51 protein-coding genes and 4 pseudogenes (1 of these 55 only partly in view) are annotated in these 57,671 nt (G+C 41.3%); 18 read left to right on the plus strand and 37 right to left on the minus strand.

The features are described 5' to 3' along the window. Positions 1-189 precede the first annotated feature (189 nt). Both MNQ98_RS15810 and MNQ98_RS15815 read right to left on the minus strand, forming a co-directional pair. A complete protein-coding gene (locus MNQ98_RS15810) occupies positions 190-456 on the minus strand; it encodes an InlB B-repeat-containing protein (protein ID WP_241929117.1) in 267 nt (88 codons plus the stop codon). Between the two features lie 632 nt (positions 457-1,088). After that, positions 1,089-1,604: a TetR/AcrR family transcriptional regulator gene (locus MNQ98_RS15815; RefSeq protein ID WP_241929118.1), complete on the minus strand. Its 516-nt coding sequence runs from the start codon at positions 1,602-1,604 to the stop codon at positions 1,089-1,091. A 114-nt stretch (positions 1,605-1,718) separates the two neighbouring features. Between MNQ98_RS15815 and MNQ98_RS15820 the strand changes: the two genes are divergently transcribed. Continuing rightward, on the plus strand, positions 1,719-2,672 hold the full coding sequence (locus MNQ98_RS15820) for an alpha/beta fold hydrolase (protein ID WP_241929119.1): 954 nt from the start codon (positions 1,719-1,721) through the stop codon (positions 2,670-2,672). 152 nt (positions 2,673-2,824) lie between these two features. Here MNQ98_RS15820 and MNQ98_RS15825 read toward each other — a convergent pair whose 3' ends face one another. Together MNQ98_RS15825 and MNQ98_RS15830 are read right to left on the minus strand one after the other, a co-directional pair. Further along, the gene (locus MNQ98_RS15825; RefSeq protein WP_241929120.1) at positions 2,825-3,892 is read right to left on the minus strand and encodes a HAMP domain-containing sensor histidine kinase; all 1,068 of its coding nucleotides are present in this window, start codon (positions 3,890-3,892) and stop codon (positions 2,825-2,827) included. Beyond that, positions 3,889-4,563 carry a response regulator transcription factor gene (locus tag MNQ98_RS15830; protein WP_241929121.1) on the minus strand — a complete coding sequence of 225 codons (675 nt, stop codon included), beginning with the start codon at positions 4,561-4,563 and terminating at the stop codon, positions 3,889-3,891. Before MNQ98_RS15830 ends, MNQ98_RS15825 begins: the two co-directional genes overlap by 4 nt. A 150-nt stretch (positions 4,564-4,713) precedes the next feature. Between MNQ98_RS15830 and MNQ98_RS15835 the strand changes: the two genes are divergently transcribed. Next, entirely contained in the window at positions 4,714-7,086 is a 2,373-nt protein-coding gene (locus tag MNQ98_RS15835; RefSeq protein WP_241929122.1) for an ABC transporter ATP-binding protein/permease, read from the plus strand. A gap of 107 nt (positions 7,087-7,193) precedes the next feature. Here the strand turns inward: MNQ98_RS15835 and MNQ98_RS15840 are convergent, their stop codons facing one another. Then, positions 7,194-7,712 carry a GrpB family protein gene (locus MNQ98_RS15840; RefSeq protein ID WP_241933937.1) on the minus strand — a complete coding sequence of 173 codons (519 nt, stop codon included), beginning with the start codon at positions 7,710-7,712 and terminating at the stop codon, positions 7,194-7,196. Positions 7,713-8,007: 295 nt separating this feature from the next. Here MNQ98_RS15840 and MNQ98_RS15845 point away from each other — a divergent pair, with 295 nt between their 5' ends. From MNQ98_RS15845 to MNQ98_RS15875, 7 genes are all read left to right on the plus strand, one after another. Next, positions 8,008-8,799: a helix-turn-helix domain-containing protein gene (locus tag MNQ98_RS15845; RefSeq protein ID WP_241929123.1), complete on the plus strand. Its 792-nt coding sequence runs from the start codon at positions 8,008-8,010 to the stop codon at positions 8,797-8,799. Then, a complete protein-coding gene (locus tag MNQ98_RS15850; protein WP_241929124.1) occupies positions 8,796-9,422 on the plus strand; it encodes a GNAT family N-acetyltransferase in 627 nt (208 codons plus the stop codon). The genes MNQ98_RS15845 and MNQ98_RS15850 overlap by 4 nt, the downstream gene beginning before the upstream one ends. A 27-nt stretch (positions 9,423-9,449) precedes the next feature. Beyond that, positions 9,450-10,466, plus strand: a complete 1,017-nt coding sequence (locus MNQ98_RS15855) for an alpha/beta hydrolase family protein (RefSeq protein WP_241929125.1) — start codon at positions 9,450-9,452, stop codon at positions 10,464-10,466. Between the two features lie 175 nt (positions 10,467-10,641). After that, positions 10,642-11,835 carry an MFS transporter gene (locus tag MNQ98_RS15860; RefSeq protein WP_241929126.1) on the plus strand — a complete coding sequence of 398 codons (1,194 nt, stop codon included), beginning with the start codon at positions 10,642-10,644 and terminating at the stop codon, positions 11,833-11,835. A gap of 97 nt (positions 11,836-11,932) precedes the next feature. Continuing rightward, complete coding sequence (locus MNQ98_RS15865; protein WP_241929127.1) at positions 11,933-12,424, plus strand: CDP-alcohol phosphatidyltransferase family protein; 492 nt, start codon at positions 11,933-11,935, stop codon at positions 12,422-12,424. Positions 12,425-12,438: 14 nt separating this feature from the next. Next, positions 12,439-13,059 carry a DedA family protein gene (locus MNQ98_RS15870; RefSeq protein WP_241929128.1) on the plus strand — a complete coding sequence of 207 codons (621 nt, stop codon included), beginning with the start codon at positions 12,439-12,441 and terminating at the stop codon, positions 13,057-13,059. Next, the gene (locus MNQ98_RS15875; protein ID WP_241929129.1) at positions 13,056-14,135 is read left to right on the plus strand and encodes a DUF418 domain-containing protein; all 1,080 of its coding nucleotides are present in this window, start codon (positions 13,056-13,058) and stop codon (positions 14,133-14,135) included. The genes MNQ98_RS15870 and MNQ98_RS15875 overlap by 4 nt, the downstream gene beginning before the upstream one ends. A 149-nt stretch (positions 14,136-14,284) precedes the next feature. Here the strand turns inward: MNQ98_RS15875 and MNQ98_RS15880 are convergent. Continuing rightward, positions 14,285-14,392, minus strand: a pseudogene (locus tag MNQ98_RS15880) (acetyltransferase); the annotation flags it as partial. A 34-nt stretch (positions 14,393-14,426) separates the two neighbouring features. After that, on the minus strand, positions 14,427-14,651 hold the full coding sequence (locus tag MNQ98_RS15885) for a DapH/DapD/GlmU-related protein (RefSeq protein WP_481856644.1): 225 nt from the start codon (positions 14,649-14,651) through the stop codon (positions 14,427-14,429). 71 nt (positions 14,652-14,722) lie between these two features. Between MNQ98_RS15885 and MNQ98_RS15890 the strand changes: the two are divergent. Beyond that, a pseudogene (locus tag MNQ98_RS15890) lies at positions 14,723-15,127 on the plus strand (deaminase); the annotation flags it as partial. A 61-nt stretch (positions 15,128-15,188) separates the two neighbouring features. Here the strand turns inward: MNQ98_RS15890 and MNQ98_RS15895 are convergent. Continuing rightward, entirely contained in the window at positions 15,189-20,057 is a 4,869-nt protein-coding gene (locus MNQ98_RS15895; RefSeq protein ID WP_241929130.1) for a S8 family serine peptidase, read from the minus strand. A gap of 446 nt (positions 20,058-20,503) precedes the next feature. On the opposite strand from MNQ98_RS15895, the pseudogene MNQ98_RS15900 reads away from it, so the two are divergent. Next, positions 20,504-20,849: pseudogene (locus MNQ98_RS15900) on the plus strand (transposase); the annotation flags it as partial. A 268-nt stretch (positions 20,850-21,117) separates the two neighbouring features. Here MNQ98_RS15900 and MNQ98_RS15905 read toward each other — a convergent pair. Beyond that, positions 21,118-21,567: a VOC family protein gene (locus MNQ98_RS15905; RefSeq protein ID WP_241929131.1), complete on the minus strand. Its 450-nt coding sequence runs from the start codon at positions 21,565-21,567 to the stop codon at positions 21,118-21,120. A gap of 123 nt (positions 21,568-21,690) precedes the next feature. Here MNQ98_RS15905 and MNQ98_RS15910 point away from each other — a divergent pair, with 123 nt between their 5' ends. After that, the gene (locus MNQ98_RS15910; RefSeq protein WP_241929132.1) at positions 21,691-22,629 is read left to right on the plus strand and encodes a helix-turn-helix transcriptional regulator; all 939 of its coding nucleotides are present in this window, start codon (positions 21,691-21,693) and stop codon (positions 22,627-22,629) included. Positions 22,630-22,720: 91 nt separating this feature from the next. Here MNQ98_RS15910 and MNQ98_RS15915 read toward each other — a convergent pair whose 3' ends face one another. Then, positions 22,721-23,101, minus strand: coding sequence for a winged helix-turn-helix transcriptional regulator (locus MNQ98_RS15915; RefSeq protein WP_241929133.1), 381 nt, complete (start codon positions 23,099-23,101; stop codon positions 22,721-22,723). Positions 23,102-23,248: 147 nt separating this feature from the next. Between MNQ98_RS15915 and MNQ98_RS15920 the strand changes: the two genes are divergently transcribed. Further along, entirely contained in the window at positions 23,249-24,124 is an 876-nt protein-coding gene (locus tag MNQ98_RS15920) for an SDR family oxidoreductase (protein WP_241929134.1), read from the plus strand. An 85-nt stretch (positions 24,125-24,209) separates the two neighbouring features. On the opposite strand, the gene map is transcribed toward MNQ98_RS15920, so the two are convergent. The 5 genes from map to MNQ98_RS15945 form a co-directional block, all read right to left on the minus strand. Continuing rightward, the gene (map, locus tag MNQ98_RS15925; RefSeq protein WP_241929135.1) at positions 24,210-24,956 is read right to left on the minus strand and encodes a type I methionyl aminopeptidase; all 747 of its coding nucleotides are present in this window, start codon (positions 24,954-24,956) and stop codon (positions 24,210-24,212) included. Continuing rightward, positions 24,953-25,498 (minus strand): hypothetical protein, encoded by a 546-nt coding sequence (locus MNQ98_RS15930; RefSeq protein WP_241929136.1) that lies wholly within the window; start codon positions 25,496-25,498, stop codon positions 24,953-24,955. Before MNQ98_RS15930 ends, map begins: the two co-directional genes overlap by 4 nt. Positions 25,499-25,892: 394 nt before the next feature. Further along, positions 25,893-26,687, minus strand: a complete 795-nt coding sequence (locus tag MNQ98_RS15935) for an SDR family NAD(P)-dependent oxidoreductase (RefSeq protein WP_241929137.1) — start codon at positions 26,685-26,687, stop codon at positions 25,893-25,895. 118 nt (positions 26,688-26,805) lie between these two features. Next, positions 26,806-27,651 (minus strand): aldo/keto reductase, encoded by an 846-nt coding sequence (locus MNQ98_RS15940; protein WP_241929138.1) that lies wholly within the window; start codon positions 27,649-27,651, stop codon positions 26,806-26,808. Between the two features lie 101 nt (positions 27,652-27,752). Continuing rightward, positions 27,753-28,958: an MFS transporter gene (locus MNQ98_RS15945; protein WP_241929139.1), complete on the minus strand. Its 1,206-nt coding sequence runs from the start codon at positions 28,956-28,958 to the stop codon at positions 27,753-27,755. Between the two features lie 189 nt (positions 28,959-29,147). Here MNQ98_RS15945 and MNQ98_RS15950 point away from each other — a divergent pair, with 189 nt between their 5' ends. Beyond that, positions 29,148-29,546 (plus strand): winged helix-turn-helix transcriptional regulator, encoded by a 399-nt coding sequence (locus MNQ98_RS15950; protein WP_241929140.1) that lies wholly within the window; start codon positions 29,148-29,150, stop codon positions 29,544-29,546. A gap of 390 nt (positions 29,547-29,936) precedes the next feature. On the opposite strand, the gene MNQ98_RS15955 is transcribed toward MNQ98_RS15950, so the two are convergent. The 9 genes from MNQ98_RS15955 to MNQ98_RS15995 form a co-directional block, all read right to left on the minus strand. Continuing rightward, positions 29,937-30,167: a hypothetical protein gene (locus MNQ98_RS15955; RefSeq protein ID WP_241929141.1), complete on the minus strand. Its 231-nt coding sequence runs from the start codon at positions 30,165-30,167 to the stop codon at positions 29,937-29,939. Next, on the minus strand, positions 30,121-30,531 hold the full coding sequence (locus MNQ98_RS15960) for a BlaI/MecI/CopY family transcriptional regulator (RefSeq protein ID WP_241929142.1): 411 nt from the start codon (positions 30,529-30,531) through the stop codon (positions 30,121-30,123). The genes MNQ98_RS15955 and MNQ98_RS15960 overlap by 47 nt, the downstream gene beginning before the upstream one ends. 615 nt (positions 30,532-31,146) lie before the next feature. Further along, on the minus strand, positions 31,147-32,292 hold the full coding sequence (gene nagA, locus MNQ98_RS15965; protein WP_241929143.1) for an N-acetylglucosamine-6-phosphate deacetylase: 1,146 nt from the start codon (positions 32,290-32,292) through the stop codon (positions 31,147-31,149). Between the two features lie 2 nt (positions 32,293-32,294). Beyond that, positions 32,295-33,077, minus strand: a complete 783-nt coding sequence (locus MNQ98_RS15970; RefSeq protein WP_241929144.1) for a DeoR/GlpR family DNA-binding transcription regulator — start codon at positions 33,075-33,077, stop codon at positions 32,295-32,297. Between the two features lie 327 nt (positions 33,078-33,404). Further along, positions 33,405-34,337: a hypothetical protein gene (locus MNQ98_RS15975; RefSeq protein ID WP_241929145.1), complete on the minus strand. Its 933-nt coding sequence runs from the start codon at positions 34,335-34,337 to the stop codon at positions 33,405-33,407. Between the two features lie 179 nt (positions 34,338-34,516). Then, on the minus strand, positions 34,517-35,386 hold the full coding sequence (locus MNQ98_RS15980; RefSeq protein ID WP_241929146.1) for a methyl-accepting chemotaxis protein: 870 nt from the start codon (positions 35,384-35,386) through the stop codon (positions 34,517-34,519). 17 nt (positions 35,387-35,403) lie between these two features. Continuing rightward, positions 35,404-36,858 carry a benzaldehyde dehydrogenase gene (yfmT, locus tag MNQ98_RS15985; protein WP_241929147.1) on the minus strand — a complete coding sequence of 485 codons (1,455 nt, stop codon included), beginning with the start codon at positions 36,856-36,858 and terminating at the stop codon, positions 35,404-35,406. A gap of 247 nt (positions 36,859-37,105) precedes the next feature. After that, on the minus strand, positions 37,106-37,426 hold the full coding sequence (locus MNQ98_RS15990) for a hypothetical protein (RefSeq protein ID WP_241929148.1): 321 nt from the start codon (positions 37,424-37,426) through the stop codon (positions 37,106-37,108). Positions 37,427-38,092: 666 nt separating this feature from the next. Next, entirely contained in the window at positions 38,093-39,064 is a 972-nt protein-coding gene (locus MNQ98_RS15995; protein ID WP_241929149.1) for a glycosyltransferase family 2 protein, read from the minus strand. A 783-nt stretch (positions 39,065-39,847) separates the two neighbouring features. Here MNQ98_RS15995 and MNQ98_RS16000 point away from each other — a divergent pair. Beyond that, positions 39,848-40,522, plus strand: a complete 675-nt coding sequence (locus MNQ98_RS16000; RefSeq protein WP_241929150.1) for a CerR family C-terminal domain-containing protein — start codon at positions 39,848-39,850, stop codon at positions 40,520-40,522. A 56-nt stretch (positions 40,523-40,578) separates the two neighbouring features. Here the strand turns inward: MNQ98_RS16000 and MNQ98_RS16005 are convergent, their stop codons facing one another. Beyond that, entirely contained in the window at positions 40,579-41,838 is a 1,260-nt protein-coding gene (locus MNQ98_RS16005; protein ID WP_241929151.1) for a M24 family metallopeptidase, read from the minus strand. 689 nt (positions 41,839-42,527) lie between these two features. Further along, positions 42,528-42,722, minus strand: coding sequence for a carboxymuconolactone decarboxylase family protein (locus tag MNQ98_RS29745; RefSeq protein ID WP_347272264.1), 195 nt, complete (start codon positions 42,720-42,722; stop codon positions 42,528-42,530). 52 nt (positions 42,723-42,774) lie between these two features. On the opposite strand from MNQ98_RS29745, the pseudogene MNQ98_RS16010 reads away from it, so the two are divergent. After that, positions 42,775-42,945: pseudogene (locus tag MNQ98_RS16010) on the plus strand (transposase); the annotation flags it as partial. 290 nt (positions 42,946-43,235) lie between these two features. Here MNQ98_RS16010 and MNQ98_RS16015 read toward each other — a convergent pair. Continuing rightward, complete coding sequence (locus MNQ98_RS16015) at positions 43,236-43,817, minus strand: TetR/AcrR family transcriptional regulator (protein WP_241929152.1); 582 nt, start codon at positions 43,815-43,817, stop codon at positions 43,236-43,238. 91 nt (positions 43,818-43,908) lie between these two features. After that, on the minus strand, positions 43,909-44,919 hold the full coding sequence (locus tag MNQ98_RS16020) for a fumarylacetoacetate hydrolase family protein (RefSeq protein WP_241929153.1): 1,011 nt from the start codon (positions 44,917-44,919) through the stop codon (positions 43,909-43,911). A gap of 165 nt (positions 44,920-45,084) precedes the next feature. Here MNQ98_RS16020 and MNQ98_RS16025 point away from each other — a divergent pair, with 165 nt between their 5' ends. Beyond that, complete coding sequence (locus tag MNQ98_RS16025; RefSeq protein WP_241929154.1) at positions 45,085-46,107, plus strand: MBL fold metallo-hydrolase; 1,023 nt, start codon at positions 45,085-45,087, stop codon at positions 46,105-46,107. Positions 46,108-46,700: 593 nt separating this feature from the next. Here the strand turns inward: MNQ98_RS16025 and MNQ98_RS16030 are convergent. The 7 genes from MNQ98_RS16030 to MNQ98_RS16065 all read right to left on the minus strand — a co-directional run bounded on the left by MNQ98_RS16030 (position 46,701) and on the right by MNQ98_RS16065 (position 55,501). Continuing rightward, positions 46,701-47,222, minus strand: a complete 522-nt coding sequence (locus MNQ98_RS16030) for a GNAT family N-acetyltransferase (RefSeq protein WP_241929155.1) — start codon at positions 47,220-47,222, stop codon at positions 46,701-46,703. 554 nt (positions 47,223-47,776) lie between these two features. After that, positions 47,777-48,301: a GNAT family N-acetyltransferase gene (locus MNQ98_RS16035; protein WP_241929156.1), complete on the minus strand. Its 525-nt coding sequence runs from the start codon at positions 48,299-48,301 to the stop codon at positions 47,777-47,779. A 365-nt stretch (positions 48,302-48,666) separates the two neighbouring features. After that, positions 48,667-48,900, minus strand: a complete 234-nt coding sequence (locus MNQ98_RS16045) for a hypothetical protein (RefSeq protein ID WP_241929157.1) — start codon at positions 48,898-48,900, stop codon at positions 48,667-48,669. Between the two features lie 435 nt (positions 48,901-49,335). Beyond that, positions 49,336-50,835 carry a malate:quinone oxidoreductase gene (locus MNQ98_RS16050; protein WP_241929158.1) on the minus strand — a complete coding sequence of 500 codons (1,500 nt, stop codon included), beginning with the start codon at positions 50,833-50,835 and terminating at the stop codon, positions 49,336-49,338. 180 nt (positions 50,836-51,015) lie between these two features. Next, entirely contained in the window at positions 51,016-52,137 is a 1,122-nt protein-coding gene (gene tnpB / locus MNQ98_RS16055; RefSeq protein ID WP_241929159.1) for an IS200/IS605 family element RNA-guided endonuclease TnpB, read from the minus strand. Positions 52,138-52,846: 709 nt separating this feature from the next. Continuing rightward, complete coding sequence (locus tag MNQ98_RS16060; protein WP_241929160.1) at positions 52,847-53,485, minus strand: spore coat protein; 639 nt, start codon at positions 53,483-53,485, stop codon at positions 52,847-52,849. 531 nt (positions 53,486-54,016) lie between these two features. Beyond that, the gene (locus MNQ98_RS16065; protein ID WP_241929161.1) at positions 54,017-55,501 is read right to left on the minus strand and encodes a DHA2 family efflux MFS transporter permease subunit; all 1,485 of its coding nucleotides are present in this window, start codon (positions 55,499-55,501) and stop codon (positions 54,017-54,019) included. Between the two features lie 184 nt (positions 55,502-55,685). On the opposite strand from MNQ98_RS16065, the gene MNQ98_RS16070 reads away from it, so the two are divergent. Continuing rightward, complete coding sequence (locus tag MNQ98_RS16070; RefSeq protein ID WP_241929162.1) at positions 55,686-56,249, plus strand: TetR/AcrR family transcriptional regulator; 564 nt, start codon at positions 55,686-55,688, stop codon at positions 56,247-56,249. A gap of 245 nt (positions 56,250-56,494) precedes the next feature. Here the strand turns inward: MNQ98_RS16070 and MNQ98_RS16075 are convergent, their stop codons facing one another. Next, positions 56,495-57,094, minus strand: coding sequence for a DNA alkylation repair protein (locus MNQ98_RS16075; RefSeq protein WP_241929163.1), 600 nt, complete (start codon positions 57,092-57,094; stop codon positions 56,495-56,497). A 379-nt stretch (positions 57,095-57,473) separates the two neighbouring features. Continuing rightward, positions 57,474-57,671, minus strand: the final stretch of a protein-coding gene (locus MNQ98_RS16080; RefSeq protein WP_241929164.1) for a serine hydrolase domain-containing protein. 765 nt of this gene lie beyond the right edge of the window; 198 of the gene's 963 nt are visible here — the last part of the coding sequence; its start codon lies beyond the right edge, outside the window — the gene reads right to left on this strand; it ends in the stop codon at positions 57,474-57,476.

Genomic DNA, 57,671 nt, shown 5'->3' on the forward strand with positions numbered 1-57,671 from the left:
ACAAGAAGCGCATGGAATCGGACAAGGGGTGGCTCACTCTAGTTGCCAACGCAAAAACACCTCCAAGGTTATCTCCATATCTTACGACATGGTTCGATTCTCTTGAAGGTGTTTTGATTTGTCTCATGTTATGGGGTCAGTCCCCACCGACGGCAACCCTCTTTCGAGAGCTTCTTTACCCGCTGCCACCTACTCGGCAGAAGACTCATCCGTAGACGAAATCCATTTTGCATAAAGAACCGTATTATCGGAGACGGTGCAGGTTTCAAAGTTCCAAACTGTCGTATAGCTTTCGTCTATATACCAGCCGCCGAATTTATATCCGTTCCTCGTCGGGTCCGTTGATGGTTTGGATGCAAGACCGCCAACAGGTACAGCCTGATGCTGAATATAGCTTCCTCCCTGACCCGTTTTAAACTCAACAGCCTTTAGGCCTTCATTCCCAATTTGATGCACACCGATGTCAAACACATCATGAGGTCGAATGGCGTTTCCAAAGAAGTCGCGTGTTAAAGGGAAAATTTTGCTTAGGTCCCGCCGTCCTTCAAGCGTTTGATCTGCTCGAAATCCAGCGCCTACAGCAATATTTGGGTCTGCTGACTTGAGCTTGAAGCCTGCCAGCTTAGAAACGTCAAATTCTGAGCGGGCAATCGCTTTGCCGATCCCAGTATTTCTCGAGTTGAACAGAACTGTATTCTTATCTCCGTTCTCAACAATGGTTCCATTGGTCGGAGAACTGAGTTACATCTTTAACAGAGCAATGACACAGTTATTTTGAATTCTAAAGAAAAAAGACGAAAGCAGTTTCCCGCTCCCGTCTTTAGTTTTCAGTCAGTGGAATCAAGTTCCGATGCGGAAGATGATTTATCATTATCACGCCGAAAAACATTATCAATATAATCTACTTGAAAAGCAAACAAACCGAGAGCGTTTTTAATTTATCTCGGTTTGTTTATATTTCTAAGTCATTCGCTTGTTTTAAGTATAAACATGAAAAAAGAATCGTTGTTGTCTGCTATAGTTTCTTGTGTCAAAAACGATATAGGTAGCATAACAGAGGTTTTTCATCATTCAATGCTCTAATTTTCTTATACTCTATTTTGTAAAAACTGTATACATATACTTGCTAATTCAGTGGGAGATTCTTTTGCTCCATTCTCTATCCATGTGTATAGCATTGACCAAAATATGCCAGTAGTAAACGCATTTGCATAAATTGCAGTGATATGATTAAATTCTTTGTCAGTTAAATAATCTTTATTAAGCTTAGGAACATACCTTTGATATTGCTTAAAAATATATAACATTAGTTCGTTGTTATACATAAGTTTAAGAAATGTTAAATGATTACCCCAAAATAAAAAATGATTATGAATTAGCACTTCATATTTAGAAGAAAAATAATTTTCTTGAAAGGAGGAATACTCTAAGAATAACAAATTTATAGATTCTTTAAGCACTTCTTCTTTATTTTTAAAATATCTATAAAAGGTTTTTCTTCCTACGTTAGCTTCCTGCGTGATTTGGGTAACAGTGATTAGTGAAAAGTCGTATTTTTCCATCACAGAAAATAGACCATTAATTATATCTTCTTTTTTCCCCATTTTCTCTCCTGACACACTTTCTACCAATGTGTTTCCATTGATTGCAAATCAATTATTACATATATAGACTATACTTATATGACACATCTGTGTCAATGAAAGTAGGGAGATAAAATGTATAATTACAGCAAATGGTATCCCATAAATGGTGTTAACCAATATGTTCAAGTAGTAAGTACTAATTTGGATAATCCTATTTTAATATATTTACATGGCGGACCTGGTGATGCGGCACTACCTCTTGTTGAGCATTTTAATTCAAATTTATCCGAAAACTATACTTTAATCATTTGGGAGCAAAGGGGTGCTGGAAAATCATACTATAGGTTTAGAGAAGATGAACATATTACTATTAATGATTTTGTTCTTGACTTGAAGGTCTTAATTGAAAAACTCCTTGTTGAATTCAAAAAAGAGAAAATATGCTTAATGGGACATTCATGGGGAAGCATTATTGGAATGAAATTCATTACTTCGTATCCAGAATTGATACATTTTTATATTGGAGTTGGACAAGTTATTTGTTCGCAAAAAATGTTTAAAAAAAGTAAAGAATACATTGTAAGTCATATTGATAATCATCGTCTTAAAAACAGAATTTCTTCTCTAAACACAAAGTTTAATCAAGATAATTGGTATTCTGATTTAATGTTTTTTATGAGTCAACTAATCAAGCAAGGTGTTTCTCTTTATGGAAAAAGTACGTATTTATCATTATATCGCTATTTTATTTTTTCCAAAAACTATTCATTAATGGATTGTATAAAACGACTAAAAGGTTCTGAGCAGTCCATAGTTAAGCTATGGCACGAAGTATCAGAAATTGATTTTTCTGCTTATAAAAATTTTAAGGTTCCAATAGCTTTTATCGAAGGTGAGTATGATTATCATGCTTCCTCCGAAATAGTTTTTGATTTTTATCGAAGTATTACATCTCCTAAAGTCTATTTCAGTATAAAAAACACCGCCCATTTTCCCCAGTGGACAAGGTCTGACACCTTTAATTTGATTGTAAATTCTTTGAATAGTTCTATTTTTTCAAACAGTAATGAAATAAAGGAATTCTAGTACTATATGTTCAGTATTTAGAAGAAGGTGACATGATTGGCGAGGGTCCCTTCCGATATAAAGAGTTTCGGGTCTATCGGCGAAAGTGATGTTTACCAATATACATTTACAAATACTTCAGCATTCTTGTGATTCACTTTATTCCATCTCTTTTATAAAGGCAATACAACGGTAAATATGCTGCCTTTACCCGATTGACTTTGAACGCCAACGTCACCACCACAAAGTTCCACTATGCGTTTTACAAGTGGAAGTCCAAGTCCGTATCCTGTTTTGGAATGAGAAGTATCGCCCTGATAAAATTTATCGAAAATATGAGCTTTAGTCTGATCGTCCATTCCAGATCCGTCATCCTGAATAACAAACCGAATCTCGTCATTTTCATATGCAAGGGTAATATGTATAAAGCCACCTTGATAGGAAAATTTAATGGCGTTATCTAAAAGGTTAAGCCATATCTGCTGTGTCAAATCTTCATTTCCGCTATAAATCACCTTATCTAAGTCCACATTTACGGTAATTTCTTTTGCAGACCATTTGGGCTCCATTAAAACGATAGACTTTCTAATTTGTTCATCCAGCCTGAACGGGGCTTTATCCGCAACAATTTCAAGGTTCTCGTATTTTGACAGAGTAAGAACATTGGTGGAAAGTGCAGCTAAACGCTCTGATTCCGTTATGATAATGTCAAGATACTCCCGTCGTTCTTCGTCCGAAAGATTATTTTCTTTGAGCAGTTTTGCAAAGCCACGTAAAGATACGATAGGTGTTTTAAATTCATGGGAAAAGTTGTTGACAAAATCGCTTCTCAGTGTTTCAATGCTCGAAAGTTCTTGTGTCATTTTATTAAAGCTCTGAGACAATTCTTCCAATTCTCCAATGCCTTTTAGATCTACCTTAACGCTAAAGTCTCCTCCGGCCACCTTATGTGTGGCATCAATTACCTTGCGGATGGGATTCAGCGCTTTTTTGCTGAGAAAGGCCGTAAGTGCAGTTCCAAGCAAAATGCAGAGACCAAAGGTTATAAATAACGGGAATAGAGGATTTCCATTGGTTCCTCTCGAATTCTGTGCAAAATGACCAGAAAGAGAAATAACGCCAATATGCTGTAATAGGACGACACTTCCTCCAATCAGCACAAATGTTGACACCATAACACCGAACACAAACATCACCAATGTTATAGCAAGACTCAATCGCTTCTTAAAAAATTCTCTCATGTTTTTTTCACCGCCTTATAGCCAAGACCCCGAACTGTAACAATATCAAACTCTGACCAATCTCGAAATCTGTCCCTCAAGCGGTTTATATGAACATTAAGTGTGTGGTCATCGGTTTCGGATTCCATTCCCCAAATCTCATCCATAAGTTGAAGACGGGTAAAAATCATATTCGGATAAGAAAGCAGCTTAAATAATAGGTAAAACTCTTTTTGCGGCAGTGTAATAACTTTATCCTCACGGGATACGGTGAGCGCATCATAATCGAGTACGACCTTGTCGACTGTTAGCTTGTGTTCACTGGCAATCTTTGCTCTGCGAAGAAGTGCCTTAATACGAAGTACCATCTCCTGCTCATCTACAGGTTTTGTCATATAATCATCCGTACCAACAAGAAAACCCTTCCTTTTGTCCTTTGGCTCCTGCTTAGCTGTAACCATCAAGATGGGCAGATTCTCCCATGAAAGCCGGAGTTGCCGTGTTAATTCATAGCCGTCCATATTCGGCATCATTAAATCAAGTACTACTAAATCAAAGTGCTGCTGTTCCATTAAATTAAGTGCGATGATGCCGTCCTCCGCCCAGTATGTTTCAAAACCGTTCTGTTTTAAAACGGCACACATTAACTTTCTGGTGTTAGTATCATCTTCTACGACTAATATTTTCAGCATATTCAATGCCTCCATTTGCCTTATTATTGCTAATTAATTTTACCTTCAAAAAGTAAACTGAAAATCAAGTGTATCGTTCCATCCAATTGATATTGAGTTTACTTTACACTGCTACCCTATTGGTGCACACAAAAAAATGGAGGAATGTTTATGCTGAAACTCAAACTGGAGAAAATTAAAAAAACATATAACAGCGGCGAAGTAGTTACCGCCTTAAAAAGTATATCACTTGGATTTCGAGAAAATGAACTTGTTTCCATACTCGGTCCGTCGGGCTGTGGTAAAACTACACTTCTTAATATTATTGGCGGTTTAGACCAGTATGATAGTGGCGATTTAATAATAAACGGTTTGTCCACAAAAGAATATAAGAACAGTGACTGGGATGCTTACCGTAACCGTTCTATAGGCTTTGTATTTCAAAGCTATAATTTAATCGGACATCAAACGGTATTGCAGAACGTTGAAATCGCCATGACTTTATCTGGCGTATCAACTTCCGAAAGAAAACAACGGGCGAAGCAGGCACTAATAGAAGTCGGGCTTGCAGACCATTTGAACAAGAAACCAAATCAATTGTCTGGCGGTCAAATGCAGCGTGTTGCCATAGCAAGGGCGCTCGTGAACGACCCCGATATTATCCTTGCGGATGAGCCGACCGGAGCACTTGACAGTCATACTAGTATTCAAGTCATGGATATTTTAAGGGAAGTGGCCAAAACACGTCTTGTTATCATGGTGACCCATAACGGTGAACTGGCAGAGGAATATTCAGACAGAATTATCCGTTTTTTAGACGGTGAAGTTCAGTCGGACAGTAATCCAATTGTGGAAGCTGAAACAGGAAAAGCATCCGTACAAACACCCGAAAAACAGAAGTTTAAGAAAACCTCCATGTCACTGATAACAGCAACGGTGCTTTCCTTTAAAAATCTACTGACAAAACGAGGCAGAACGCTTATTACAGCATTTGCAGGAAGCATTGGCATTATCGGTGTTGCGCTTGTTTTGGCTCTTTCTAACGGACTGTCTACCTATATGAGCAGTATGCAGTCCGATACACTGAGTAGCTTTCCCATCACCATCGGCACAGGCGAGCAAACCATAGATTTGACCGAACGTGGTCCTGGTGGTCTTGAAGGAAATAATGATGCTGCAGGATATACAGAATATCCGAATGATAACGTTATGTACTCCTATGACAGTGAGAAAAACAGTACAAAGCATAGCAATATCATTACCGAAGACTATCTTAATTATATCGGAAAACTTGAAACTGAATTACCTAATGCAGTCAACAACATTTCCTATATGCACGGAGTAAACATCAATTTGTTGGCAAAAGGAAAAGACACAGCCGTAAAGTTTGAAACAACTTCAGCTCCAAGCGGTATGGGAATGATGATGGGTAGCAATAGCACCTACTTGCAGGAGCTTCCTGAAAATAATGACTTTATTTTATCTCAATATGATTTAATTGGTGAAGGAAGCAGGATGCCTACAGGAAAAAACGAAGTCGTTTTAGTTATTGATAAATATAATCGCATTGACAAAGCATTTTTTGAAAAAGTTGGTATTACTGAGGATACCGAAAATTATAAGCTGACCGATTTTATTGGCAAAACAATTTTAAAAGTAATACCGAATGATGATTACTATACTAGGAATGGAGATTTATTCACTGCGGCTGCGCCTACAGATTATGAAAAACTGTATGACAGTGATACTGGAACAAAACTCACGATTACCGGCATTCTGCGTTCCAAACAGGATGTGTCAAGCAGCTATCTGTCACCGGGTATTGCATATACCACGGCTCTCACCGAAGATGTAGTTGAAGATGCACAAAAGAGCGAAATTGCAACCGCCCAAAAAGATTCGGATAAGGATGTTATGCTTGGCATTCCTTTAGACAATAAGGCGAAGGACAATGCATTGATAATGCTTGGAGCTGATTCCACTCCAACGGGTATCAATATTTATCCGAAAGATTACGAAAACAAAGACAAGATAAAGGAATACCTTGATGAATACAATGATGGTAAATCAGACGATGATAAACTGATTTATTCTGATATGGCGGAAATGATTTCTTCCATAACAGGAACACTACTTAATACCGTAACTTATGTTTTGACCGGATTTGCTGCTATTTCTCTCTTGGTTTCCACAATTATGATCGGTATCATAACGTATGTTTCGGTAATTGAGCGCACCAAAGAAATCGGCATCCTTCGCAGTGTGGGTGCACGTAAAAAAGACATTTCAAGGGTATTTAATGCGGAAACGCTGATTATTGGATTCACGGCAGGAATGATTGGGGTAGGTCTTTCATATCTGCTTCAGATACCGATCAATACCATTATATCTAATCTGACAGGAATTTCTGGAGTTGCAAATCTTAACCCACTTCATGCAGCAGTGCTGGTTGCCGGAAGTATGATACTCACCTTAATTGCTGGATTTATTCCATCAAGAATGGCTGCAAAGAAAGATCCAGTTGTTGCACTCCGAAGCGAATAGCATTCTTTAAAGGCCGCCTACCTGGCACGAATAAAGGAGGACACATATTATGACAATATGTGCCCTCCTTTTATTCAATTAAAGCTCCCAAATAATGATGTTTGCTTTCAGCGAGTAGTCCAATGCCATTTGAGGGCTTCTTTTTCTATTTTTTTGACAAAATCATCTTTACCGTCACCATAGCCATCAATGTCAGTTGGATATTGGGCTGCAAGCTTACTTTTTATTTCTCCGTATTCCTTACATATTTCTGGACTTTGGCGAAGATAATCTCTGAATGATAGGTGCCTTTCGATTTCTTGGATATTATCATACTGGAAAGCATGAATTTGATGAGTGCGATTGTCTCCACCCTTACGGAAGTATCTCCTCCCTTTGATTCCAAATTCACCCATAACCTCATATCCAAGATCTTCAAATTGTACAGAGTAAGTATCTAATTCATTGATGTCGTTAACTACAAGCAGAATGTCAATGATCGGTTTTGCTTTTAAATTTGGAACAGAAGTACTCCCAACATGAAAACTGTTCACTAATTCATCTTGAAGAATCTCCTTTATTGCATGTTCTTCTTTTAGATATTCATTGTTCCAATTTGGATCATATTCTACTACTATGATATTCATTTCTTTGCCTCCCACTATAAAGTAATGTTTTTTTGTTTTCTCGCTCATTCTTTTAACAAAGTCTTTTCCACCAACGGTTCCTGTAGTTAAATCCCCCTCCTCCATTTTACCAAGTCTTCAACAGTTGTGACTTTAATATTCCTGCTTCAGCCAATTCCATATAATCAACTAATCCACCAGTATATCGTGAATTTAGATGATCCAGTATTAACAAATAATTTTAATACAAACACTTGACCTTAGGTCTGACCTAAAGTGTATCGTTGAGGTATTCCAAGCTTTAGGAGTGAATTTTATGAAGAGTGAAATTACGATTAGTGAATTAGCCAATCTTATGAACGTGTCTGTTCATCAAATTCGTTATTTTGAAGAAAAAGGAGTTCTTGGGCCCGCTTACACAGATAACAATCAGTATAGAATGTACGGCATTGATCAAGTCTACCAGCTAGCACAAATTCTATTGCTTCGCAAGCTCGGAGTTTCTGTTCAGTCCATAAAAGATTGTTTGACCTCCTATTCTGCGTATCAATATCGACAGCTTCTTCACCATTCCTTGCGGGAAGTGGATACAGAGTTACTGCGGCTCAAAGAGCTTCAGCAGTTCATCAAAAAAGTGTTGCATGAACAGCAGAACTTTAATTCGCAGTCCAACCACTATCAAATAAAGCGGCGAGACACCACATACTTTGCACGTTGGATTGAAATGGATTCACACTCTAAGCTTAATGCCAAACTGTTGGCTGAACAAGCGAAGCGCGTTCCGAACTTGTTCGAATCGGACATTCATTATATAGATGATGGTTCGAGCACAATTACCTTAGGCCTAGAAACTCAAGGGCCTGGTGATTTTTCTCTACCTGGAGGCAATTACCTTTCGATGCAGAGCCTAATTCATGAAGATGATGAGCTCGAACAAATGATTGAACAGTTGTACGACTATGCTTCTGCGCAATCATATACCGTTGCGGGGCCCCTTATCCTTATTGAAAGATCCTATTTATCGTTATTTAGCAAGAACGAGTTGCATTACGAGTTGCAATTGTTGATCGAATCAGCGACAAAATCCGAAAAGGAGGAACCATCATGACTACAGCACCGATAACAATTGAACCTATGCAGGCCAAGTATAATCTACAGGTCGGCCGCCTGCTCGTTCACGGGTTTCGCGGAAAATTTCAAAAGTTGACGAACATGAATGATGACAATCTCGCTTTTTTTTTCGAAAAGCTGTTTGAACATTTTCCCACCGAACCGGCAAGTCAAAGAATGGTCGCCCTGCAAGATGGAGAGGTTATCGGAACGATATCTATCAAATGGAAGCCCGTATCTGACGTGAAGCATAAGCAAGAGTTTCCTTCGTGGAAGAGCTTCAATAGGTTGGGAAAATGGAACCTGTTAAAAATGCTGATCGGGTTATCTTTATTAGATCATAAACCACAGGCTGGAGAATGTTATATTGCAGACATTGTTGTCCATCCGGACCATCGAAGCAAGGGGATTGGAAAGCTATTATTTCAGTGGGCGCAGCATTTTGTGCAAACTGAGCCACACCTAGATGTTCTGACCTTGCACGTCGTAGGTAGTAACCCACGTGCCAAGCATCTATACGAGCTCCTGTCATTCCAGACTCATTTACAAAAGAATAGCTTCGTGCGGCGTCTTTTATTCAATGAATCGAAATGGGATTATATGGTTCTGAGATTGAAATAACTACGAATTTTCACAAGGAGAATTTGGATGAAAAAGAAAATAACGATTTCCATTATGATCATCGTCCTGCTATTTGGCGGTGCAGGACTTTATATTTTGAAGCAACACAGCTTTGACATGGCCCAGCAAGCTGTTGAAATCCAGACGCCGCAAGGCAAATTGACCGGTACATTTATACTTCCTAAAAATCACACCGGAAAAGTGGGGTTAGTGTTGTTCATCCATGGCGACGGCCCGGCTGATTCGACGCTCGATGGGGGTTACAGACACATCTGGGAACGGTTAGCTTCCGCTGGCTACGCTTCCTTGTCGCTGAACAAGCAGGGCATTAACGGCTCGGAAGGAAATTGGCTGGATCAAAGTATCGATGATCGCGTGGAAGAAGCGCGTCAGGCTATCGCGTGGGCAAAAGCACAGCCGATGATTGACGCGACAAAAATAGGAACGTGGGGAGCAAGTCAAGCAGGATGGGTTATTCCAAAACTGGCCGGTAAAGAACCGCTTGCGTTTAATATACTCGTAGGACCTGCCATTAACTGGTTGAGTCAAGGGGAGTACAACACGCGTATGCAAATGCAACATGATGGTTTTACAGAAGCAAACATTGAAAAAGCAGTGGCAAAGGGCAGGGAAGTAAGGAAACTTTTAAGGAAAAATGCGTCTTATGACGAATATTTGAAGCTAGTTGGCGAAAAAGACGCGATGTCAAAAGAGCGGTGGGATTTTGTCGGCAAAAACTTTTTGTCAGATGCAACCGATGATCTTCGCCTTTTCCGTTCCCCTGTGTTGCTGCTCTTAGGTGACAAAGATATCAATGTGGATTCGAAAGAGACGGAGCAAGTATATCGCCGCATCGTACCGCCAGAATTATTGACGGTAACCGTCTTCCCTGACACGGAACATAGGATGATGAGCACGAAAACGGCGGATTCAGAGTTTCGAGCTTTGATGATAAGTATATTCGCGCCCCGGCAAATTACGGTGCCAGAATATTTAGATGAAATGGAAAAGTTCCTAAAAAAATCAAACAACCAAAGTAACTGAACACCAACCAAACGGCTAATTCGAATCTGCGGGCTAAACACACATAATCGCTGAAGAAATGTATGATACCAAGTCGGTTATTCTTCATGTGGAAAAACCGACTTTTCTTCTGTCAGCTGTTCACTGGCAAGGCCATTCGTTCATCATTGATATTAAAAATGGGTGGGGAAAGCATATGCGTATATTTACTAGAGAAAAAATATCATTAATTGTCATCTTAATTAACTTATTTATTGCCTTTGTAGGGGTAGGCCTTGCTGCCCCAATCATGCCATCCCTTGCAAAAGAAATGCATTTAAGCGGTCAAGTGATGGGGTACATGATTTCTGCCTTTGCATTTGCCATGCTTCTCGTCTCTCCTATTGCCGGGATCTGGGTAGATACGATCGGCAGAAAGAAAATGATTGTACTCGGTCTATTCCTTTTTTCTTTCTCCGAGCTAATATTTGCCACTGGTAATCAGGTATGGGTACTGTTTCTTTCTAGAATTTTAGGAGGGATTGGCGATGCCCTCATTATGCCGGCAGTAACTGCTTTTATAGCGGATAGCACTTCATTAGAAGAGAGAGCTAAAGTCATGGGATATCAAGCTGCTGCGATTAGTTTAGGGTTCATCATTGGTCCCGGACTTGGCGGGTTTATAGCCGAATTGGGCATACGCGCCCCATTCTTTTTCGCAGCAGGCTTTGCCCTGGTCACTGCTATCATTTCACTCCTTGTTTTGCAAGAGCCTTTAACTAAGGAGCAACTCGCGAAAAACAGAAAATCGAAAATGAAAGTAAGTTTTTTCTTGGAGATTAAGAAATCATTTCATCCTTTATATTTGGTGCCACTTATCATTGTCTTCGTATTATCTTTTGGACTATCTGCCTATGAAATGATGTTCAGCCTTTTTGTAGATTCGAAATTCGGTTTTACTGCCAAAGATATAGCTACCATTATTACAGTTGGCTCCATCTCGGGTGTGGTAGCTCAATTGTTATTCTTTGATAAGCTGGTAAATAAGTTCGGCGAGAAGAAGCTAATTCATTACATGATTATCGTAGCCGCAATTTTCATTGTTGCTTCTGTGTTTGTTAGTCGTTATTGGAGCATTATGGCCGTTTCCAGCATCGTATTTTTCGCCTGTGATTTACTTCGTCCTGCCGTAACAACTTTACTTTCCAAATTGGCAGGGGAAGAGCAAGGGTTTGTTGCTGGGATGAATTCCATGTATACAAGTCTTGGAATTATTATTGGACCGGCATTAGGCGGTATTTTATTTGATGTGAATATTAATTTGCCATATGTTTTCGCAGCAGTAGTCCTGTTTTCCGCTTTTGTAATATCGGTAGTATGGAAAAGTAAAGCAAGGGAATCCATTTCATAGTACCTTGATCCGCTGCAGGAACACAGAAAGCGTGGCCTCTCTGGCCAGGCTATATATTTTTTATCCCTGACAGGACCTGATAATAATTTGTAGAGGGTTGGTTGAAGAAATGCGGATCTCTGTCACGTTATCTTTAGGTATCTTATTCACAGGCATCTGTTCGATCCTAGCAATTTTTCAGGAACATCGTGAATGGTCCTTATTAAGTTTTGGTTTAGGTATCATATTACATGCGTTAAAACCGAAACCTACCCAGGGAGAAGCTTTCTCGCAAAGTATCCATTCTCTAAGTCAATTAATTACATTTGGAACAGTTCCTGGGATTATGTTGTGTAAAACTGCCACAACTCCCAATTCATTTTTGGTTTGGATTTGTATCGGTATATTTGTCAGCGCCTGCGCAATTGAACTAGCACATGAAAATACGAGGTTCCCAAGTAAAGTGAACAAAAGAATGTCTGTTGCTGCAGGCGGAAGTATTTTTATTCTGTATGCACTATTTATAGCAAAATATTCAATCATACTAACAGCTTTATTCGTATTGCTTTTGAGCTTGTTTATTGTTTTTCCTATTCGAGAAAGGAATTAAAGGATGTGATATCGATGAATATTGAAGCGCTATTTGAGCAATATGGATATGCACTCCTGTTCATAGGATTACTGCTGGAGTTCATTGCTCTTCCCTTTCCAGGGGAAATAACAATGCTGTATGTGGGGTATCTGTCTTATCTGGGTGTGTTAAACGGATGGACGGCACTTTTTTTAGCATTTACCGGAACGACATTAGGAATGACTGTAACATATGTTATCGGTCTGAAAGTGGGTATGCCTTTTATTCGGCGTTTTGGCAAATGGGTGTTCATTACACCAAGCAAATTCTATAAAACGAAAAAATGGTTTAACAGGCGCGGTAATTTTCTTGTATTCATCGGCTATTTTATTCCCGGTGTTCGTCATTTAACCGGTTATTTAACAGGTATTTTGGGTTCTTCGTTTCGAACCTTTGCAATCTATGCTTATAGCGGCGCCTTGTTTTGGTGTATTAGCTTCATCGGGTTGGGAAACATGTTTGGCTCACAATGGGACAATTTGTTGCACACCATTGAGAGTTATTCTTGGAGCATCGTAATCATCTTGGTACTGCTTGGAGCTGTTGCTTGGCTAGTAAAACGAATGGTTCAATCGTCACGTCGCAAAACACTAAAAGGGGATGATGTAAAATGAGTCAATCGAAAGCACGGATAACTGCCCTTGATTTTGCCAGAGCATTGGCGATCTTCGGTATGATTATCGTAAACTATAAGCTTGCAATGCAGGCAGAAAATAGCGGACCGGGATGGCTACAATCGATAGCAGGTCTGTTTGAGGGGAGAGCATCGGCATTGTTTGTCGTACTGGCCGGTATCGGAGTAACCTTAATGACCTCAAAAGCCCGAAACTCAATGAACGGGGAGCTTATTCGACAAAACCGGAACAGCTTATACAAAAGAGCAGCTTTCCTGTTTATTGCCGGCGTTCTTTTATTGTTAATGGACTGGAGCGCAGACATTTTGCACTACTATGCGGTATTCATGCTCGTGGCTGCGGTTTTGATCACCGTATCCAACAACAAAATATTCGGATTGTTCTCGTTTATCCTAGTAGCATCACAGTTGTTTTTAGTTATGTTCGATTATAGCAAAGGGTATGACTTGAGTTTTAAGGAATATACGGGCTTTTGGACGCTGGAAGGGTTCATTCGAAATCTGTTATTTAACGGATTCCATCCAATCTTTCCTTGGCTGAGCTTCTTCCTCATCGGCATGTGGTTTGGCAGAAAGGGCTGGCTAAGCAAGGAGCATCGATCGAAGTTATTGATATATTCATTGTCAGGAACAGTTGTTTTTGAATCCCTTTCCTTCTTCTTGATCAAATGGACTTCCCCTGTACTAGGGAATGAAGCGGCACATTATTTGTTTGGAACGAAACCGATGCCGCCGACAATGCTGTATGTGCTCTCGGGAATTTGTTCGGCTATAGCCGTGATCGCGATTTGTCTTTATGTCGTCGATAAATTTGAGCAGTCCGTTCTTACGCAAGCACTGATCAGTACCGGGCAGTTATCGTTATCTCATTATATTGGACATGTAGTGATCGGATTGGGGCTGCTTCATATAACAAGCTATTTGGAAAATGGCTCCCTTGTTTTTGCAATGGCATACGGAAGCTTATATTTTATAATGGCCATTATCTTTTCGCATATATGGAGAAAAAGGAAGAAGCGAGGTCCAGTAGAGTTGATCATGAGAAAAGTATGTTAAAGTCTGGAAAGATGCAAAGGGTTCTGTAATATGACAATCAATAAAGAATCACAACCACATCTCAATTCAAGTGGTTGTGATTCTTCGTATGTACATCCTGCCTTCTAACCTCATCATGTCCCACTTTCTTGTCAACAGACACCCGTCTTACTAGGTAGCCTGACGCTCATTCCAGAACCAAGATGAAAGGTTCTATTGTCATGTCCAGATTTCTCTACTGGATAAACGGGTAATTCTGACCATTGTGGAAATTGATCAGGAAATTTTCTTCTCCTACAGTTCTTTTCAGTCTCACTTCAATGATGAACTTGCAAACTGTTTTTTATCCTCTTCAGTTATTGCTCGAATTACCCGGCATGGATTCCCGGCTGCAATGACATTGGCAGGTATATCTTTAGTGACCATACTGCCGGAGCCAATGATACTATTGTCACCGATCGTGACCCCCGGATTAATAATGGCTCCTCCACCAATCCAAACCCTGTTCCCGATATGAATAGGATACGCAAACTCCACTTCAGCGGCTCTCATTTCAGGGTCAATAGCATGTCCTGCTGTAAAAATACTTACATTAGGGCCAATAAAGAGCCGTTGAGGGCAATGCCGGAATTGATCTGCATCTGCATGATCCTGATCACTTGGGCGTGTTCACGATGAAGAGACTAGCTCAGTTAACGAAGGAAGCGGGCCTGCAGGGCAAAGTTTCTGTAAGCCATGCCTATGCTCTCGGAGATATTACCCAATGGAGACATTCTAGAACGGGCCGGCCGCTTGGCTGAGGTGTCCGGTTGGGTGGATGAGCGCGCATTGGCAAAGACGCTCTCGTATATTACTGGCAGACAAACCCCGCTTAACTATCGATCTGGCCGCGCGTTGGAGACGAGGCGAGCCTCGTTGTAGTTGAAGCTTCCTGCTCCGCCGAAGCGGTGGCGAGAAGATCGAAGCGGATCGCTACGATGTACCAGGGAGAAGTTGTGGCTGGGGAGCTGTAAATAATAGAAAAGGAACTGCCGAGTGCTTGCGCCCTTGGCAGTTCCTTTGTTTTTGCACGATTTATTTCGTGTATCCTTTGAAAATACGATATACCACTACGGCTGCTTCGGCACGGGTTGTATTCTCCTGTGCGGCGAAGCGGGTCTCGCCTCTACCTTGCATAATGCCAAGCGCAGCAACCTGGGCAACTGCAGCCTTGGCCCAATTCTGGATCTGTGCTTGGTCAGCATAGCCCGGAAGGGTTGCTTCCGCACCCTCAGTCACTTCCAAGTGCTTCAGCACTCTGGACAGAATGACTGCCATTTCGGCGCGAGTAATGCTCTGATCCGGAGCAAAGGTATGATCCGCATAACCATTGATCCATCCGGCAGATACTGCAGCCTGAACCGCGTCATAGTACCAGCTTCCGGACTGGACATCGCTGAATTGGGCTGCGCTGTTCTCACTCTTGCCAAGCTCCAGCGTTCTTACTAATAAGGAGACGAATTCAGCGCGCGTCACTTGCTTGCCAGGCGTGTACTGATCCGCACTCGTTCCCGTAACGATATCCTTGGAAGCGAGCACTTCAATCTCATTAACCGCCCATGGGTAATTCGTCTTCGTAACGTCTGTAAAGGCGATATTCTTGGCCATGAACATATAGCGGCTGAAGCTGTTCAGATGGGCGACTACTTTGCCGTCAACCAGGCGGGCTGTACGTCCGCTCAGTTCTCCCTTATCCTCGATCTTGAACAGATTGATCTTCTCACCGTTGAAGCCGCCGATCTGGAGTGTCTCCAGCGGTATTGAAACTTCTGCTGACTTGCTGAAAGAGATATTTTCGATCGTTTTTCCATCTTTATCAAGAACAGCGAAGTCATAATATACACCAAATGCCTTAATCGTTGAGCCAAATTGCAGGCCCTTCAGTAAGGCCTCGGTATCCTCCTTCGAAGCAACACTTCCTTGAACAAATGCGGCCTCTGGCGAGGTGATCGCACCCGCCGGAATGGTTACCGTCAAACCGCCTTCAAGCTTCAGAACCGTTGGCTCTCCAGCCTTGATTGCTTCCTTGACAGTACCTTTTGCTGGAGGAGTGGTTGGCGTTGTTGGTACGGTTGGTGTTCCACCGCCGCCACTGCCGCCGTTGCCTCCACTGCCAGTGCCAGGGTTTTCACCACCCGAGCCCGACTCGATCACGGTAACAGCAACCGTTGCCTTGAGACCTTCATACGTAATTTCAATGTCCGTGTTGCCTTTCTTCTTGCCTGACACAATACCTTTCTGCACAGTCGCGATCTCAGCGTTGCTTACTGTATACGCCGCCTTCTCAGTTACGTCGGTAACCGAACCGTCCGGCGCTTTATAAGAGACCGATACATTACCCGTAGTACCTGCCTTGATGGATAGAGATTGCGGTGATACAGACAATTCCGCCTGTTGAACTGGCTTAACTGTCAGCTCAATTGTATCGCTCACCTCAACCGGAATTTCTTTACCGTCCCGATCTAGCAGTTCCAGGTTCGCTATTTTGAACGAATACTGTCCTGCAGGCGCTCCGGCAAAACCGAATGAAGTTAACGAGCCTGTTCCTCTATATCCATCAACATCATTCAAACTGATCGAAAATTCATGTCTGCTTAATTCAGGATCATATTCATACACTGCATTTGTAACAGTTAGCGAAGCATCCGGATTAAGTTTAGCCTGATGCTCTGCCAGCTCGGTACTCGGTGTAACTTCCACATCTGTAAATGTATTGCTGTATAACAGATCAAATTTAGCCGAATAGACGGCATCGGTTACGTCGAATGCAACATTTAATGAGAATGGTTCATTCGGCTGTACCTGAGCCGGACTAATTGCCGGAGCTACAAAGTTAGTCAGTTTATAATCCACGATATGGGCCGGATCAATCAATCCGTTGCCTGCAACATCGTATACATAAACCTCAAAGGAGTTGTCTCCTATAGAAATCGGTACTTGAATCGTAAAGTGTCCCGAATCATTGATTTCACCATCAACTACTTGCCCTTTATTGCCATCATCGTACCAAGCAGCAACTCCGACCACATCATTCATTTCAAGACCAACAATGTCCTTGAGTTGGATTAACAAGTCATCCGTAACTTGGCCGGTAATCTTTGCAGTAAGATTGGTTTTATCAACGACAATACCCGGATCGTCCAGCTTGGATACAGGAGCTTTCGTATCGATGATAAAAGGAGTAACTTGAGACTCGACAGGAACAGGATCATCCAATAAGCTGCCTGCGAGTGGTACTAATAAATACAAATCATCCGACGGATTCACTAATTGACCCGATGGTGCATTGAAAGATCCGTCCCAATTTTTGATATTATAAGTTCCAGGATCGATTCCATCTTGGTCGGTTTCAACAATAGTACCCAACCATTTGCCTTCTACCGAAAATACATCTAGCGAGAAATATTCAGTAAACTCGGTAATCGTAAATCTTATATTGCTTGTATCATTAAGCGTATCGCCATTTGGCGAGAATATATTCGGATTCAGCTCCAAATTAGTAACAACTTCATCTACCGGAACTTCACCTACATATACAGCAATCGGCAGTTGAATAACATGGCCGCCTGCTTCTGTCAGGATCAATTCACCTTCATAACGCTGGTCCGCTGCATTAGCCGGAACGGTAGCTGTAACTGTAAAGGACTCCTCGCCCCCTGCAGATACATCAACTACATTTTTCGATGTTGTTAATGTAACTGGAGAAGATCCATACCACTGAGTGCTAATCGAGTAAGATGAATCCGCGTTGCCAATATCCGTGACTACCACCTTACGCTCAGCACTCTCGCCATAATTAATGTAACCGTAGGAGAAGCTACCTGTATGATGGATATATTCTACCCCATCCTTAACGGCAGTGGTCTTCGCTTCTACTTCGGCAACTGCTTTCGCTTTCAATACGTTATTCAGATCAACTCTTCCAGCGCCTTGATCCATATGAGTGTAGCGATTGCCATCGCGATCGATAAGCTTGACGGCATTATTCATTAGCAGTGACTTAATATCATACTGATCCAAGTTAGTGTACTTCGCTCTCAGCAATGCAGCCGCCCCGGCAATATGCGGAGCTGCCATACTTGTACCATTCTGTGCTTCATACCATCCTTCATATTCGGTCACACTGGAGCGAATGCCAATGCCTGGTGCAGAGATGTCCGGCTTAACCGCATAGGAAGGTTTGGATGGACCGCGTGAACTAAAACCTGCGATAATATCCTTCTCGATGGTTGTCGTGAAATTAACCTGTATACTCGGATCCGTGTCAAGCTTGGCCTTGATCTGATTGCCATATGTGCCCGAAAGCGCATATACAGGAATTGTAATATTAACATCGCCCAAGGTGCCGCTCTCCAGAGCTTCTGGCGCATTGTTGTATACAATTGCTGCGGCGGCCCCTGCATTAATTGCATTCAGTGCTTTATCGGTGAAAGACATTTCACCACGTTTGATGAAGGCGATTTTCCCGCTTAAGTCTTTTCCAACATAATTCTCAGGCTTGCCTAAGCCCACATCAACAAGCTGATATGAACCTGTTAGCTTCTCAATACCTTCGGATTTGTCAAAAGAATCCACTTTAAATTCTCCATCTGAGCCGACGATCTTCAAGATCGGAGTCACTAACGGAGGCTTCGATGCGCCTACGGAAATCACTAGTTCGGCTGTACCCGGGTCGGTTACTGTGGCATCGGCTGGGCCGCTGTTACCGTTTGATACAACAGTAATCGTACCTGTAGCCATCGCATTGTTCACAGCTACTGAATCGGCAGATCTCTCATTATTCGTCTCCGAGCCGAGTGACAGGTTGATGACGTCCATTTTTTCTTGTACAGCTCGCTCAATGCCCGCGATTACGTTTGCTGTTGAACCGCTGCCATAAGGTCCAAGCACCTTGTAAGCGTGGATTTCAGCTTCTGGGGCCACGCCTGTAATCCCTGGTTGTCCATCCTTGCCTACACCACGACCAGCAATAACCCCAGAGACATGACTTCCGTGCGCAGTCCAGTATGGTTTACCCGTTACTGGATGCATTTCAGGTAAACTTGGATCTAACGAATGTGCATCATCATAATCTTTTCTTGTCGTCTCATACGGATCATTATCATTATTTACGAAGTCATACCCTAGATTGTTAGGGTCTACTGTACCGACAAGATCAGGATGATCATGGGCAATACCGGTATCGATGACCCCGACCTTGATTCCGGCGCCTTTAACACCTTGGCTCCAGATAGCTTCACTGCCGATAAACGGCACGCTTCCTTCCGGAGCAGAAGTGGAACCTCCAACCGGCTCCTCCAAAGCATATACTGTGTTGTTTGGATAAATCGCTTTAACACCAGGAATATTCAGCAAATCTTCGACCTCATCCGCAGCAATCTCCAGCGAGAATCCGTTGAATACTTCGGAATACTCACGATCAATATCCACATTTAGTCGTTTAATTGCTGATTTCTTGAAAGTGTCCTGCTCTGTCTTTACTTGCAGCTGATGTGAAATAGCAGACTTCCCGATCCGCAGATTCTTATGACTCGCTTCAAAAACCTTCACCGGCTCGGATTGTAGTTCTACGATGACGGAAATGCGTTCTGTACTATCTGAGAGAGGAACATAGTTCTGTGGTTGAATCGCTGCCTCGTCGAGGGTGTCTATCTTCTCAATTTGCAATCCATTGGCCTGCCGCTTCGCTGATTTCAATGTGTCCGTCTTCGACGGCTTCTCCAGCGTTACGTTCTGATCCAAGCTGCTCACATCAAGCGATATGGCCTTCGGATCTAACTTCGAAATGATCTTCTGGGCTCCGCCTGTCTCAGGCGAAATGCCTTCCTGCGCTCCTACTGCTGGCAATATTAGCGTGAAGGCTAATAAGAAGCTCAGTAAACTACCAACAACTCTCCTCTTCAAGCACTCTCATCTCCTTCAAAAAATATATTGTATGCGCTAACAAAGTTGTGTTTTATAGTAACTTCTATATTTCCTACAATTCCCCTTCTATTATTACAACTATATTTATCGGGATAATAGACTAAAATCCGACGATTATCTTCTTTTCTGGCTAATAAACGAGTTTGTTTCTTGTCTAACTATGTAAATTGGGGCTTTACTGGACATATTCTGACAAAAAAGCCCAAGTAAGGAGAGCCCTGCAAAACGAATATAGTATCTGTAAAATAGAGCCCGGTACCTTGTCGGTACTGGGTTTGTTGTATAATGGAAGAAAAGTAAAAGTGAGATGAGCCTGTTGTTGCATGCCGGTAGACAATTAACTGCATCATTCCATGCGGAATTGTATAATCTTGTTCCTGAAGATCACTTGTTGCGAAAGATTCATCGCATTGTAGACTTCAGCTTCATTCTCCCTTGTGTTTTATTTTGATGTTGAGAAGTGTAAGACCTGTCCGCTAAGCGAAGCGTGTTACAAACCAGGAGCAAAGAGTAAGACATACTCGATTCGTATCATTGCGGAGCATTCAAGGAACAGATCGAGTTTGAGCTTAGTGATACGTTTAAAGAGCGGATTAAGCGGAGACCAATCATAGAACACAAGAACGCAGAGATGAAGAGGTCCACGGGATGGCAATAGCCAAATAGCGAGGTCTATTTCGCATGCAAATACAGGCGTACCTCACCGCGTTTGTTGTAAATGTGAAACGAATGGTGAAGCTAGCAGAGCAAAATCAGCCCGCCCTCGGATGAGGAACGAGCTGATTTTTTTAGTCTTCACGAGTACATTTCCAATTTGAAGCTCACTTTTACTCAAAAATTAGTTAAATTTTAATAATTGCTAACATATCTTCACCGTCTTCGTCCATACCGGATTTCATCAATGGCCAGCAGCAAATTTGTATGGATCTTGTCTCTTCCATTTCTACGTCCTCTCATCCAATTACTTCTTGTGCCTCCCTGCATACATTATAAACCGGGTTTTATTCGATACCAATCGAAGTATGGAATGCACATTTTTTTATTGTAATCTATCATCAAACATTAATTGTATTTGAATACCGAACGGGTCTTCAATAATACCGTATGCTTTACTGAACATATTATTAGATAAAGGAACAATGATTTTCACTCTATCATCTGTAATTAAGCTATTATAAAAATGTTCAATTTCTTCTAAGTCAGCACTTTGAATACATAATGAAGTGTTATTACCAACTGTATATTCTTCGCTGATATTCATTGTATCTTCCGCTATCATTACTTTTGTTCTTCCGATTAATAAGACAGAGTGAGAAATATAATTCTTATTTTCATCAGTAAGCTGTATCGAGCTGTCACGTTTGGCCATGTCTTGATAGGTAACAAGTAACAATTCCTCTGCGTTAAAATGGTTTTCGTAAAAATGTATAGCTTCTTGTGCGTTTCCGTTCATGGATAAGAAAATAGCTACTTCTAGTGTTGCACTCATGGTATCAATCTCCTTTTATATAATGATTTCAGGTAGATATCTTATACATTTGATATATGACCTTGAACTCATCATAATATATAAAGGTATCAAAATATGAAACCTTTAATGAGGAGATTTAATATGAAAAAATCAGAAAGATTAAATGACATGATAAGATACTTAAATAGTCGAGAGTTCTTTAATTTAAATGACCTAATGAGTAAATACAATATTTCAAAAAGTACAGCTCTACGTGATATTAGTTCATTAGAACAATTAGGTATGCCTATTTTTTCGGAACATGGCAGACATGGACGATATGGCATCTTAAAAAATAGATTGTTATCCCCCATTAATTTTACGATTGATGAAGTGTATGCTCTCTACTTTGCCATGTTGACGTTAGAATCTTATCAATCAACACCATTTCATTTAAGTGTTACTAAGCTAAATGAAAAATTTGAAAACTGTCTTTCTAAAAAACAAACAGAGCAGATTCACAACATGAAAAAAGTCCTACAGTTTGAAATTTATCAGCATCATAATGTCAGTCGTTTTTTAGATAAAATTCTAAAAAGCATTCTTAATGAGAGCAACTGTAAGATACAATATGTAAAAAATAATCAGACAAAAAGTTACCATGTTCAATTTTTCAAAATTTCCGCTAAGTTTGGTCAATGGTATGCTACAGGAGTAGAGTTAAAAACGAATAAATATAGAGTTTTCAGATGCGATAGAATAACCTTTATAGAAGAAGAGGAAATCAAATCTAACTTTTCAATAGATGAACTTGTTAGCCGTTCATTAGAAATGTATCAATCTGAGAAGAGTATTGACTTTGAAGTAGAGATTTTAGAACAAGCAAAGGATCTTTATTATAAAGAACATTATCCTTCTATGAAAATAGAAAATGGTAATAAAACAGTTATTAAGGGATTCTATAATCAAGGGGAAGAGGAGTTTATAGCTAACTATTTTATGAGATATGGTAATTATGTTATATCAGTTAAGCCTGAATCATTAAAACAAATTATCCAAGCTAGAGTAGAGAATCTCTTAAATCACTATCAAAAATTATAAATCAACATGCAGATCACAATACTGAAGGGTTTGCCGATGCTGCCTTCAATAATTTGCAGGCCTGTCGTCGGATTCGCTGGTCGTTTTTTTATTATCTGGGTGTAGAGTGTTTTTGTTCCTTTTGTTTTTTCTCCATATATTTTTTACCCCACTCTCCCATAATGTCCAGTACTGGGATAAAGCTTTTCCCTTGTAGTGTTAGCGAGTATTCTACTTTAGGAGGAACTTCTTTATACACTTCTCTGTGAACCATTCCCTCCTCTTCCAATTCTCTCAGTTGTTTTGTCAATATTCCTTTTGAAATGCCCGGTAACAACCTTTGAAGTTCGTTAAATCTTCTTGTTCGGCGACTTAGATACCATAAAATTATTATTTTCCATCTTCCAGCAATTACATTTTGAGTAAGTGTCAAAGAGCATACTTCTTCTTGTTCTTCTGGAGGCGGTTCTCCTTGAAAATTAAAACGAGCCATTGATTGTATTTTCCCCTCTCTCTCATGATGGTACTTTTTTTGTGACTATGTCATAAAAAAATGCCTACTTTTATTATTGTGACTGTGGAGATAGTATATACCTAAGCTTCATAATTCAATATGAAAATTTAATTGGAGGGAAAGGAAATGAAAATATTAGTTACAGGTGCAACAGGAAAATTAGGATCAAAGGTTGTAGAAACATTAATAAAAACTATACCAGCGAATCAATTAGCTGTTAGTGTTCGAAATCTAGAGAAAGCAGAAGGATTACGTGCTCGCGGAGTAGAAGTTCGACACGGAGATTTTGATAAACCAGAAACATTAGATTCTGCTTTTTCAGGAATTGATCGACTTTTAATTATATCCACGGCTGGGGATGATGAAACAATCATTAGACAGCATACAAATGCTGTAGCTGCTGCTCATCGAGCTCAAGTTAAATTTATTGCTTATACTAGTGTAACAAATGCAAGTGAAAGTAACTTATTCCTTGCTCCAGCTCATCGAGCTAGAGAAAAAGCTATTTTGAGAACAGGCATCCCATACTCGTTTATACGAAACAATTGGTATTTAGAAAATGAAATTGGAAGCATACAAGGTGCGATGGCAGGAGTACCTTGGATTACATCTGCTGGAACTGGAAAAGTAGGTTGGGCACTTCAACAAGATTATGCGGAGGCAGCAGCAAATGTATTAACTGAGAAAGGACACGAGAATACAGTTTACGAGCTTTCCGGTAAGCTAATGACTCAAATGGAGTTAGCATCTGCTCTTGGAACTGTATTAGGTAAAGAATTCCCTGTACAACAAGTCGATGATGCTACTTATGCCGATACGATGAAAGGTGCAGGGATACCAGAAGCCTACCTTCCTATGCTCGTAAACATGCAAAAAGGCATTCGAGATGGTGAATTAGAGATAGAGAGCAACGATTTAGAAAAATTGCTTGGTCGCCCTGCTACACCAGTAAACGAGGTTTTGAGCCAAATTGTTAGTCAAAGCTCTCAAACAGGAAATTAAGTTAATCAAAAAACGACCTTCTCATATGAATGGAGGTCGTTGCCCCCTGGAAGTTAGCTCATATCCTTAGAATAAATAATCCAATTTACAACACAGTCAGAATTTGGGGCCCATCCTCCGTAATCGCCACAGTATGTTCATACTGAACACAAATGGAATGATCTATTGTCCGGGCAGTCCACCCGTCATTTTCAACATAGGAGCGCCAGTCGCCTAATGTCAGCATAGGTTCAATAGCAAGAACCATGCCTTTTTTCAGGCGTATCCCCTTGCCTTTACTACCGTAATGGGGAACTACCGGTTCTTCCCATAGCTCCCTTCCTATAGCATGACCCGTAAATTCCCGAACATTACCGTACCCAAATTGCTGTGCATAGCTGTCTATCACAAATCCGATATCTCCCATACGATTACCAGCGAAAGCTTGTTCAATGCCAAGAAATAGGCTATGATGACAGACATTCATAAGATTCTCAATTTCCTTCGAGGCGTTACCTACAGCGTAGGTCCAGCCAGAATCTCCGTGAAACCCATTATAAAAGGCACCAATATCAATAGTAATTACATCGCCATCAACCAATGGAACCGAATCGGGAAATCCGTGACAAATGACATCATTCTTAGCGGTACAGATCGATGCGGTAAAACCATGATGTCCCTTAAAGCTGGGAACTGCACCTCGCGAACGTATTTTTTCTTCCACCAATCGGTCAATTTCCATGGTTGTAACACCCGGCTTAATCAATTGCTCCAGCATTGCATGGCACTCCGCTACAATTCGGCCAGCTTCCCTCATTATTTCGATTTCTTTATCCGTTTTTAAGATAATCATGCTTTTATCTCCTCGCTGCTATTATTCTGCTTTTTTTCTTTTGTGATGACATAATTGTAACGATTACGGCATTTAGAACTGCAGAATTTAGTAATTTGGGCACGCTGATAAGGAATAAACCAATTATTGCATTGAGTACATCGTTGTAATTCCAGTCGGTTCTTCTCCATGGCTTCAAGTAAACTTATTAACGATTCCATGTATATTCGTCTCAATTGATGTGGTTCATCTATAAATTCTGTACATAACAAAATTTGCTGCTGTTCTTCCTGTGTTCGACCATTTTCAGATTCATCCAGAGGAGAAGAATCCATTTTTGAAACAATGCCCACTTTCAACTGAATGGCTTGATATTCTTTAAACACACAGTTGATTCTTTGTATGATCCCTGTGTTAAGACCCAACTTGTTTTGAACAGCCTGAGCAATATCCAAAATAAGTTCTTGCAGCTTCTGCTCTAGGCTCCCGAACTTAACTTGATGGTGTTCAAATTGGTTGATTACGGTTATGAAAAAATTCTCGCGGGACAATGAAGGGCTCATTAATCAGACGCTCCTTATGTAAATTAAACGGATTGATGTATCCAATCCGTTTATACCATGGAAACAGTTCGCAGTCAAATTTTATTCCAACAACTTTATCTGAAAAAATCCCAATAAAAACAAAACCTTAATTGGTCGTTAATCTGTCATGCTTTATGATTGCTCACTGAAACTTTCACTGTATGGCAAAAGGGAGCTCCGCAGTATACAGCGTGTGAGCTCCCTTTTATAAACTGTCAATCATATTAAATGAGTAGCACTGAACTGACTAGACAATACAGTTCGGCTTATTTCCGTATTTTATACGATGCTTCATTCGCTACACAGGCTTCAAACCCAAATCTTTCAGGCAGAAATACCGCTCATAAGTAATTATTCAAGCTGCTTTCTTCCCTTAGAACACGCTTCGTACCAAGCCCCCATCAATGCGGAGTGCTGAACCGTTAATGGCCGAGGACTTGGGGCTGCTCAGATACGTAACAAAATCCGCAATCTCCTCCGGTCGAATCAGTCTCTGAATAATAGACGTCGGCCGGTTTTCCTTCATAAACCGCTGCTCGGCTTCTTCGATGGTAAGCTTCTCATCCGGGTACAAGGTATTCAGCATCGTCTCAACGCCTTCGGTAAGGGTTGATCCAGGCATGACGGTATTCACCGTTACGCGTGTGCCTGTTGTCAGCTCGGCCAAGCTCCGGGAAAGGGACAGCTGCATCGTCTTGGTTGCACTGTAATGTGCCATCTCTTGCGAAGGCATAACGGCTGCTTCACTCGCGATAAAGATGATTCTGCCTTCATTGCGATTGATCATGTTTTTCAGATAGTGCCGTGTTAACCGAACACCGCTCATAATATTCGTCTCGAAGAACTTGAACCAATCCGCATCCGATATATCGAAGAATTCAGCAGGCTCAAAGATCCCTAAATTGTTAACCAGAATATCAACAACCGGAGCAGCTTCCCTGACCAGATGGCACCCCTCCTCCGTGCCAAGATCTGCTACGACAAAACGCAACTCGGCATCTGGATGCTTCGAGTGAATGTCATGTATTGTTTGTTTCACTTTATCCTCGTGTCTTCCATTAATAATAACCGATGCTCCCTCGGCGGCAAGAGACATCGCTATCGCTTTGCCGATGCCGGACGTTGAACCTGTTACCAATGCGACTTTGCCCTGTAAATCCAGATTCATGATTCTCTCTCCTTCCATCTATGTAGGAATGAGCTCTCCTTGTTCCGGTAGTGCTACTGGAAGTAAGGAGAGCCACAATATTCATTACATTTATATTGTTGCCGTAAACGCGGATTTCTTAGAAATCAAAATTGTCCGGATCTGGACCCACTCTGTGATCCTGATTCAAGCTGTTGATGCGCTGCATATCTTCACCAGACAATTCAAAATCAAAGATAGCTGCATTCTCCATAATTCGGTGTTCCTTGGTTGATTTTGGAATCGTCACTACGCCGTTCTGTAAATCCCAGCGCAGAATAATCTGGGCAATGGATTTATGATGTTTCTCCGCAATGTTCCGAAGCTCCTCTTGATCGAGCAGTTGACCCTGCATTAAGGGTGACCAGGCTTCAAGCTGAATTCCGTTCGACTGGCAGAACGACTGCAGTTCTGTTTGCGTTAGTCGCGGGTGATATTCAACCTGATTCACCATCGGCTTGATTTCGGTTTCCTTCATTAACTGTTCAAGGTGATGGATCTGGAAATTGCTCACGCCAATGGCTTTCACGCGTCCTTGCTTGTAAAGCGTCTCTAACGCTTTCCATGCTTCTATATATTTCCCTTCAACCGGCCAGTGTATGAGGTACAAATCCAAATATTCCAGACCCAGCTTCTGAAGACTTTCTTCGTAAGCCTTCAGTGTCGATTCATAACCCAGATCAGCATTCCACACTTTGGATGTGACAAACAGATCTTCTCTTTTTAAACCTACAGCTGCCAAGCCCTCGCGAATTCCTTGCCCGACACCTTCTTCATTACCGTATATTGCGGCTGTGTCTACGCTCCGATACCCATGCTGGATTGCCGTACGTACGGCATGTACCAATTCCGGTCCTTCTTCTACTTTAAATACGCCAAGTCCGAACCAAGGCATATTGACTCCATTATATAAAGTGGTTGTATCTTGTAAGTGTTTTGCTGTCATGTTGATAAACCTCCGATAATTTTTTGTAAAAATGTTAATTCCCTAACAATAGCCCCGACCGAACGCTTAAGACACCACCTCCCTTCATATAAAATAACAATCTAAGCTGCTTGCTCCTGCTGCTTCTGCTGATCCTTTCGTTCCAGCTTCAAGCTCCAACCCGTGAGCACGACAGCACCTAGTACCATCAATGCTCCGATCCATGCCGTATGAATCATGCCCATCGAATTCGTGATCAAGCCGCCAAGGAAAGCACCGATGGCAATACCGGCATTGAACGCGGCAATATTGATAGCTGAAGCAATATCCACGGCGCTCGGGACAAACCGCTCAGCCAGCATAACGACATATACCTGCAATCCCGGCACATTCATGAAAGCGAGAAAACCCATTAGGATTATCGTGATTAAACCGGCCACTTTAAACGGTGCCGTAAACGTAAGCATGAACAGCACCAGCGCTTGGGCAATAAACATATAGAGCAGAGCTTTGAGCGGATTCCGGTTGGCTGCCTTCCCGCCGATAACATTACCGACAGCGATGGCAATCCCATACACAAGCAGTATAACGGCCACCGTGGTTTCCTTAAAGCCGGTTATATCCTGAAGCAATGGAGATAAATAAGTGAAGACAACAAAGGTCCCTCCATAACCTAATGCGGTGATCAGGAACATAAGCAGCAGTCTGCCATTCGTCACCAACTTGACCTGATCTCGGAATGAAGTGCGCTCCCCTTTGGGCAATTCCGAAGGCACAAGTATACAGTTCGCGATAAATGCAATAATACCGACCACAATTATGGTGACAAATGCTAGTCTCCATCCCCACTGCTGACCGATAAATGTTCCAAGCGGCACACCGGTAACCGTTGCTACCGTAAGGCCCGTGAACATAAAGGAGATAGCAGATGCTCTGCGGTTCTCTGATACTACGCTTGCTGCAATGATCGAACCGATCGACATAAATACGCCATGGGAGAAGGCGGAGAGCACGCGTGCAGCAAGCAGAATGCCAATGGATGATGCACTGGCTGCCACGCTGTTTCCTATGATAAAAATGATCATAATCCACAGCAGCAATGATTTTCTGGACATCCTTGAAGTTAAAGATGTTAATATCGGTGCACCGAAGGTAACGCCGAGTGCATACATCGAAACGGTTAATCCAGCAGTGGTCACTGAAATATTCATATCTTCCGCTATCAGCGGAAGTAACCCCACGCTTATAAACTCTGTAGTACCGATAGCAAAGGCACTAATGGCAAGCGCCAGCAGCGCAAACATGCTACTTTTTTTATCTAAAACCATGATGGATAATTTCCTCCTGTCCAATGCCTTGCTTGTATAATGTAAAAATATTGAGTATGGTGTAGTCCAGCTGGCAAATGCTATTATGATCTATATCATTTATTGTGTGAAGAACGTACTTTTTTGTAATGTAGGCACCTGTCAGTACCCTAGGTACTTTTTAGTGCCCATAAGAATGGGAGGATGTTTATGCAGGCGAAGAAATACAACATAGCAGTAGAAGCGACATTGGAAGTCATCGGAGGCAAGTGGAAATGTGTGATCCTGTGTCACCTGACCCATGGTCGTAAACGAACAAATGAGTTGAAGCGTCTCATGCCTCATATCACGCAAAAAATGCTGACTCAGCAGCTGCGGGAGTTGGAGGATGATGGCGTTATCAACCGCATTATCCATAACCAGGTACCACCTAAAGTGGAATATGAGCTGAGCGATTACGGCATGAGTTTGAGCGGAATTCTGGATATGCTCTGTGCATGGGGTGAAAAACATATCACGAAAGTATACGGGGACAAATTCAGCGTGCTAGAGGATAATGTGCTCAACGATAAACTTAAGCTTGCGGACGAGCCATCAGACGTACGCTAAACCGTACAAGTGAATAACGGCGTTAGCCGTTTTTTTTGTTGCGTTATCAGTAAGTGTAGCTTGGATGATGCTACGCATTCCGTAACAATTGAAAAAGGGCTAAGTCAAATATTTGACTTAGCCCTTTTTCATGTTACGATCGCTTTCATGCGTTTCCCAAAGTAGCAATTAATAAGAAATTTAAATACATAGTGAATGCTAAACTGATCCAAATCCCCAAGATATATCCGTGTTAAAAGAAACAGGTTCATGATCTGCTAATTCGTTCTCTTCCCCTGCCTCCTTCCGCAATTCATGCCACACCGGCGGTCCTTGACTTAGCTGATGAATACCGAGTGCTACGTCTTCTACAGGGAGAACATTGTATAAGCTGAGCGAAGATTCCGGCGCCTAAGGAAGCAGCAAACTAATGGCCACAGGCAACCATAGCAAATACTTCCATCTGGCCTCAAGTCTTTTTCGCAGCAGAAATTGCAGGCTAAGGACAAGCATGATCAGGATACCGGCCATGAACGATGCGCGCGAATCACCTAGCCAAAAACCGACCATAAACTTGTATGCAATGATGGACTCATCAGGTATCTCTCTTTTCTGGTTTTCCGTCGCTCCGGTTCTCGTCAAATAAAGCCTTCAAATCCTCGATTTCCTGCGCGTTCAGCTTTTTATCCTGCAAAAAGTTGGCCAGCATCGGCTTTAATGCTCCGCCATACAGTTTTTTCATGAAGGATTTGGTTTCGGTTCTCAGGTACTCCTGCTCGCTGATGATCGGATAAAATAATTGGGTGCGCTTCGAACCCTTTTCCAGCTTCGCCCCCGCCGCATCCTTCTGCACCAGACGACTGAGGAGCGTCCGGGTCGTATTCGGGCTCCATCCCATTCGATCCGTCATTTGCTTTACCACTTCACTGGAAGGGCAATTCGGATTGGCCCATAAGACGCGCATGATTTCCAGTTCTGCATCCGTAATCGCTGGTATTTGATTCATGCATGAAACCTCCAAAGTCAATTTTCAAAAACTACATACGCAGTCACAAAACATGCTACAATTGTAGTCCGATAATGTCAACATACGTTGTGTAGAACATTCTCGCTTTTGTTACATACAAAAATGACCCGCATTGCCTGCGGATCATGGTCAAAAAGAACCCATGCAATCCTCTATCAGACTGCATGAGCTTGTGCACAAGACCTATGGGGAAGCTCAGGTGGAAAATACAGATTAAGATTTGATGATACAGGTGGATTAAGAGATTATTACCTGAGGACTCTTTCTAATTCCGTAAAATTTTCCTGTTGTATCGAATTCAAATTGGTGCCGATGCTATCCTTAAAATAATTCAGTAGGGAATGAGCCAATGTTCTTGTCTTCCGACAACATTAAATATGTAGGTAATTTCGTGTCATTAGACAGTTCTTGTGCTTAGGTTGGGACAAGAAAAACAAAAAACAACTGAGTTTTCTCAACTCAGTTGTTTTAAACCTCATACTTAGTAAGCCTCCTTATTGTACACATAATCGTTTTAATATAACTTTTAACATAATAAATATGATAAATGTTGTCAGCTAGATTTAACTTTCACTCTACAGTTGTAGTAATGAATTAGACCAGTTGCCCCTCAATCATCGTCCATTGTACTTCATACTTCTCATTGAGGAGCACGAGATCCGCGTCGTAGCCGATTTCAATTTTCCCTTTGTTCGACAGACCTAGAATACGAGCAGGCGATGTCGAAGCCATCTGTACAGCATCTGTGAAGGATATTTCATTCTCTACGGTTAGTTGCAACGCTTCATTCATCGTCACCGTGCTCGATGCCAAAGTACCGTCCGCTAGCCTTGCAATCCCCTCGGATACAGTGACATGGTGGCCGCCAAACAGGTATTCTCCATCGCCCAGTCCCATCGCTTGAAGCGCGTCTGTAATCAGCACCATCCCTTCCGGCCCTTTGATGCGATGCATCAGGCGGATGATTGCAGGATGAAGATGGACTTGGTCGACAATCGCTTGCAGACTTACATGCGGTTCCTCGAATGCGGCAACGATCAGACCGGGGTCTCGATGATGAATCGGTCTCATTCCGTTAAAGCAATGTGTCACATGACTTGCACCTGCTCCAAATGCTTCCTTCGCTTCCTCATACGTGGCGTCGGAGTGCGCAACGGCAATGACAGCCCCTTGATCCTTCAAGTAGGAAATCAGCTCTAATCCTCCCGGTAATTCTGGAGCAATCGTCACCATTTTAATGAGTGAACCGGCTTCCTGAAAAATAAGCTTCATTTCATCGAGATCAGGATGACGAAGATACTTCTCATTCTGCATCCCTTTACGCTTCGGATTCAAATAGGGTCCTTCCAAATGAATGCCGGCGATCTTCGCCCCTTGCTCACGACCAATCACCGATTTCACGCTGCGAATCATGTTCAGCAGATCATCTATCGTTGAACTTACGGATGTCGCTAAGAACGACGTGCATCCGGTTGTAGCACATGTATGTGATACCTCTTGAATACTTGCCTCCGTTCCATCCATCATATCGTAGCCATTGGCTCCGTGGATATGAACATCTATCATCCCAGGGATGAGCCACATCCCATTGCCATCTATCCGTTCGTACCCCTCGTCGAATTGCGGGGCTTCTTGCGTCTCAATTCGCTCGATCTTCCCGTCTGTGACCCAGACTGTAGCGGAAGGTAGTATTTGATGTGGAAGCAATACGTTGACATGTTGAATGATTTTGTTGTTCATCTCTATTCAGCTCCGTCCTGAGGATTATTTGTTGTACATTCAATCAGTGTGATATTTTTCTGATCTAATACTTCTCTCATCTCGCTGGAAATAGACTGATCTGTTACGATAATATCCACGTAGTCAAAATTTAACTTAAATCTTGATTTTGATGCGAATTTCGTATGATCCACAACAAGGATCACTTGATCCGACTGCTTGGCCATTTCCTTCTTCACTCGAACATCTTCTTCATAGGGATAATAGAGTCCGTCTGGCTGAATAGACGTTGCCCCTATATACGCCTTATCTGCTCGAATTTCACTAATCTTATCGATGACGGAAGGACCATATAATAGGCGGTTCTGGGTATGCAGATAGCCCCCAAGCACATAAATGCTCAAATCATCTCGTTTGGAGAGAATGCCTACATTATCAATCGAATGTGTAACGGCAGTAATCTGTTTCGCCTGAATATGTTCCGCGACAAATTGGACCGTTGTCGATACGTCCAAGAATACCGTCTCATGATCGCGAATCAGCTTAGCTCCAAGCATACCTATATTGTTTTTGCTGGTGGATTCCTCAACGAGACGATTTTGATAGGAAGAGAGCTCCTTCTGAAGTTCTGGAAGAGCTACCCCTCCATGCGTCCGAACAACGACACCTTCTTGAACCAATTTGACAATATCCCTTCGCGCCGTATCTCTGGATACTTGAAAGATCGAGCAAATTTCTCCAACGCTCATTGATTGATGTTGTTTTAAGTAATCAAGAATTTTCAATAATCTAGCTTCTTGAAACACACTGGATGCCCTCCTTAGTTAAGCATTTGAATGTATTATTTAAGTATATATAAGTAATACTAGAAATTCAATAAGTGTTTATAAGTGAAAGAACAAATATTTCTATAATCCATGAACATTGGAATCTGTTGAATCCAATATTTATCAAGATGATTTTGTTAGCCGTTAATTGATGGTCTATTGTCTGATTGGCAATGAAATCCGCTCCCTTCCATTACTCCGATTTAAACACAAAAGACCCACAAGAGGATCACTATTTTCAAAGTGTCCTTCTTGTGGGTCACAGTTCAATTCAACGAAAGATCGAGTTTTTTAAAACAAACTGAATTAACTTTCACAAATTACACGACGAAATTTTTCTTCCATATCAGCTAACTCATGCATGGCATCGGCGAGTACTTGAAAATTTTTCTCCACAATCAGAGTGTGACAACGTCCGAATTGTTTTGCCTGCTTCTCTTTGATCGCAGCTAGTTCAGGAGCATTCTTGATTAAAAATTCAGCATAATCCATAGCTCTCCTCGCCCCTAGTTGGAAAGCAAAATAAGAGAAATGAGCAATTTCCGCTGGCATGAGCCCTTCTTCTTCCTTGATCCGTTTTACTACGCGCAGGATCGCTTCTTTTCCATATAACACTTCGGAGTTAGGAGTAGCTGATGCACTTGCTTGATAGATTTCTTGAAAGTAACGAACCGCATTCGCAAATATCTCATCCTCTGACGGACTGTCCTTACGTTTAGGAGCTGCCCAATAATGATAAGAGAAGACTCGATCAATGATGCACTCAGCTTTCCACGCTAAAACAAACTCCGATAATGGCAAGCTTACATAAGGGAATCCTGCGGGATCATGTAGATATATCGCATTGTCATCAATCTTATAAGCGAGTACAAAATGATCGGAACCACCCAAATACGCTGCGTTTGGATTATAAGTCAGATGCCCCATATCAAGGGGGCCGAGCAAAACAGGTCCACACTCCAAATCACGCCGTAATTCTTCTAAAGGCGGCTCACCCTCTACATCACCTGATATCTCCTTCCATTCATAGCCAAGAAGTTCGAGCGCATGGCTAACACCTCGATCTGGAACCACTTCTCCGAAAAAGAGCAACTTTGGCTGCTCGATCCATGTCGCCCCGATCCCTACGCCAGAGAGCACTTCGAGTAATTGAGGTGACACCTTTTCACCAATCGTCTCCAAAAGCATGGATAAAGAGTTTGCATAGCAGTACGCGCCATTTCCAATGTAAGATAACATGTATTTTCCCTCTTTCTAAAATATAATTGCTTTCATGTTATAGACTCCGGCGCGCCTCTTTTTCTGACAATTCATAAGTGGCAAAAAAAAAAGAAGAAATACATGATAGCTGTATTTCTTCTTCCCAGTCCTATTGGTCAGTAGACAAGACTAGAGTATAAGAGGAGAATTCTGATTTCCTATTGACTGTTTTCTTTTAAAAAAAGTGTTTCTTCAGCAACCTGCGCTAATTCCTCTGCTTTAATACTTATCTCCTGGATCGTTGCAGTGAATTCCTGAATCGCCCCTGACTGGCTATCGGTTAGAGTGTGAATATCAGAAAAAGCATGATTTAACCCCAGCAAAAGTTCCTGAATATTCTTAGTGATGCCATTAATCTGGTCCACATTCTCTTTAGAACTCGTCGCCAGCTTCCGAATCTCATCGGCAACGACTGAGAAGCCTCTTCCCACTTCCCCTGCTCTTGCCGCTTCGATGGCAGCATTAAGCCCTAACATGTTACTCTGATCCGAAATCTCCTTAACAGCAGTGGAAATTTTACCGATCTGCTGCGCACTGGAGCTAACGTCCTTCATTTGGTTTGTTACTTCGGTTACACGGTCGGTAAGGTGAGAAACAGATTGGCTGATATCTTCAATGGATGCAGTTGTCTGTTCGACAATAGCGGAAAAGCTCTCGGCCATCTCAAAAAGCTTATTCGCTTTCTCGAGGCTTGTACCCATGCCTACACCGCCGATAACCCTGCCCTGCTCGTCATGCAGCGGTATCGCGCGTGCAGCAAGCGGAAAACCAAACAGCTCTTTCGGAACGACAGCCGATAAAGCTGTATTATTCCTAATCGCATCTGTTACAATGTCCCCCTCCATAAGCGGGTCCCCCGGGCTGACATTCAGCGAGAAGGTATTGCCCGGAATGTTGATGATCAGCTTCTCCGTGTCATAAATGCCAACTGTGATATCATCATTAGTGAGACTTTTCAGCAGTGGAGCTACCCTTACAAAGGCTCTGATCAGCTCATGCTGTGTTTGCCCTTCAGTCACGTTATTCATGCTTTCTCCCCCAGCCCTTAGTACGGGAATTTCCTTTGTCCGTAGTTAACCGAAATCCACTTCATCGTGGTAAACTCATCCAGGCTCCATTCCCCATTCAAACGGCCCAAACCGGACTGCTTCTCTCCGCCAAAAGCTACAATCGGCTCGTCGTTAATCGTGACATCGTTCACATGGATCATACCAGTGTGGACCTTCTTCGCTATTTCTACACCACGCTCAAGATTGGAGGTGTGAATTGCCCCGCTAAGCCCAAAACGCGTATCGTTGGCAATTTCAATGGCTTCCTCTTCCGTTTCGAACGGAATGATACACACAACGGGGCCGAACAACTCCTCTTGAGCTACAACCATATCCGGTTTGACATTTACGAGGACTGTAGGCTCTACCATTCTCCCGGTAATCTTACCTTGCACCAGGGGAACAGCGCCCTGCTCAATGCCTTTTTCAATCAGCTTCTGCAGTGTCTCTGCCTGACGGTTGTTGATGACTGGTCCAATGATGGTCTGCGGATCACTCGGATCACCTGTTGTAAGCGTAGAGACTTTCTCTCTGAATTTATCCACAAAATCCTGATAGATCGTCTTCTGTACAAGAATACGGTTGGCCGACATACAGATCTGGCCTTGATGCGTGAATCTACTGAATGTCGCAGCTTGTACCGCGTAGTCAATATCCGCATCCTCCAGGATAATGAATGCGCTATTCCCGCCGAGCTCCAGTAGCGGCTTTTTGAAGTTCTTAACTGCCAGTTGGCCAATATGGCTTCCGACCTTAGTCGAACCCGTGAAGGAAATGATTCTTGGAATCGGATGCTCGACGAACGTATCGCCAATCTCCTTAATATCTGTCACCACAACATTCAATAGGCCCTTCGGTACACCCGCTTCTTCGAAAATCTTGCCGATCAGAGTTCCACCCGTAATGGGCGAATCCTCATGCGGCTTCAGCACCACGCCATTGCCGGCACCCAGCGCTGGAGCAACTGACTTCATAGACAAGAAGAAAGGGAAGTTAAACGGACTGATAACCCCAACCACGCCGGCTGGGATCCGGTACAGACGGTTCTCCTTACCATCCTCTGTAGAAGGCAAAATCTTACCCTCCATTCTAAGCGGGAACGTTGCCGCTTCCTTAATCATATTTTTCACAAGACCGATCTCAAATGCTGCCTTTAGACGCGTTCCACCCAGCTCTTGAATAATAATGGACGTAATTTCTTCCTCATGCGCTTCAATATATTTAACAGCGTTCTCAAGGATGTCGCGTTTATTGTACGGGTTAACCTTGTCCCATTCCACCTTAGCTTTATAGGCAGCCTGATAAGCATCGTCAATGTCTGCAATGCTGGCTATTTGAAAAGCGGTGATAACCTCATCATTATATGGGTTGATGTCAGGCAGTGTTTTACCGCTCTTGCCCTCTCTCCATTCCCCACCTATAAATTGTTTTCCTAAGTTTGAGTAATCCATATTGTCCCTCCTGTGTCGAATAATTCCTATTGACCTAATATATTTATCGACTGAATACCGGTAAATGTTAAGTCAGATTCGTGAACTTAATCAACCTATTCTCCTTGTTAGATGAAAAATCGGCAGCCATTATATCGGATGCCGATGCCGAGTAACATTTACACAACCATCTAATCGTCTATGAATATAAGTTCTTGTCCTCCGACACGAAACGTGGCTATTGGAAATTACTCTAATAGCCTTTTAATTATGAAATCAATATATTAAATAATGTTGTAATACTTATAATAATTAAAAAAGCATAAAATAAAAAAATAGCGATTTTTTTTCCTACTGCAGAAAATTTATGATTAGGATAATTTTTAGCTAACATGTAAGATAAGATAATCAATCCTATTCCTAATAAACTTTTCACACTTGAAAATGCTTGAAAATTTGTTGCTAGTTGAGACAATGATTTTGTTTGAATGGTACCTACTAATGTGCCTAAAATAGAGAAAACGGGTGATAAACTACCCACTCCCCATTTTTGTTCATCCTTTTTACCGCTGTCTGATAATTCTCCCATTTTACACCTTTAATTCTTCCAAGAAAGTGACAGTGTAATTGGAATCACTAAGATTGAACGTATAGTTAATATTTCCCTTGATACGGAGATCAATTAAAGAAGCTTCGATAAATTTTTTTAACATTTAAAGGTCTCCTTTCTTTTACAACTTACCACATATTGACAAGGAAAGGGGGATGTTGTGTAGATAATCCCCTAATTTAGTACATTTGCAATCTATAAGTTCATCTGATTAGGCAACTAAAATTTATTATGAGGCGGCCATAAGATTGTACCGCTCCGGTCTATATATCCCTTCATATAATTCTCCGATTCCTTAAATAAATAAAACCGCGTATCTACGCGGTCCCTATGTGTAAATGTTGTTGTCCTCTGACAATTAACGAATATTTAGTTGGCTGTTACATAAAAGACATTCCACGTTTTGAACCTATCCCTGAACAAGCTATTCAATCCGTCCAGGATGTTTCAATACAATAGACAAAGCTTATTAAAAACATTTATCTAACTTCTTTAAAGACCTCTTCAATACTCATTGAACGTGTATGCTGTGTAGGATTCCATGTTTTTTCATTCCTGCGGAAAAAGGAATAAACTACAATGGGAATCCACGATAATGAGAATAAATATGTCTGAATAAACCACCATGCTCTCTTACCCTGTTTTTCAAGCACAAGGCCTATAAAATGGTAGGGCATAGTAAGGGATAAGTATAGCCCACCATACGTTCAAAACATATTTTTGTATGTAATTTGGCAAAGGATCAAATAAAGATAAAAAAAAGAATCCAAAGCCACTCGTAGCTAACACGATCTTTGTTGGTTGTATTAAGTAAATCAAAATATCGAGTGAAGCCAAGCGTGAACCATTTCCTTTAACTATGTTTTTAACTAAAGGCTTGAAATAACGAAATGCACAGTCAAAATGCCCTTTCATCCATCGAATGCGCTGAGCAAAAGACTGCTTGAATTTCAATGGCTTTTCGTCATAAATTTTCGCCGTATGCAACCATGCTACACGTTTATTTCTTACTAAATGATACTTAACTGTAAACTCAAGATCCTCAGTGAGTGACTTTGCCTCCCATCCCATCTCCTTTAATACCGAAGCACTAAAGACCATACCTGTACCGCCTAGTTGCGCACTTAAACCGATATTTTCTCGAGCTAACTGATAAATCCTACTTGTTGCCCAATAAGAAAAAGCGTAAGATCGTGTTATCCATGTATCATTAGGATTCTTACTGTCAATATAGACTTGGATTACTTCATGATCGGCATCCATTTTTGTATTTACTTGCTTTAAGAAGTTTGTTGTAACAAGATTGTCTGCATCAAAAATAGCTACAGCATCATAATGCTTACCTTCATCTTCTAATCCCCATAACTCGTCAAGAAACCACTCGATGCCGTAACCCTTACCGACTTTAATTTTGTCATGACGTTCCATTGCAATGGCTCCCAAGTCACGAACGATACGCGCTGTGTTATCCGAGCAATTGTCAGCAATGACATAAATATCATACAACTCTCTAGGATAGTCTAATTGCTGTAGGTTATTTACGATGTCACCTATAACCTGCTCTTCATTATGAGCACATACAACCAGTGCATACCTACGCCCTACGGTATTATTCAAGTATCCTGTGCCACGTTTCCACAACATTCCGAGAGTAGAGATTATGGTTTGATAAGCCGTAAAGAATAATGTTACAAGTTGACTAATAATCAAAACACTGATTAAAAGAGAATTCGTCAAATTAAATGTAGCGATAATGTAAATTGAAACAAGTAATGCGCCCCCAGATACTATTGCCTTTACTATGGTGATACATCCCCTCAAGGTATATTTTGTGTTAGATAAATTACTTATGATTAAAAAAGATCAGGTAATGAGTCCAAGACCATATACTAGAAAATTTAATCATTGTGTCACGTCCGGGTTTTGCTCCTCGGTTTTCAATCATCCTTACATATACTTCTGAAATATTCAGATCTTCAGCTACTTCACCTCCACCGATTCCAGTTATCATAGTTGTAATCAGCATTTAAATCGGCAGGAACCTGCTCACTTCGCAACACGTTACAACATTGTTCCATTTTTCATTTAAGATGTAGCCTTAACAATCTATAAATAGGAATTACTTTCTCTTTTCATCGTCTATAGCAAAAAACAAAAAAACTCTCCTCCTTACACAGCAAAAAGGCCTCTTGCTAACCAAGCAAGAGGCCTTTATCTTTTGATCAAGTATACTAACAGCTCTAGCGAATTATGGTAAGATCATAGCACAGCCCGCCATATACCTCAATCTTCCATTCCATGCGTAATTAAACATAAACGAAAATAAGTCGTACCATGCTTTTGTTTCAATTGATTAATTCATTTGAATTAATTATACTCAACAGTATGGAGGAATGGACATTGAATACAAACCTAAGCAGCGATATGAATAAAGGAAATGAAGACTCTACCCAAACTCGTTTATTAGATGCAGGGCTGCGGATCTTTGGATTACATGGCTATGAAGGCGTACGTACGCGGACCCTTGCAGATGAAGCTGGTGTGAACCAATCGGCGATTCCGTATTATTTCGGCGGAAAAAAAGGATTGTACTTAGCGGTTGCCCGTCGCTTGACAGCAGCCGTTCATGATGATTTTTTGAAGCAGGCTCTAATTGAGACAGAAGAGATCGAGAAACGGTCAAAAGAAGAAGCCGCAGAAGCTCTTAATAAAGTCATGACGCAATTTTCCAAGACGATGATTGGCAATCATGAAGCCAATGCAAGAAGTGTATTTATCGCAAGAGAACAGCTGCAGCCTACAGAGGCTTATGACATTTTGTATGAACAATTCTTCCAGCCACTACATCAGATGATTGCCGTCTTGGTGGGTAAATTAATGGATCTAGACGCAAAAGATCCAAAAACGATATTAATCGCACATGCCATTGTTGGACAATCGGTTGCGTTCTCTGTAGCGAAGGAAACCTATTTCAGACGCCAAGGGATTCAGGACTTGGATGAAGCACACGTTGCTTTGATCGCCAAGGAGCTTGGCGAGATGTCGATTCGTACATGCAGCGGCTATTCTCATTAAAAAGAGGGTACGTAACGAAGACATAAACACTCTTCTCTATGTACCCTTTTGCTATTTTACCAAGTTGCCCTCATCAGCTGAGTAGAATTTTTATTTAATTCAATTCCCCCAGCTTCACCCACGATCACCGTTCCGCCAAGATTAATGACCTTCTTACCAATCGCACAATTCGGCTCAAATGCAAACACCATTCCTGCCTTGAGTTCGGTCTCTAACCCTATATTAGGAATCGGCAGCACTCTCCCGTACTCTCTCGCCTCAGGCAACCGTGCAATCTCATCACCAACCCCAATAAGGCCAAATGGACTGATGGAATGAATAAGCGGATGAACGTGCCAGCCCCCTGCTTCACGCATCGGCTCATTCATCGCTTTGACCACGTCTCCGAAGGTAGCCCCAAGCCGCAGCTCTTTTACTCCGTTTTCATACGATTGTCTCGCTGCCGCTGCCGCCCGCTCGAAATCCGGATGCACAGCTCCTACAGCGATTGAAGGCTGATGCTGCGTCTCTAGCATTCCGAATGATGAAAATACCTCGGCCAAAATAATATCTCCTTCTTGGATCACCCGCGGCTCCTCTGGTCGATATGTCCATGCGGGCAGTCCCCATCCTACGAACTCTGGTCCTGATCCCATTAATATCGTTGTCGTGAAGCCGACATGGGTCGCACAAGCATTCATCGCTGCCGCATAGATCTCATTTTCTCTCACGCCTGGCTTCGTTGCCTCAAGCATCGCCTGGCACATTTTTTCCCCAACGTTCGCAGACCATTTTAATACCTCGATCTCCTCCTGACTTTTCACAGAAGACAGTGCGAAAAATTTGTGTCCCACAGGCTTAAAGGTCGCATTCGGTAATCCCTTTAGGATCATTTGCCAAGTATTATAGGGAATGGCTCCATCAAAGTAATAGGGAGGATAAGGCTCTAAGCCAATCACACCAAATGCTTTATTTGTAAGTCCTCTCTCTTCCATAATCTTGACGATGTGCGCACCCATTTTTCCGACATACATATTTTCCGGGCGTATCCAGCCTTGCGTATTCGTATATCGAGCTTGAATATGATCTTCCACAGCAGTGGCTAAAAAGACAACACAGATCGGCTCTTCATTCTTAGGGAAAATGACAATAGAACCTGGACGCTCATTCGTAAAGTAGGTGTCCGGGTTAAATACAGCAGGGAACGCACCTTCTCGATCTCCATACACAATCAATACATCCACATGCTCTTCTTTCATTAGTTGATTTGCAATGTTCCATCTACGATCTCTTTCCGCAAGTGAGTAGGTAGGGATTCTAGTATCTTGATTGTTCATACCTCTTTCTCCTCCTAACGTTTATTTCTTTCCAGAGTTCATCGCTGATCGTTGCCTTTTGTCATCATCCAACCGTATACATGAGAATGGCTCCCCTCCAATAGATGTCATGAATGAACCTGTTACATGGCAAGTATAATTCATTCATTTGATTAATTCAATTGAATTAATTGATTTATGTGTAAAAACAGCTCCAAATTATATAACTTGGAGAATTAATCTTTAAATCATTAAAATGAAAAACACTGTATCTTTAAAGATTACAGTGTCTTTCATTTTCTATATTGTAGTAGTTGATTTAAAGAGGTAATGAAGAAATAAAGTTGTCGTCACGTTAGAACTATCGTTTCCCGTTAGCGTAGCGAAGTTATATGAGAATTACTAACTATAGGTAATCCTATGACTCTCCACTTTTCCATCTAGATCGAATTGCAGTTTAAGTAAACTGTCACTAACCCTTAAACCTGCTCTCCCTATGTAGTAAACATACTTGAGAACTGGTTCATCTAGTTTCTCTCCAGGCTCCGCTAATAAACTAATAATTTCGTTCACTATTTTTCCTTTAGGTTCCTATTTTCTAACAAACTATAAACCATACCATTTCTTTTCTCGGGATCCTGGGGAATAGACATGAATGCGATGACATGTTTTCAAAGTGTAAAGACATTCGATCCTCATCGTCAGGTTTGTCATTCCTGCTCTTGTGATGTCTCTACTTTCACATTTCGTTCCTCAAACACACGCACTGCTACAGAAATAGCGTTGAGTACGCGTGGGAAACCTGTATAGGATATGCAATGGGTAATCGCTTCAACGACTTCATTCGTAGAGAGACCAACATTAAGAGCCCCGTGAAGATGGGCATAAAGTTCTGACTCGTAAATTTCATGATCACCATATTTATGGTATAAATTCTACATTAATACGGAAAAATGCAGACGGGTTATTGAACATAAAAATGCAGAGATGAAGAGGTTCCACGGTATGGCAACAGCCAAGTACCGAGGTCTATTTCGTATGCGAATACAGACGTATCTCACAGCATTTGTTATGAATGTGAATCGAATGGTAAAGCTAGTCGAGCAAAAGCAGTCCGCCCTCGTATGAGGAGCGAGCTGCTTTTTAGCATTCTTGATTACATTTCCAAATTGAATCTCTCTTTTGCTCAAAAGCAAGGCTTTTGCAGGGCTCTCAGAGAGGGCACTTTTTTTAAAAGTGTCCATCTCTCGGTCATAGTTCAGTTTTCCGGCTACAGGCTTTATTTGGTGTTTGAAAATTAATAATGTCCCGGTTGCAGTACAACGAGCTTTTGAGCATCTTTGTGCATCTTCTTTCAATTATTCTAGAGTTAGAGTTGCGCAAGCAGTCTTCGGCATATTTAAATAAATCAACAAAGCTTATGACTGAGACAAAATTCCTTTAACAAACAATGAGACACTGTGCTTGTAGAACTCTTCCTCGGTGACGAGTTGGGACTGATATTGCCGGTGAATCAGCTCGCTCATCTGAAATCCGTAGCACATCGAGAGAAAAGACATGGCGGCAAGACGCTCATCCTGTCTGGCTATAACTTTTTTCTTCTGCAGGCGTTCAAAATATTCAACCAGCAAGGAGTGCAGCTTCACCGGCGGATCGGCCAGCACTCTGTCCAATTCGGGAAGCATTCCTTTGTCGCGGATGCCAATCAATATGATGTCCGCATTTTTATGGAAAAACAAACGGTACTGCTGGCTTACATTCAGCAGATCGACTTCAGGATTATCGGTCGCTTCCTCTTTTAACAGCTTCTCAAATTGCGGGATATCCGAATGTCTTTCAATGATGGCTTCCAATATGCCTTGCTTGCTTCCAAATTGCCGGAAAATCGTAGATTCATTGACTTTAGCTTCCGTTGCAATGGCTTTGGTGCTTACTCCCCGATAGCCCTTCTTTTTGATGAGCTGTGTCGCGGCTTCAATGATTCTGTCTGAAGTATGCATTGTATATCTCCTTTTGTATATGTTAAACCCATTCTACTACAAGTTTTGCATATTCAGCAGGGTCGGGGTTCATCATTTCATAAACGTTTATTTAAGGCAAATCGCTTCTTTTTTCCCAGCGGCTTGGTTCCGTAATCTTGACATGATCAGGCACCAATTGTGTGAGCATGCCTAATTTATCGAATGTAATCTGGATTCGGTCAGAGGGTAACAGCCATTGTTCGGTCTCGATTGCGCAGCAATCTGGTATCGTCCCCATTCCTATAATCGTGCCCGGGAGCGGCGTGAAAACTTTGAGAACCTCCTCTATCACTTTTGCAGGGTGTGCAGAATACTCGGATGTGCTTCCCTTCCAGTGCAGTCTCTCCCCGATGTGTACATCCACATCCAGTGCCAGCGGGTTGTCGATTTCATCCGGTGTAACCAGAAATGGTCCTATTCCTTTGCTGCGATCAAAATCTTTGCAGCGCGTCGGTCCGGTCAGCGCCTGGAAATCCGGCCACTGCACATCGCGGACAGTACTGTCGTTAAAAATAACATAACCTGCAATGCAGTTCCCCTTCCCTGTAATAAAGGCCAGCTCTGGCTCGATATCCAGGTAGGAAGAGTACGAAGGCCAATGAATCGTATCCCCATCGCCAATTAATGCATTATGGTTACACTTGTAATAACTGAAAGTTACTTTATTTGGATCTTGCTGGAATTTTTCAGCAATTTTTCGTTTAAGCTCTTCTCTTTCCGGCCCTGTATATTCTCTTTGCAGCAGATTTACGCCAGCATTTCTCAGATGTCTTGGCGTCAGCCCGAAATCGATAAGCGCAGCCGGATTCGGAACCGGCGGCAGCAGTTTTACCGCTGCAATCGGGCAGATTTCATTTTCATTGAATTGATGCGACTGTTCGACAGCATATTGCATCAATTCCTTAGCGGCATCATAACTTGCCGGCAAATAATGAAGATAGCTGTCCATACTTTCAAGACTGTCAACGAATGTTCCCTGCTGTTTCATGATTGCCGCAAAAGACACGACAAATTTCTCGTTAATTACAAGCCCAAACAAAGGTTCCTGGGATGTCTTGGTTTGAAAGGTTACTAGCTTCATGTTGCAGCGCCTCCATCCATGTAGTGTGATGTTGTTCTGTTACTATCATATAGCATAGAACAAATGCATGCAAGTACACGCTTGCATTTCTGTTTTCCATTCTCTATAATAAAGACATAGTCAGTATGCCTTACCCCAAAAACATATACGCAAAGGAGAATTTTCATGAAGTATGGACGTATTATCCAAAAACCTCGCGTTAAATTTTTTGAAGTCGCAGATGGCGTCTTTGCCGGTATTTCGCCGTATCGCGGCATCAGTTGGGCCAATGCCGGGTTCATCAACAAGGGTGATGGGCTGGTGTATGACACGTTCTTCGATTTGTTCCATGCGCGGGAAATGCGGGAGGCTTTTATGGAAGTAAGCAACGGCGGCTCTCCCGCATATGTGGTGAACTCGCACTATAACAGCGACCATGCCTGGGGAAACAAAGTGTTTGAAGATGCTTGCATTATTATGCACAAGGAAGCGTCCAGAGAGCGTCTCACCGAAAATATCGCCTGGATGGACAGCGTCATCAGAAGAGGAAAGGATTCTCCGGAATCGACTTCGGGCGAGCGGTTTTTTGCAGCGGAATTTGAAGGATTCGACCTGGAAGGCGTAGAATGGGTGCTCCCGAATATTGAGATAAAGGACGATATCAACATCCGTCTTGGCGATACGGAAGTTATGATTTACAACGTAGCTCCGGCCCATTCTGACAGTGACTTGCTGCTGTGGATGCCAAAAGAAAAAGTACTGTTCGCCGGCGATGTCGTGTTTAACGGTTGTACGGCGTACAGCGAAGAGGGAACCCTCAATTGGATTAAAGTGCTTGATCGCATTATTGATGAAATTAAACCCGAAATCGTTGTTCCAGGACATGGCGCCATCTGCGGCCTGGACTTCGTGAAGGAGCAGAGAGATTACCTCCTGAACCTGATCAGCGAGTTCAACAAGCATTACAATGACGAAATTGATTCCTTGTCCCTGACCAAGCAAATTGATATTTCCCGCTTCCTTCATTGGATTCAGCCAGAACGCTTGTATGTTACAGTTGATATCCTATTGAAAAGCAAACGAGGATTACCACCCCTTCCAATTTGGAACGAGGTGCCTGCTAAGCTGGAAGACATGAAAGCTTTTTTGGCCGGAAAATATGGCAATCAGATCAAGCCATGGGACCCTATGAGTGTTTGGCAAGAATAGCAATTTGAAGCTAGCGTACGAAAAACAAAAAAACGGCCTGTCGCAAACGATGCGAACAGCGGCCGTTTTTTTGAATTGTTTCACGAAATTAAAATCGGCGCTTAGAACCGATTATGAAGAAAAATGGAAATGGACTTATGACTTACTAGTAGAAATCTTCTAAAACGATATAACCAAAATTTGATGTTAAGTGTATTTCTCTTCTTTAAAGGGATTCCAAGACTTTTGGCGGTAGCCACCATCACTAAACTGCCCGTTAGCTTAATGATGTTCGTTGAACAAAGGCATCCGTTCGCACTAGCCGGTTGCCATCTTATAGTTATTAATCTATCGTGTCCCGTTAGTTAAACAAGAATGACAATTCGAGTTATCCAGAAATATTTAAATCGAGAGCTTGTAATTGTCACTTTTGGAATTATTTCATACCTGTTTTAAGTTCTATTTTGCACTATGAATAAATATAAAAAGTCCAATTTCTCAACATTAAAATTAAGAAATTGGACCAGTTGCTTACTTCACAAACGCACCGATTGCGGTGTAAATATCATATTTTTGCTTAGACAGAGTTAACAAAACCGGCTTTCCGAGGGATCCTATTCTACTACGGCTTCTGTTATTTTCCCATCTAGATTTTTAATCGCATGCACCGAATTATCCTGAATGATGCCTGTTTCTACAAAACCAAATGAAGCGTATAATTCTTTAGCTATGACATTACTTTTATGATAAAAGAGGTCTACATATTGTGCTTCCCCATATGGGATATTTTCAATATCCGCCAACATTTTTTCAAAGGCAAGCTTGCCATATCCTTTCCCCTGATAACTCTTATCAATCATAAAATGCCAAATGAAATAGGTCTTCTTCCCGTAATAAACTTCATTTTGAAATGATTCATGATCCGTCGTATCATAAATATACATCAAAAATCCGATCACAACTCCATCGGCATAAATGGCAATGGGAGTCGCTGGTATTCCGTCTGCGTTCAACACATGAGCGTCTGCAAAGCTTCTGAGGTTAGTAGTTTCCACAAAGTCTTTCTGGTTTTCTCCAACTTCAAGTGCTATTACTTCATCTATGTTATCCCCGGTTATTTTTCGTAATTCAATCATTTTTTTATCTCCTCTCCTAAGACAAGCTACTTTCACACATGGCATAAAACATTCCAAATATCATTTCCATTATTCTCAAAATAGGGTACACAAAATATTCACCAATGCTAAACTCTTCTCCCCCTGTGATTTTTAATCCTTGTTACGCAAAAGATTGCTGAACAAAATTAAAAAGCGCCCTTTAATAAAAAATATAACATGTTAATATCTTACAAGCTAAATATATGTTACAAAACTCGTCCTTTTCTGAAGACGCAACTTTTTACTCCTTAAGAGGTGTCACTTTTAATTTCCTCACCTTTTTCCTAAGTTTCTTCACTCATTTTTGCGAAGAAATACGTGGCCAATTTTTTATAATACCAAAAATAAGGACTATTAGTAGAACAATGTCTAATGTGAGTAAAAGATAAAACCAAATATTCCAAATTTCACTTATGTTCAACAAAACCCCAGCAATAATGAGAAGCCCACCTATACGAGACATTCTAACAATACTTATATATCGCCAGGGCTTTACTATATCTATGGCGCATGAACTAACGTGTCCCGTTAGTTCAATGAACTCGGTTTTCAATAGAAAATATCCCTTGTTCGGAACCAAATCTCTGGACTTTCCTTTCTAACTTCATTCCTAATCGCTCTAAGAGATTACATGAACTAACATTGGCTGTCTGAGTTTCAGCCAAAAGTTTAACAATTCCCATCTCCTCGAAGGCATACTTAATAACGCGGTTTATTACTTCAGTTGCGAATCCTTGCCCCCACCAAGCAGGAAGAAATTCATATGACACTTCTATGCCACCATCAACATGATTGTCCAAGGATACCAACCCAATGAATTGATTGTTTATTTTTAACCGAACAACCAAAAAGGATGAATCCGAATTGAAGGAGCGAACTACTGTATCATTAAACTTTGCCCGTGTATGTTCTTCAGGAACGGCACCTCCTAAGTATTTTCTAACCTGCTCGTTAACGTATATTTTCTTCACATCTTCAAAATCATCGTAGGAAATTTCGTTCAAATTACAGCTTTTGGTATCCAGAGTAATTCCCCCGTTAAATTCTTCTGTTTTCATTATTACTTCAACTTATCCGCCCGTTACTTCAATGAAAAATGGCCGACGATTTCTGGCCAGCTGCCGTCTTGTCTTTATTCAACTAACGTTTCCCGTTGATGAAGTAATGGCTGCCTAGTTGGCAGCGTTAGCTCTTTTCTTAATTATTTGATATTATTTGTTCCATTTTTAACTGCATACCATGCATTTTTAAATTCATGGATATTGCTATATCGTTGTTCTCGTTCCTCACTAACTGCTCTTAAGGCTGCTTCGTAAAGCGATCTGTTTGCTTCCCATTTTGAAAATGAACGCTCGATCTCACCACCGAGTAACCCAAATGCTGATTTTGATATGCAACAGACATTCAGATGGTCTTTTTGAGCTTAGTTGAATACTTTTGAAGGAATCCCACCATTAGAATAGTAGCGGATTGCCTTTCCCTTCTCTTCAGCATACTTGATCTCTTTTTTTGTGCTGTTCCCTATGTAACCTCCAACATCAATTACAAATATTTCATCAGAAATATCAATCTTTCTAAAATGCAGGTTACCAAGTAGTTCAGCTTGTTCGAATTGATCTTTGAATTTTGTAGAACCGCATAAAGTAATTACTCGCATAATCATTCCCTTTCTTGATAAATCCGACACTTGGCTTCATTCGCTTTAAGTGAAGTATATGAATCAGGTTCAAAAGCCTAGCTCTTCAGCCCGGTTTCTGAACCCGTAAAATTACAGATGAGATCCGCCACTTGCACTGAGTGATTAATTTCCTCATACTCATCAACTAATCCTCCTTTTTTGCGGTATTAACTATTTTCCCCTTTTCCTGCTTCCCAGCCCGATTTCCAATAAGAGTAAATGTCTCCTTTTGTTCCAGTTCAAATCTATCAAAATAGTTTTAAAGACCACCATTAAACTTGTATCGTTAAATCAAAAAAGCCGCCATTTTGGCGACTTCTTATGCATGTATGTTCTTGTCCTCCGACAGGTTTAGTGAAAAAAACCTTCAATCATTGCCTTTTTAATCTATTTATCATACTTTCATCCAATGAATTAACTATAGACCAGTTCTTTTTCGCTTAGACTAAGCGTCTGCGCTGTTGATGTATGAATTTCTTGGAAAAGCTCTGGGTTTTCCACTAGTGACACACCATAAGAAGGAATCATTTCTTTTATTTTCGGTTCCCACTCTTTCATATGCTGTGGGAAGCATTTTTCTAATACCTCAAGCATAACGTGAACGGCAGTAGAAGCACCCGGAGAAGCACCGAGCAATGCAGCTACCGAGCCATCAGCGGCACTAACAACTTCCGTACCAAATTGAAGTGTTCCTTTACCGGCATCCGTATCTTTGATAACTTGCACACGTTGGCCCGCTACTACTATATCCCAGTCCTCGCTTTTAGCGTTCGGAATAAACTCGCGTAATTCTTCCATACGCTTTTCATTCGATAACAACACTTGTTGGATCAGGTATTTTGTCAATGCCATCTCTTTTACCCCTGCGGCCAACATAGTTAAGACATTATTCGGTTTTACGGAACCTATTAAATCAAAATTGGAACCCGTTTTTAAGAACTTTGGTGAGAAGCCGGCAAACGGTCCAAACAACAATGCTTTTTTGTTGTCGATATATCTTGTATCCAGATGCGGAACAGACATTGGAGGAGCCCCAACCTTAGCTTTACCGTATACTTTTGCATGATGCTGCGCTACAACTTCCGGATTGTTACATACCAAAAATAGCCCGCTTACCGGGAACCCTCCAATATGTTTTGACTCAGGAATACCGGTTTTTTGTAGTAAAGGTAGACTTCCGCCACCACCGCCGATAAAGACGAATTTTGCAGTATGGTACTCGATTTTACCGCTATCGATATCATGCACTTTCACTTCCCACGTGCCGTCGCTAGTACGTTTAATATTCTTAACACTATGCTTGTAGTGTATCTCAACGTTATTACTCTCTAAGTGGTCAAACAGCATGCGCGTTAAAGCGCCAAAGTTGACGTCCGTGCCAGAATCGATTTTTGTTGCCGCTATCGGTTCATTCGATGTACGGCCCTCCATGATTAGCGGAATCCATTCCTTCAGTTTTTCAGATTCATCGGAATATTCCATCCCTTGAAACAGAGGATTGTTTGACAGCGCTTCAAAACGTTTTTTCAAAAATGTTACATTTTCTTCCCCTTGTACTAAACTCATATGAGGTATTGGCATAATAAAGTCTTGCGGATTACGAATCAGATTGCTGTTTACAAGATAAGACCAAAACTGTCTTGAAAGCTGGAACTGTTCATTAATTTTTATAGCTTTGCTAATATCTACAGATCCGTCAGATTTTTCGGATGTATAGTTAAGCTCACACAGTGCAGCATGGCCCGTGCCCGCATTATTCCATTCGTTAGAGCTTTCTTCTCCTGCTTTTTCGAGTTTCTCAAACACTTTGATTTCCCATTCAGGTGCTAATTCTTTCAGTAATGATCCCAAAGTCGCGCTCATTACTCCGGCACCAATTAAGATAACATCTGTTTTTTTCTGTATGTTGCTCATGATAACCTTCCTTATCCCGTATATTTGAAAAAAAGAGTAGGCGCTCCTGCTTAGATGTCATTAATAAGCAAGGCGTCACCTAGAAACACACCTTTTCTGTGTCAATTTAGTCTATTTTGAACCTCTCACGACTTAAGTCGCGAGATTCCTAAGTACGGAAACCTATCGGTTTCTAATTGATTAGGCTATCCCCGTAGTTCCTACGGTTAGAAGTCTTATCGCTTCATTTTTAAGGTTTTGTCCTGCGTTAATATCTCTGTCGTGATGTGCGCCACACTTAGGACAATCCCACTCACGAAGTTTTAGTTCCTTAACGTCTTTATTTTTGTACCCACAGCACGAACATAACTGAGAACTTGCAAAGGTTTTGGATACAGTAACCACTTCTTTGCCGTACCATTTTGCCTTGTACTCAAGCATAGTTCTGAATTGTGACCAAGATACTTCACTAATTGCTTTAGCCAGCTTGTGATTTTTCAGCATATTTGATACTTGCAAATCTTCAATACCAATTACATCGTGGTTTTTGATGATTTCAGTAGAGATTTTTTGCAAGTAGTCTGTTCTTGCATTGGTGATACGTTCATGGATTTTTGCAATCTTAACACGTTGCTTGTTCCAATTCGAACCAGCTTTTATACGTCTGGAAAGGATACGCTGCGCGTTCGCTAATTGTTCTTCAAGTTTGCGATACCATTTTGGATTTTCGTATGGTGTTCCATCTGAAAGGGATGCTAAAGTTTTTAATCCAAAATCAACACCAACAGAAGAACCTGTTTTTTTTAATGGTTGCACTTCTGTTTCAGCAAGGATGGACACAAAGTATTTTCCGCTTGGATTACGTCTAACGGTAGCATTCAGAATGCGACCACTCACTTCACGACTTTTAGCAAAACGAACAAGACCGAGTTTAGGCAATTTGATATGGTTGCCTACAATAGCGATATTTCCATTCGTTTGTTTGGTTGTATAGGATTGCACCTTATTCTTTTTAGACTTGAAGCGTGGTGCGTCATTTTGCTTTTTGAAGAAACGATCAAACGCATCCGCAAGATTCTTTAGCGATGACTGCAAGGAAATACTATCCACTTCATTCAGCCACACGAACTCCTTTTTTAATTGCATGAGTTTAGCTGAACATGAACTGTAGTTTAATCCTTTACCTGTTTCCTTGTATGCGTCACTCCATTGTGTCAAAAAGCGATTGAAAACGAAACGAGAACAGCCGATTGTTTTAGCGATTAAGATTTCTTGTTCCTTGCTTGGATAGATACGAAACTTATATGCTTTGTTTACAATCACTGTTCTCACCTCACTTAGTGATTTTGAATATACTGTCGTTCTGTGCTTCTGTATATTCGCTAATAGTTGCCTCAAAGTAAGAAGGATTTCAAAGATATCCTCCTGACAGTTTGTTTTTTAGCTGTGGGAACTCTTAAAAAACAGTCTTGCTAAAACACTCCTCAATACATTGGAAATGATTGGAATTGTTGTTTGCCCCAAATATAGGATAACATACGTCAAGATAGTTTTTGTACTAACTATCCGTGTCTTTTCTAATTTACAATTTAACATATGTCAGACAATTAACGTGTCAAAAGACACGCCTTGTCCGAAGCCGATTCATCTCACGATTGAAATCGCGAGTGTTCTCAGCTAATTCATAAATATATATAGATTAAAATATCTACTATTATCTAATAATTATAAACTATTTAAAGTTGGTAAAAAAGTGAGAAATTCGTCCACAAGTCTCTCGGAACACACAAAAACCAAGGCCTTAACCCAGCTTCTTGCAAGGATTAAAGCCTTGGATTACATCGGTTATGAATGCATGTTATTGTCATTCCATGATTAGATAAAGTTGATTTCACCATCAGCAGCTGTAGTGTTCTAAATGAGAGAACTCCCGAATGAGAAAATATTCTTGTCTTCCGACAACCGAAAAAACCAGCCCTTTGATGGACTGGTTAATCGAATGAATATGGATTCAGAAGCCGGCGCTTTGATTTTAGTGAGGAGACAGTTTGCCAGACATTTGCGGCTGCATGGGGACAAGGGCGTAACCATTTTGCATTTGCTGCATGTCCTGCTGAGAAAGCTGTGGTACTTGATAGTAGCCATGTTTGTTTTGGTAAAGCGAGATCTCATAAGCCATTTCAATACAATTGGGAAGGGAATCAGCAAGCACACGACGTACTACCGGATTCGTTGTTTCCATTGCAGCATTTGTTTTCATTGTAGCACCCGATTTAACTGCATTTAACATGCTGAGCGCAATGGTTTCATCTTTTATCTCGGCAGCAGACTGAATTGGTTTTATCGGTTGACTTGGTTTCATACCATAAGTAAAGTCGTTCCGCTGTTTCATTTTATAGCTTTGCGTCGGTTTTGAAGGATCTAGTCCTGATTTAAAGCATTCTAAGGTGATATTATATTCATCAGCCATAAATTGCTTCTGGCGCTGCAAGATATCCCGAAGCTCTGGATCCTGTATGTGCCCACTCAGCATGATATAAGTATTCATTGTATTGATTGATCCTGCCAATACTTCGTGGACATCAAACATTTCATGACCGCCATGGTTCATTTGTGGTGGAACCATACCTGTTTCAATGTTTTGGTGATTTTGTGGCTGTTGGAATTGCATTCATATAACCTCCTAATGTTTTTTGCTTAATTTCCATCACATGAATATTTCAGTCGGGTTCTAGCTTTGGATGGCTTCATTGCAGTTCAAGAATATTGTTAAGTTAATTAGCTCAAAGTATTCATATTATATTAGAGTGCTCACGTTTAATTTTTGAAGAGTCCTTGCCGCCATCCTTCCAACAGTAAGCACATGACAGCGAATTTATTTTGCTATTGTCCATTTCGGTTATATCGGTAAAACAAAAAAGCCGCCAATTTGGCGACTTGTCCTTCGACACACTATTCATCTGGAAATGTTTTTGCCTCTTGTCTCCGTCGGATCTTCGTACGGTGATCGCCAATGTTAGCCGCGGCTGGCTGCCTGTGCCAACTCGTAATTGTTGCAAAGTTATTATCATTTCGTTAATGCTGGACGTCGCTTCCTCTATACAAATCTTGGATCACGCTACACTTTATTTGATATTATATTATATGAATTAATAAATCGAACATTATTATGATCGAACTCGACTTCTAAAGAAATGAATATTTAAGCGTCAGCACGAGAAGGACTTTGCGAATTGGAGATTTCTTGCTTTGAGCCAGATTTTTGCTTCGGCATAAATATAGTCAAGATAAATGCGATGATGCCCACAAATACGATATAAATAAAGGCATCGCTCGTGCCAAGAATGGATGACTCTTGTGTGAGCTGGGTTTGTGAAAATGACGGATCGGACTGCATTAATTTTGTTAGGTGATGACTGGAACTGATCGTCATCACCGTAACCACGAGCGTTGTTCCGATAGCGCCTGCCACTTGACGAACCGTATTCGTAACTGCAGAACCATGAGCAGTCCATTTTTTGGGCAGCGCATTGAGACCTGCAGTCGTTACAGGCATAACTAACAGAGATAAACCAAGACGTAAAACGATCGTACGTATCATTAAATAAGTGTAACTGGTTGTAACGCTTAAATTCGTTACGCCCCACATCGCTATAATGACAAAAACAAGCCCCGTTAACATGAGAATCCTCGGTCCGAATTTATCGAATAAACGGCCAGTTATCGGTGACATAACTGCCATCAATAGCGCTCCGGGCAGCAACAGTAAGCCTGATTCTAGCGGAGTGTACCCCATGCTTGATTGCAAATACAGAGGAACTAAAATCATATCCGCATACATAATGATCGTAACCAAAGTATTGATGATTGTCGTCAATAAGTAAGTTTTATTGCTAAAAACGCGTAAGTCCAGCATAGGATTAGACGATTTGAGTTGACGCGTACAGAAGAGTACAAGAAAAGTTCCCCCACCGATCAAACAAGACAAAACGACGATATTCCCCCATCCGCTGCCACTTGCGTTGCTAAAACCGTAAAGGATGCCGCCAAATCCTAAGGTGGAGTATATGATTCCGGGAATGTCCGCTTGGGGTTTGGATGTCTCTGATACGTTAACTAAGTATTTGAACGATAATAGGATTACGATACAGAGCAATGGGATCATGCCAATAAACAACCAGCGCCAAGATACATGTTCTATAACTATACCGGCCAAAGAAGGTGCAATCGCAGGAGCGAACGCCATCGTAAGACCGATCATTCCCATCGCGGATCCACGGTTATTGATAGGGAAAATTTCATAAATAACAGCCATTAATAGAGGCATGATGATTCCGGCTCCTGAAGCTTGCACCAATCGACCGGTTAATAATAAGGAAAAATTAGGAGAAGAAGCTGCTAATATGCTTCCAAGCAGAAGGAAGAGCATGGAACTTATGAAGAGCTGCCTGGTCGTGAATCTATTCATTAAATAGGCAGTTACCGGTATCAAGATGCCATTCACTAACATATACCCTGTTGTCAGCCATTGTACCGTGGTCGCATTAATATCAAATTCGCCCATAAATTCCGGTAATGCAACGGTCAGTATCGTTTGATTCAGAACAGATAAGAATGAACCTGATAACAATATAAATAAAAGAACTCTCCTATTTGATTTTTCTTCATTTTGAATGCGTTGACTCATGAACAATCCACCTTCGTTTATAATAGACACATTGTTGTTTAACAGATGCAATGTTGATAAAATGAATACTAGCACGATAAAATAATAGCCGTAAATTACACCTTTCGGTGATATGCCTACTAAACGACATGATTTATAACATATGTCGAATATGTATGAAATTATAGATAAAGGACTGGAAAAGATGAGCTCAGAAGATATCAAAATCGATCCTCGAATTAAGCGGACAAAAAAGATGTTTAAACAAGCCCTTATCTCTTTAATTCGAGAAGATTCGGATCAAACCAAACTAACCGTTCAACGTATTGCTGACCGGGCAGAGTTAAATCGAGCGACGTTTTACTTGCATTACGACGGAATAGATGACTTAATGGAGCAGATGATTGAAGGGATTCTTGATGAGATGTACCAGACCATTACGATTGATGCTATCAAGAATTCATCCTCTCATTCACCTTCTTATCCCGCCCTCACTTCATTTCTTGAACATTTTTATCAAAATGCAGGTTTGTATCATGTGATGTTAGAGAATAAGGCTTTTCATGATCGGGTGTTCGGAATGCTATTGGATATCATCACCCTGTGGGGCGAGGAAAGAATAATAAAGGGACGGCCTTTCCATGTCCTTAATGAAGTGATCGCTTCTTCAACACTTGGTATTGTAACTTGGTGGCTGAAAGAAAGAACGCCCTACAGCCCTAATTATATGGCACACCAAATTACTCTTTTAGTTAATGGAGAAAAATGAGGAAATCACAAAGTGTTACTTAAAACTAGCAGTAACAACAACAGTTTTGGGATTCATCGGGCAAACAAAGAAGGCACTCCCGCCTGGGATGCCTTCTCGATTCTTTTTATATTAATCGTGAACTCCTGATCCGCCACTATCATGTCACATCAATTCCTCACACTGCGTTCGTCGTTCACGCCTCTACAATTTCACCTAATTTTATTCCAGATGATCAAATCAGGTAAGTTTGCATGCAGTTTAGACTAAGATAAGCTTATCCGATTCAGAGCTTTCAAAGCTTCCCGTTTGCTTAGATTGGATAAAGGATTCGATTCTACGAAATCTCTGACCGCTTCAGGATTATATTTGCTATATTGGCGAAGACTCCATCCGATTGCTTTTTGTATGAAAAATTCATTGGATTCAGAGACCTTCCTTATATAAGTGAATAGTCTCTCGACATCCGTATTATGCTTATACTTCAACTGGTACAGAATAGCCGACCGCTGCAGCCAAAAGTTATCGGACTCTATCCATCGATCTGCGATAAACAGCTGTTCGGGATATAGTGAAAAATAATGCCCAGCATGATTGGAAGCGATATGGTCAACGGTATCCCACCAGGATTTTTCTATCGTAATCTGTTCAATAAGTTTGATATCTTCCTGATGAAACTTGCGCTTTCTCATATCGATTACCTGAAGAGCCGCATTCTGGAGCTCTCTTTCGTTCATGTTCCACAGCTCTGTGATCGTTTCAACGACTTGATCTTCATGAGGGAAACCGTATTCTTTTAGAAATTGTGATGTGAGTTCTCTTCTTAACGGCGACTGTATGCCGAAGAATTCAAATTGATTACGCATATAACTTTTCATTTTGAGGGCTAGAAATGGGTTTGCATTCTTCGAAAAAAGGTTTCTTAATTGTTCTAAGTCATTTAGATTCAAGGGACGCTCTCCTTAGGGGAAGTTATATTTAATTAATACCATGGATCTGATCACTCCTCAACCATGGTCAATTATCAAATTCCCATAAAAAAACTCGTTTGTATTATTAAGCACGCGTTACTATGTATATGTCTGATTGGTTTTTCGACATTACAAGGCAGATACCTCCATAGCAATTGCTCAATTGACATACCATTTTATATATTGTCTCATATGCCAAAGAACCTCTGCAAATACAGAGGTTCTACTGATTTCGTGTATGTGTAGATTACATAGTATTTTGCCGATAATATATTTAGTCTATGATAGCCGGGATAACGCACTCTTTAATCAGTGTCCACCGATCACGAGGATCAACGATAAATTCTGATGCTATGGCTACAACCAGGTCTTTTTCCGGAATGCAGCAAATGACATTGCCGCCATCACCTAGTGCCGAGAATGCAGAAACTCCGTCCTCATCGCGTAACCACCATAGATAACCGTAATGATT

It is taken from the genome of Paenibacillus sp. N3/727 (genome assembly GCF_022637315.1).
In the GTDB taxonomy this organism is placed as follows: domain Bacteria; phylum Bacillota; class Bacilli; order Paenibacillales; family Paenibacillaceae; genus Paenibacillus_AQ; species Paenibacillus_AQ uliginis.

Bases quoted from the DNA above. Each gene is read 5' to 3' on its own strand.
- MNQ98_RS15815 (WP_241929118.1), bottom strand. From the start codon at position 1,604: ATGGGGAAAAAAGAAGATATAATTAATGGTCTATTTTCTGTGATGGAA.
- MNQ98_RS15820 (WP_241929119.1), top strand. From the start codon at position 1,719: ATGTATAATTACAGCAAATGGTATCCCATAAATGGTGTTAACCAATAT.
- MNQ98_RS15825 (WP_241929120.1), bottom strand. From the start codon at position 3,892: ATGAGAGAATTTTTTAAGAAGCGATTGAGTCTTGCTATAACATTGGTG.
- MNQ98_RS15830 (WP_241929121.1), bottom strand. From the start codon at position 4,563: ATGCTGAAAATATTAGTCGTAGAAGATGATACTAACACCAGAAAGTTA.
- MNQ98_RS15835 (WP_241929122.1), top strand. From the start codon at position 4,714: ATGCTGAAACTCAAACTGGAGAAAATTAAAAAAACATATAACAGCGGC.
- MNQ98_RS15840 (WP_241933937.1), bottom strand. From the start codon at position 7,712: ATGAATATCATAGTAGTAGAATATGATCCAAATTGGAACAATGAATAT.
- MNQ98_RS15845 (WP_241929123.1), top strand. From the start codon at position 8,008: ATGAAGAGTGAAATTACGATTAGTGAATTAGCCAATCTTATGAACGTG.
- MNQ98_RS15850 (WP_241929124.1), top strand. From the start codon at position 8,796: ATGACTACAGCACCGATAACAATTGAACCTATGCAGGCCAAGTATAAT.
- MNQ98_RS15855 (WP_241929125.1), top strand. From the start codon at position 9,450: ATGAAAAAGAAAATAACGATTTCCATTATGATCATCGTCCTGCTATTT.
- MNQ98_RS15860 (WP_241929126.1), top strand. From the start codon at position 10,642: ATGCGTATATTTACTAGAGAAAAAATATCATTAATTGTCATCTTAATT.
- MNQ98_RS15870 (WP_241929128.1), top strand. From the start codon at position 12,439: ATGAATATTGAAGCGCTATTTGAGCAATATGGATATGCACTCCTGTTC.
- MNQ98_RS15875 (WP_241929129.1), top strand. From the start codon at position 13,056: ATGAGTCAATCGAAAGCACGGATAACTGCCCTTGATTTTGCCAGAGCA.
- MNQ98_RS15905 (WP_241929131.1), bottom strand. From the start codon at position 21,567: ATGAGTGCAACACTAGAAGTAGCTATTTTCTTATCCATGAACGGAAAC.
- MNQ98_RS15910 (WP_241929132.1), top strand. From the start codon at position 21,691: ATGAAAAAATCAGAAAGATTAAATGACATGATAAGATACTTAAATAGT.
- MNQ98_RS15915 (WP_241929133.1), bottom strand. From the start codon at position 23,101: ATGGCTCGTTTTAATTTTCAAGGAGAACCGCCTCCAGAAGAACAAGAA.
- MNQ98_RS15920 (WP_241929134.1), top strand. From the start codon at position 23,249: ATGAAAATATTAGTTACAGGTGCAACAGGAAAATTAGGATCAAAGGTT.
- map (WP_241929135.1), bottom strand. From the start codon at position 24,956: ATGATTATCTTAAAAACGGATAAAGAAATCGAAATAATGAGGGAAGCT.
- MNQ98_RS15930 (WP_241929136.1), bottom strand. From the start codon at position 25,498: ATGAGCCCTTCATTGTCCCGCGAGAATTTTTTCATAACCGTAATCAAC.
- MNQ98_RS15935 (WP_241929137.1), bottom strand. From the start codon at position 26,687: ATGAATCTGGATTTACAGGGCAAAGTCGCATTGGTAACAGGTTCAACG.
- MNQ98_RS15940 (WP_241929138.1), bottom strand. From the start codon at position 27,651: ATGACAGCAAAACACTTACAAGATACAACCACTTTATATAATGGAGTC.
- MNQ98_RS15945 (WP_241929139.1), bottom strand. From the start codon at position 28,958: ATGGTTTTAGATAAAAAAAGTAGCATGTTTGCGCTGCTGGCGCTTGCC.
- MNQ98_RS15950 (WP_241929140.1), top strand. From the start codon at position 29,148: ATGCAGGCGAAGAAATACAACATAGCAGTAGAAGCGACATTGGAAGTC.
- MNQ98_RS15960 (WP_241929142.1), bottom strand. From the start codon at position 30,531: ATGAATCAAATACCAGCGATTACGGATGCAGAACTGGAAATCATGCGC.
- nagA (WP_241929143.1), bottom strand. From the start codon at position 32,292: ATGAACAACAAAATCATTCAACATGTCAACGTATTGCTTCCACATCAA.
- MNQ98_RS15975 (WP_241929145.1), bottom strand. From the start codon at position 34,337: ATGTTATCTTACATTGGAAATGGCGCGTACTGCTATGCAAACTCTTTA.
- MNQ98_RS15980 (WP_241929146.1), bottom strand. From the start codon at position 35,386: ATGAATAACGTGACTGAAGGGCAAACACAGCATGAGCTGATCAGAGCC.
- yfmT (WP_241929147.1), bottom strand. From the start codon at position 36,858: ATGGATTACTCAAACTTAGGAAAACAATTTATAGGTGGGGAATGGAGA.
- MNQ98_RS15990 (WP_241929148.1), bottom strand. From the start codon at position 37,426: ATGGGAGAATTATCAGACAGCGGTAAAAAGGATGAACAAAAATGGGGA.
- MNQ98_RS16005 (WP_241929151.1), bottom strand. From the start codon at position 41,838: ATGAACAATCAAGATACTAGAATCCCTACCTACTCACTTGCGGAAAGA.
- MNQ98_RS16015 (WP_241929152.1), bottom strand. From the start codon at position 43,817: ATGCATACTTCAGACAGAATCATTGAAGCCGCGACACAGCTCATCAAA.
- MNQ98_RS16020 (WP_241929153.1), bottom strand. From the start codon at position 44,919: ATGAAGCTAGTAACCTTTCAAACCAAGACATCCCAGGAACCTTTGTTT.
- MNQ98_RS16025 (WP_241929154.1), top strand. From the start codon at position 45,085: ATGAAGTATGGACGTATTATCCAAAAACCTCGCGTTAAATTTTTTGAA.
- MNQ98_RS16030 (WP_241929155.1), bottom strand. From the start codon at position 47,222: ATGATTGAATTACGAAAAATAACCGGGGATAACATAGATGAAGTAATA.
- MNQ98_RS16035 (WP_241929156.1), bottom strand. From the start codon at position 48,301: ATGAAAACAGAAGAATTTAACGGGGGAATTACTCTGGATACCAAAAGC.
- MNQ98_RS16045 (WP_241929157.1), bottom strand. From the start codon at position 48,900: ATGCGAGTAATTACTTTATGCGGTTCTACAAAATTCAAAGATCAATTC.
- MNQ98_RS16050 (WP_241929158.1), bottom strand. From the start codon at position 50,835: ATGAGCAACATACAGAAAAAAACAGATGTTATCTTAATTGGTGCCGGA.
- MNQ98_RS16060 (WP_241929160.1), bottom strand. From the start codon at position 53,485: ATGCAATTCCAACAGCCACAAAATCACCAAAACATTGAAACAGGTATG.
- MNQ98_RS16065 (WP_241929161.1), bottom strand. From the start codon at position 55,501: ATGAGTCAACGCATTCAAAATGAAGAAAAATCAAATAGGAGAGTTCTT.
- MNQ98_RS16070 (WP_241929162.1), top strand. From the start codon at position 55,686: ATGAGCTCAGAAGATATCAAAATCGATCCTCGAATTAAGCGGACAAAA.
- MNQ98_RS16075 (WP_241929163.1), bottom strand. From the start codon at position 57,094: ATGCGTAATCAATTTGAATTCTTCGGCATACAGTCGCCGTTAAGAAGA.